Genomic DNA, 56,914 nt, shown 5'->3' with positions numbered 1-56,914 from the left:
ACGGCCCGCCGACCTGATCTTCATGATCGCGGCTCCGGCCGGTGCGGACGACACGCATCTGCAGATCCTCGCCGCGCTGGCCCGCCGCCTCATGGACCCCGCTTTCACCGGCGCCCTGCGCGACGCCGAGAGCCCGAGCGCGGTCGCGGCGCGGATCAACGGCGAGGAGCCGCCGGCTGCCGTTGCGGAGACGGCCGAGGCTTCGGAGGCGGTCGCGGCCCTGGGGGCGACCGCCGCGACGGAAACGGCCGCCTCCGACGGCGGGCTGCGGCTCGTCGCGGTGACCTCCTGCCCGACCGGCATCGCCCACACGTACATGGCCGCCAAGGCCCTGGAACAGGCAGCCGCCCGGTCGGGGGCGCGGATCCAGGTCGAGACCCAGGGGTCGGCCGGGACGACGCCGCTCGACCCCGAGGTCATCGCGGCAGCCGACGCGGTGATCTTCGCCCATGACGTGGAGATACGGGACCGGGCCCGCTTCGCCGGCAAGCCGACCGTGGACGTGGGCGTCAAGGCCGGGGTCAACCGCGCCGACGACCTGATCGCGCAGGCCGCCGGACTGGTCAAGGCAGCCGACGGGGGCGCGCGTACCGCCACCACCCCGGTCGCCGCGCCGAGCGCACCTTCGGGCGAGCACTGGGCGCAGCGGCTGCGCACCTACCTGATGACGGGCGTCAGCTACATGATCCCGTTCGTCGCGGCCGGCGGACTGCTGATCGCGCTCGCCTTCGCGATAGGCGGCTACCAGATCGCCTCCGCGCCGTCCGTACTGGGCCACTTCGACTGGACCTCCTCGCACAGCTGGGCGGCGATGCTGTTCCAGACCGGCAAGACCTCCTTCGGCTTCCTGGTCCCCGTCCTCTCCGGGTACATCGCCTGGGCGATCGCGGACCGGGCGGCGCTGGCCGCCGGCATCGCCGGCGGCGCCGTCTCGGTGGCGGTCGGCGCGGGCTTCCTCGGCGGCATCGTGTCAGGCCTGGTCGCGGGCTTCCTGGTGCTGTGGATGATCCGGTGGAACGTGCCCCGGGCGATCAAGGGCATCATGCCGGTCGTGGTGATCCCACTGCTGTCGGTGGCGGCGGTCGGCTTCCTGATGTTCGTGGTGGTCGGCTCGCCGATCGCCTCGGCGATGAACGGCCTGACCGACTGGCTGAACGGTCTCTCCGGCTCCAACGCGATCCTGCTCGGTGTGCTGCTCGGCGCGATGATGGCCTTCGACATGGGAGGTCCGCTCAACAAGGTCGCCTACACCTTCGCGGCCGGTGTGCTCACCACCGCGGGTGCCACCCCGGACGCCGGCAGCCTCAAGGTGATGGCTGCCGTGATGGCCGCCGGCATGACCCCGCCGCTGGGCATGGCCCTGGCGACCGTCGTCCGGCGCAGGCTGTTCACCCCTGAGGAGCGGGAGAACGGGAAGGCCGCCTGGGTGCTCGGCGCCTCGTTCATCACCGAGGGCGCGATCCCGTTCGCGGCGGCCGACCCGCTGCGGGTCATCCCGGCGGGCATCGCCGGCAGCATGACCGCCGGTGGCCTGGTGATGGCCTTCGGCTCCACCCTGCGTGCCCCGCACGGCGGGATCTGGGTGCTCCCCCTGATCGGCAGCCCGTTCCTCTACCTGCTTGCGGTCGCGGCGGGCACGGTGGTCACCACGGGGATGGTGGTGCTGCTCAAGGGAATGCGGGAGTCCGCCGCCCCGGCGCCCTCCGCCTCCTCCTCCCTTGCCGGGAAGCAGCCGGCCGCCGTCTGACCCGGCGGGCCGTGGGACGCCTCCGGGATGACCCGGCCGCCCGGTGGGACCGGGCGGCCGGGTCAGGAACGCACCCGGCGCCTCGGAGCACGCTACGAACTGACCAGCCGGCTGATGCGCACGGTGCCCCGATCGGCCGTGGCCGGTGAACTTCCCGGCGGACCCGCACCAGCTAGACTTGCAGAGTTATGCAATTCACTAGTTGTGGACATGGTGGACAGGGGTTGCGGTGTGGCCGGGTTCGAGGAAGCGGCGCTGGAACGGGTCAGCCGATGAACCTCGCGGTGCCCTCGGCGGGTCTGGGGCGTCGGTGAAAGCCAGGCACCCCAGCGGACAGGCGGCTGTCGAGGTGCGCAAGCACGTGTGGACGGTGCCGCTGGTGCCGGGTTCCGTGCGGGCCGCGCGCGAGCGCAGCGAACGCTCTCTGGTCCTCTTCGGGCTGGAGAGCTCCTCGGCGCTCTTCGGCGCCGTGCTCCTGGTGGTCAGCGAGCTGGTGGCCAACGCCGTCCGGCACGCTCAGCACTCCCCGGACGCCGAGATCACCCTCCATATGACCGATCACCTGCTCTTGGCCTCCGTCGGGGACCTCGACCCGCGCCCGATAACGCTGGCCGATGCCGGCCAGACCGCCGGGCAGGGGATGCGCACGGTGGCTGACCTGGCGCGGACTTTCGGCGGTGACGTCCGCATCGAGCCCTCCTCCGGCGGCCGCGGCAAGACGGTTGCCGTCCGCTTCGTCCTCCCGGAAGGCACGCCGTGACCAGCAACAGTGGAGGGGCCGCCCAGTTGTACGAGATCACTTGCCTCGGCGCCGGCCCTGAGCCCGAGGCCCGCACGGTCGAGGCCGGGTACCAGGAAGGAAGACGCAGCATGACGGACGACCTGCCCGAGAAGGACACCGCGTCGGAGCATGAGAAGTGGAAGGAGAAGGGCGTCGCGATGCGCGCCTTCTTCTACATCTTCGGCACGCACGTGTTCGCCGGCTTCATCTGGTTGCTGTTCTACCTGGGGCAGCACGCCCAGAAGTGAGACCGGCGCCGAAGTGGGGTCCAGGCGCGCCTGTGGCGCACGTTCGGCACAGAAGAGAGCGGCCGTCTTCCGGTGTCAGAAGCGCGTCGAACCCGCACCGGCGGAAGACGGCCGCCGCATGTGGGGTGCAGGCCCCGCAGGGCCGGCACCGAGGAGCACCGGTCAGGCGTGGCGGCCGGCCTTGAGGTCGGCCAGGAGTTCCGCCTGGCCTTCCAGGACCCCGGAGAGGATGCCGCGGGCGACCCGCAGGAGCTCCGCGATCTGGGGATGGGTCAGGCTGTAGTAGACGTTCGAGCCTTCGCGGCGGGTGACCACCAGGTTGGCCTTGCGCAGGACGGCGAGCTGCTGGGAGAGGCTCGCGGCCTCCACCCCGACCTCGGGCAGCATCTCGGCGACCGCGTGCTCGCGTACGGACAGGAGCTCCAGGACACGGATGCGGACCGGGTGTCCCAGCGTTTTGAAGAACTCCGCCTTCAGCTGGTACAGCGGCGTGCTCACCTGTGTGCCTCTCCCCTGACTGCCCATCTCGTCCACCCGGAACCGTTTCTTCGTAGGGGCATCCGTTCGCCCCTCTTCGCACCTTGCGACCTCCACAATTGCAGATCCCTGCAACTCGCGGGACCTGGCGGGGCGCCTTCGTGACCTTCGACTCCCCGGGGCGGGGCCTTCGTCGGTCAGGCCTTCTTGAGGAACTCGGCCTTCAGGACCAGGCCGTTGGATGGTGGGGCTGGTCTCAGATTGACGTGTGCGGCGGGGCGGACGACGGCCAGCTCCCGCCGGACGTGGATGAGGCGGCCCTGCGCGGAGCCTTCGAGGAGCCACAGGGCCTCTGTGCCGGAGCCCTCGATCATGTGGAGGTCGGCGGGGACGGTCATCGTGAGGCCTTCCGGACGCGGTGCGGCCCGTGGTGCGTACGCGGCAGCAGGCCCGCCTGCGCCAGATGTTTGCGGGCGCCGGCGATCGCCTCCGGGGTGGTGGCGTACTCGCGGCCCCCCAGGCGCAGCAGCTCCAGGGCGCCGACGGCGTCCAGGGCCTGGCGCTGGCCGGGTCGGATGCCGGAGGTCATCACGGCGATGCCGCGCCGGTTGAGCTTCTCCACGGCGTCTTTGAGGACGAGGGCGCCGGTGGCGTCCAGGGTGGTCACCCTCGCCATGCGCAGGATCACCACCTTGACGTCGGCGACCTCGGAGAGTTCGAGGAGGAAGCGGTGGGCGCCGGCGAAGAACAGGGGTCCGTCGATGCGGTAGGCGACGATGTGCTCGGCGAGCAGCGCGTGCTCCTCGTCGCTGTGCTCGCCGGGCACGTCCGGGCGGAAGTCGACCTGCTCCATCCGCGCCTGACTCGCCACCGCCTTCAAAGCCAAGGCACCGGCGACGACGAGCCCGATGATCACCGCGTACACGAGGTCGAGAACCAGGGTGGCAGCGGCGGTCAGGACCAGGACGAGCGCATCCGAGCGGGTCGCCTTCGTGATCGCGCGTAGCGAGCCGACTGCCACCATGCGGATCGCCGTCGCCAGCAGCACGCCCGCCAGCGCGGCGAGCGGGACCTTCGAGACCAGGGGGGCGGCGGCGAACACGATCACCGCCAGCACCGCGGCATGGGTGAGCGCAGCCAGCCGGGAGGTGGCGCCGGTGCGGACGTTGACCGCGGTCCGCGCGATGGCGGCGGTGGCGGGCACGCCGCCGAACAGCGGGGCCGCCAGGTTGGCGATGCCCTGGCCGAACAGCTCCTTGTCCGGGTCGTGCTGCTGGCCCACCGTCATCCCGTCCGCCACGGTCGCCGACAGCAGCGACTCCAGCGCGGCGAGCGCCGCGACCGCGACCGCCGGGGCCAGCAGGGAGCCGAACGCGGACACGTCGAGGAAGGCGAGGGACGGGGCGGGGAGCCCGGCGGGAAGGGCACCGATGGGGGCCGCCGCGTCGAGGTGGCAGAGCTGCGCGATCACGGTCGCGGCGATCACCGCGACGATCGAGAACGGGACCGCCGGCTTCCACCGCGCCCCGGCCAGCATCACGGCGGCGACGGCCAGCGAGAGTCCGGTCGCCGTCCAGTTCGGGAAGGCCACGAAATCCACGAGCGCCCGCCACGCCACCAGCAGGACCTTCTCCCCCTCCGGCTTCTCCACGCCGAGGGCGTTGGGCATCTGCTGGAGGCCGATCACGCACGCGATCCCGAGGGTGAAGCCCTCCACCACCGGCGCCGGCACGTACCGCATGTACTGTCCGGCCCGCAGCAGCGCGAGACCGATCAGGAGGACACCGGCCATCAGGCCGACGGTGAGCACGGCGCCGGGCCCGTACTGGGCGACGATCGGCACCAGGACCACGGTCATCGCGCCGGTCGGTCCGGACACCTGGAGGTTCGACCCGCCGAACAGCGCGGCGAGCGCGCCCGCGACCACGGCGGTGGCCAGCCCCGCCTCCGCGCCCAGGCCGGAGGAGACCCCGAACCCGAGGGCGAGCGGAAGGGCGACGATCGCCACGGTGAGGCCGGCCAGGAGGTCCCGACGGGGACTGCGGGCCATCACCGCGTAGTCGGCCCGGGCGGGCAGGACGGAGCGCACCCGGCCCCACACGGCCGTCACCGTGGTGTTCACGCTCACGAGGCCGCGACCTCGGCCTCGCGCAGTTCCTCGAGCAGCACGCTCTGACCGGCCAGGACTCTCAGCGGAACCGGCACGGTCTCGCACCCTTCTCACCACCTCGAACGGGGCGAACGCCCTGGTGCTGCGCCCCGCGGCTACCCGGGGGGACAACACATGCAGCATCTATGAAATTGCATACTTTTGCAATTTGCTAATATGGCTGCTTCCCTGTGCGGATGCCCGTGAGGTGGCCAGCCGGTCGTACTCCAGGGTGCTCCCGCTCCCCGACGTCCAGAAACCTGCGTGAATGAGCGACAACCTGCCTCCGTGTCCGAAGTGCTCCAGTGAGTACACCTACGAGATGAACGCTCTGGTGGTCTGCCCGGAGTGCGGCCACGAATGGGTACCCGCCGAGAGCGCTGAAGGCGATGCCGGTGCCGCTGGGGAGCGGGTGGTCAAGGACGCCGTGGGCAACGTGCTGTGCGACGGCGACAGCGTGACCGTCATCAAGGCTCTGAAGGTCAAGGGCAGTCCCTCGGGCATCAAGGCCGGCACCAAGGTCCGTAACATCCGCTTGATCGACGGTGTCGACGGCCACGACATCGACTGCCGGATCGAGGGTTTCGGGGCCATGCAGCTCAAGTCGAGCGTGGTCAAGAAGGCCTGACCCGCAGATCGCGCATGCGAGGTCGCCGCCCCGGCCGCCTGCTCAGTCAGGTGTTCCCGGCTGACGCGGTCTCGCGGACTCGGGCGCGGACGGTCGGAGTACGCGTCAGCTGACCCGAAGACCGACCGCCAGCGTCAGCTCCAGGAGCCGGTTGGGCGATGCGAGATCCGGAAACAGCTCCCGCAGCTGCGACATCCGGTACCGGACGGTCTGGGGATGGACGAACAACGCCGCCGCCACCTCGTCCCGCCTGCCCTGGTGCAGCAGCCACGCCCGCAACGTCTCCTCCAGCCGCCGTGCGGTCGCGGCAGACAGGGTCCGCAACGGTGCGAGGGCCCGGGCCCGCAGGTCTGCGAACGCGTCCACGTCGGCGCTCAGCACCAGCTCGGGCAGGTGCTCCTCGGTGTCGCGGATATCGGAGGAGAGGGAGCGCGCGCGTGCGGCTCGTGCGTACGAGGCGGACGCACGAGTCCAGGGCCGGGCCGGGCCGACCACGGCGGTGCGGCCGGTCAGCTGCCGCAGGAGATGTGGCCGGTCGGCATCGGGGACGAGCAGCACACCGGTGGCGTCCGGCAGATCGTCGAGGACGAGGGTGCCCGGGTCGAGCGCGCGGTAGGCGGGCCGGGCCTGCGCGGCGGGCAGCAAGACGGCGGTCAGTGAAACCGGAGGCTGCCATCCGGCCCGTTGGACGGAGGCCAGCAGCACGTCCGGGCTCGCGCCGGCGAGGAGGTCGCGGGCCAGGTGTTCCAGGTGACGCTCGTGCTCCCGGCCCCGGGCGGCCAGTTCGTCGGCGTGGCCCGCGGCGCTCGCGGCGGAGAGCTCGTCGATGTAGGCGAAGGTCAGCTCGGCGAACTTGGCGACCTCGGCGGCGGGCAGACCCGCGGGTACGGCACCCGCCGCCAGGCACCGCCAGGCCACGCGGGCCCCGACCCGGTAGGCACTGAGCAGGGCGTCCATCGAACGCCCGTCGCGCACCTCGCCGCGCCCCAGTTCGTAGGCCGCGTCGCCGCCGTCGTCGCCGACGGCGTTCCCGCTCGCGAGGTCCAGGTAGTGCCCCAGGGCGGTGCGGACGGCCCGGCGGATGGTGCCGCCCATGCGGCCCGAAAGGGCGTTGGCGTAGGGAGGGACCTCATCGATGATCGCCTGGACGACCTCGTCGGCGGTGGTCTTCAGCGCGGCCCGAAGTGCGGTGACCGTTGCCTGATCAAGAGCCGGCTCGGTGACCCTCCGGATGGGATGGCTCATTTTTCATTCCCTGCGAACAATTCAACCGACCAAATTTACGTCCTGCGGTCAGGACTTTACGCCTTGAGGCGCATCAAGCTGGGGTCATGACGAGTGCAGCCCTCCGCAGTAGGGCGTGGAAACTGCTGGAGACGATCACGACGCCGCTGCTGCCGTCGGACTACCTCGACCTGGTCAGCCCGCTGCGTGCGGGCGCTGACCTGCGTGGGCGCATCGAGGCCGTGCACCCCGAGACGGGTGACGCCGCGACGATCGTGATCAGGCCGGGAAGGGGCTGGCGCGGTCACACGGCCGGTCAGTACGTGCGGATCGGGGTCGACGTCGACGGGAGGCGCCTGTGGCGCGCCTACTCCATCACCTCCCCGACGAACCGCAAGGACGGCCGCGTCACGATCACCGTGAAGGCGATCCCGGACGGCAAGGTCAGCAACCACCTGGTCCGCAGGGCGAAACCGGGCACGCTGATCCAGCTCGACCAGCCGGCCGGTGACTTCGTCCTGCCGAAGGCCAAGCCCGCCAAGGTGCTCTACCTGACGGCCGGCAGCGGCATCACGCCCGTGATGGGCATGCTGCGTGACATCGAGTTCGACGACGTCGTCATGGTCCACTGCGCGCCGAAGCCGCAAGACGTGATCTTCCGCAGCGAACTGCACGACCTGGTCGCGGACAAGAGGCTGCGGCTCACCGAGGTGCACACCGACACGGACGGCGTGCTCGACATCGCCCGTCTCGACGAACTGGTACCCGACTGGGCCGAGCGCGAGACCTGGGCCTGCGGGCCCGCGGGCCTGCTCGACGCCGCCGAGGAGTTCTGGAGCGAACACGGCGCCCAGGAGCGCCTGCACACCGAACGCTTCCGCCCCGGCACGGTCGTCGCCGGTGACGGCGGCGCGGTCACGTTCAGCGCCACCGGCAAGACCGTCGACGCGGACGGCGCCACGCCGTTGTTGGACGTCGGCGAGGAGGCCGGCGTGCTCATGCCGTCCGGGTGCCGTATGGGCATCTGCTTCGGCTGCGTCACGCCGCTCAAGGCGGGCGCCGTCCGCGACCTGCGCACCGGCGAGATCACCGAGGCCGAGCCGGGCGTCCTCATCCAGACCTGCGTGTCCGCCGCGGCGGGCCCCTGCGACATCGAACGGTAGGAGCACCTTGACCGCCATCGACCCCACCGCCCACCTGACCGCGGAGCAGATCGAGGAGCTCGGCCGCGAGCTGGACGCGATCCGCGATGAGGTGCTTGCCGGCCGCGGCGAGAAGGACGCCGCCTACATCCGCAAGGTCATCTCGGCGCAGCGCAAGCTCGAGCTGGTCAGCCGGGGCGTGCTGCTGTTCTCCTTCTTCCCGCCCGCGTGGCTGATCGGCACCGCCGGGCTGTCCGTGGCCAAGATCATGGACAACATGGAGATCGGCCACAACATCCTGCACGGCCAGTGGGACTGGATGCGGGACCCGAAGATCCACTCCACCACCTGGGAGTGGGACCACGTCTCGCCGGCCGACCAGTGGAAGCACTCGCACAACGAGCTGCACCACACGTACACGAACGTGATCGGCAAGGACAACGACCTCGGCTACGGCATCATGCGCGTCGACGAGGACCAGCGGTGGCACCCGTTCCACCTCGGCCAGCCGCTGTGGAACTTCATCAACGCCTGCTTCTTCGAGTACGGCATCGCGGCGTACGACCTTGAACTCGGCAAGAACCTGCACAGGCGCCGCCGCAAGGACCCGGAGTTCCGCGCCCGGGCCAAGGCCGTCGGCCGCAAGATCCGCAAGCAGGTGCTCAAGGACTACGTGATCCACCCGCTGCTGTCGGGCCCGTCGTTCCTCACCACGCTCGCCGCCACGTTCACCGCGAACCTGGTCCGCAACATCTGGTCCCACTCGGTGATCATGTGCGGGCACTTCCCCGAGGGCGTGCAGGTCTTCGAGCGCCGGTCGATCAAGGGCGAGACGCGCGGCCAGTGGTACCTGCGCCAGATGATGGGCTCGGCGAACATCAGCGGCAGCAGGGCCATGCACTTCATGACCGGCAACCTGTCGCACCAGATCGAGCACCACCTGTTCCCGGACCTGCCGAGCAACCGGTACGCCGAGGTCGCGGTGAGGGTGCGCGCGCTGTTCGAGAAGTACGAGCTGGAGTACGTCACCGGGCCACTGCCCAAGCAGGTGTTCTCCGCGTGGCGCAAGGTCTTCCGGCTCTCGCTGCCGAACAGGAAGCCCGAGGTCGGTACGCCGGACCGCGCGCAGGAGCTCGTCGCTGCCTGATTCCCGGTACCGGTTCAGATCTTCCGGCCGTACCGGCGGCGCCGCCGGGTCGGTGAGCTCTGCTCGCCGGGGCCCTCTTGGCCATGACCGACCCGGACGCGCGGACGCCTCTGCGGGTCCCCGGCGGGCCGGCGGGTGAGGCCTGGGCCACCCGAAGGGGCCACGCCGGGAACCCGTCTGCCCCGCTCGGCACGACACCGCCGCGCGCGTAGGGAAATCTCGTGGGGAGTGCAGGGAACCCCCGGAAGTCCCCTTCGTGAAGAGGCGCGCATGGACGAGGTCGAGCGGTACGAGCGATACGTCGGCGGCAGCCCGGAGACCGAGCGGCTGGCCTTCGAACGGCTGGCGAAGGAACTTTTGCGCGTCCAGCTCAAGGCGAAGCGGCGCAGCGGCGCCGCCGCCCCGGAGCGGACCTTCCACGCCAAGGCGGTCCTCGGCGTGGAGAACGGGCGCCTGCGGTTCCGCGACGACCTGCCCGAGCAGCTGCGGACCGGGTTCGCCCGGCCCGGGGCCGAGTACCCGGTGACGGTCCGGCTGTCCAACGCCAGCGGGGTCCGCCGGCCCGACTCCGCGCCCGATCTGCGCGGGGTGGCGCTGCGCGTGGAGGTGGGGCCCGAGGAGACCCACGATCTGCTGATGACCAGCTTCCCGGTCTCCCACGCCCGCGACGCGCGCGAGTTCGTGGCCTTCGCCAAGGCCATGGCGGGTGCCGATTCGCGGCCCGCACAGGGGTTCGCGCTGTTCGTCAAGCTGCCCCTGGCGGTCGGCTGGTCCACGGCGCGCCGCATGCGGCGCAACGTCCTCGCGGGGAGCAGGCGCACCGTGTCCAGCCTGGCGCTGGAGACGTACTGGAGCCGGGGCGCGATCCTGTGGGGCGCCGCCGGGCCGGTGCGCTACCAGCTGCGCCCCGCTCCGGGCGCCGCGCCGGCCCCGGCGGGGGCACCGGCCGGTCCCGACGGCCTGCGGCACGAGCTGGCACGGAGGCTGAGTGCCGGGGACGTCGTCTTCGAGCTGTGCGTACAGCGCTACGTGGACCCGCGGCGCACCCCGATCGAGGACGGCGCGGCCGAGTGGAGGGAGCGGGACGCGCCCGTCGTGCCCGTGGCCACGCTGACCGTCCCGCGCCAGGACGTCCACACGGCCGAGGCGCGCGCCGCCGAGGCGCGGATCGAGCTGCTGGCCTTCAACCCGTGGCACACCGCGGAGGGCTTCCGCCCGCTGGGGAACCTCAACCGTGCCCGCAAGCTCGCCTACGAGGCGAGCAGCGCGCACCGTCTGGGCCGCCGCTTCGTGACCGTGGAGCCGCGCCGCAACGCCCTGCTCGGGGGCCCGCTGCGGGCCGGCTTCCGTGCCGTGAACCGGGTCGTCCCGTGGCACAGGCTGCCCACCCCGGTCGCGCTGCTGAACCTGATGGCGTTCCGGCAGACGCTGCGCCGGCACAACCTGATCGACACCGAGGTGCACGAGGCGCCGCCCAAGGCGGGCCCGGTGGAGCCGCCGGTGGACGAGGAGCTGCTGGTCAGGCGCAGCTACGACGGCAGCTACAACGACCTGTCGCAGCCGCGGATGGGCGCCGCCGGCGCGACCTTCGGGCGTTCCATGCCGCCGGTGTATCAGCCGGACCGGTTCGACACCCCGAACCCGGTGACCGTGAGCAGGGAGCTGCTGCGGCGCGAGGCCTTCATCCCGGCGAAGTCGCTGAACGTGATCGCCGCGGCCTGGATCCAGTTCCAGGTGCACGACTGGGTCAACCACAAGCGGGTCCCGGTGGGCACCAGGAGCGTCGAGGTGCCGCTGCCGCCCGGCACCGACTGGCAGAACACCCCGGGTGGACCGCGCGAGAAGGTGATGCGTTTCGGTGACGACGAGCCGCTGGACGCGGCCGGGAGCGGGCGGCCGCCGGTCGTGTTCGCCGGCGGCGTGTCGCACTGGTGGGACGGTTCGGAGGTGTACGGCGGCGACCAGGCCGTCGCCACGTCCCTGCGGGAGCCCGGCGGCGGCGCCGGGCTGCGGCTGGAGCGGGGGCACCTGCCGACGAACGCGGACGGTCTGCCGGTCACCGGGTTCAGCGACAACTGGTGGCTCGGCCTGAGCGCCGTGCACACCCTGTTCGCCCGCGAGCACAACGCGGTGTGCGAGGCCCTGCGGCACGAGTACCCGCACCTGGACGAGGACCGGATCTACCACACGGCGCGGCTGATCGTCTCCGCTCTCATCGCCAAGATCCACACGGTGGAGTGGACTCCCGCGATCCTGGCCACCAAGACGCTCGCCGTCGGGATGCGGACGAACTGGGAGGGGCCGCCGAATAACTGGCTCGACCAGCTGGGCGTCTGGCTGCTGGAGGCGAACGGCAAGGACGGCATCCCCAAGAGCCTGCCCGACCACCACGGGGCCCCGTACGCCCTCACGGAGGAGTTCGTCACCGTCTACCGGATGCACCCGCTGATCCCCGACGACTACGAGTTCGTCGACCACCGCTTCGGCCGCCAGCTCGACACCCTCGGCTTGAACGACCTCCTGGGCGCCGCGGCGGAACCGCTCCTGCGCAAGACCGGCCTGGTGGACTCCCTGTACTCGCTGGGCATCGCCAACCCCGGAGCCATCACCCTGCACAACTTCCCGCGCTCGCTCCAGGCGTTCCGGCGCGACGGGGAGGTGATCGACCTGTCCGTGGTCGACCTCGTGCGCACCCGCCGCCGTGGCGTCCCCCGCTACAACGACTTCCGGGCCGGGCTGCACAAGCCGCGGATCCGCCGGTTCGAGGACCTGTCCCAGGATCCGGAGACGGTCGCGCGGCTGCGGGACGTCTACCGTTCGGTGGACGACGTCGACACGATGGTGGGGCTCTTCGCCGAGAACCCGCCCGCGGGGTTCGGCTTCAGCGACACCGCCTTCCGCGTCTTCATCCTGATGGCCAGCCGGCGGCTGCAGAGCGACCGCTTCCTCACCGTCGACTTCCGGCCCGAGATCTACACGCCGCTCGGCATGGACTGGATCGCCCGCAACGGCATGACGAGCGTCATCCTGCGGCACTGCCCCGAGCTGGCGGGCGTCCTGCCGCGCGGGGCGAGCGCCTTCGTGCCCTGGCGCCCGGTCCAGCCGGTCCGCAACCACGACGGCCGCGGCTGAACGGGGAGGAGCCATGTCCGCAACCGAAGGCCCCGGCCGCCGCCACCCCGGCCTGGAGGAGCTGCTCGCCCGGCCGCTGCTGGAGACGGTCTTCGGCCGGCGCACCCACCGGGTCAGCCGGGGAGCCTCCGTGCCCGCCGGGTCGATGAGCTACAGCTCCCCGCACCCGCCGCGGCCGTTGGACGAGCTGGAGGAGGCGGTGCTGATCGCCCTCACCGGCTCCTCCGGGCTCACCATGCCCGACCGGCCCTTCGAGGACCCGCGCGATCACAAACCGATCATGGCGAAGCCGAACCTGAACATGACCGGGCGGACCGCCGGCAGCCCCGACAACGCGCAGGCCACCCACTTCTTCATGATCAACGACAGTGGCACGTACTACTTGCGCAAACTGCCGCCCGCCCCGGCGAGCCCCTTCGACCCGGACACCCTGGTCGAGCGGGCCCGCCGGGCCAAGGTACGGGTACTGGACCACCGGCTGGACGTCGCCGAGGGGATGCGCGACTTCCCGGCCTACCTCGACTCCAACCGGTTCCTGTCCAACCTGCCGGGCACCACCCTGTTCCTGCCGGTGGTCGACCTCTCCCACCAGTACATCAACGCCCTGATGTACCTGCTCACCCAGCCCGACGGAGCCCGGCCCACCCTCGTCGACGACCGCAACTTCTACCGCCCCGCCGGGGTGCGCAAGTGGGTCGAGAACGGCTTCCTCAACCCCGACATCAAGATGCCGCTCGGCGCCCTGGGGCCGATGCGCACCCAGATCGAGGCCGATCTGCTGCTGCAGAACATGATGCTGGTCGCGGACGCGATGGGGCTCGGCGCCTGGATCCACGCCACGATCAGCCCGCAGATCATGCTCGGCGACCCCAAGTTCTCCCGCGCCTACGGCCGGATGCTGGGCTTCGACTTCGTCACCCCGAAGTTCCGCCCCCTCGACGTCCTTCGCTGGCAGGTACCGCTCCCGAAGTACGCGGCCCTGCGCGCCCACCCGGTGGGACTGCGGGCCGGCGGCGAACACCTCATCAAGGCCGCCTGCCCGCCCCACTACCCGTCGATGGCGGAAGCCGTCGACTCCGTCGTCCGGTCCAAGTTCGGCAAGGACGGCATCTACGCGGACAAGGAGCTCTTCACCCGCGTCTACAAGGACGACTACGCGCAGCGCTACCTCGCGGAGGCGAGCGAGTACGACCGGCAGGTCATCGACTGCGCACGGGACATCTGCACGTACGTCCACGAGACCCACGGCCGCTTCCCCGCGCACACCGACGCCATCCACGTGCCCGGCGTCTGGCTGCAGACGCACCACGTCGAATCCGAGTACTACGACCGGTTCTTCCGGGGCGGCCTGACCGAGGCGCACCGTCGCCACGCCGCCGACTGGGACACGTAGCCCTACCTGAAGGGAGAGGCGATGAGGGTCTACGAGGCCATCGTCAAGGGGCTGGAGGGCGTCGGGGTGCGGGCGGCCTTCGGCGGTGCCGGGGAGAACGCGGCCGGCCTGATGCTCGCGCTGAAGCACTCGAAGCTGATCCGGCCCGTGATCACGCGCCACGAGCAGGCCGCGTCGTTCATGGCCTGCGGCTACGCCATGTACACCAACAGGCTGGGGTTCTGCTTCGCGACGGCCGGCCCGGGCGCGTTCAACCTGTTCTCGGGGCTGGCCGTGGCCATGTCGGACTCCTACCCCGTGCTCGCCGTCTCGGGGTACGCGTCGATGGAATGGCGCGGATGGGGCTCGCTCAACGAGACCTCGGGGCTGAACCGCACGCCCGACTCCCAGGCCATGTTCGCCGCCACGACCAAGAAGTCCTTCCTGCTCACCGATGCCGCCGACACCTGCGACGTCCTGGAGGAGGCGGTGAACACCGCCTTCGAGGGCAGGCCCGGACCGGTGCACATCCACGTACCCGAGAACCTCACCCACCGGGGCGTCGAGGTTCGCAACTTCCGGCCGGTGAAGCTCGACGTGGCGCCGGTGCTGCCTGATCCCGCGCGGGTCGAGGAGATCGCGGACGTACTGGCGGACGCCCTCGCGCAAGGCCGGCGGATCGTCGCGCTCGTCGGCTTCGGCGCGGTGCGCAGCGGGGCGGGGCCCGAGATCAAGCGGCTGATCGAACGCTTCCGGATCCCGCTGCTCACCACCCTGGACGGCAAGGGCATCGTCTCCGAGGGGCATCCGCTCGCGGTCGGCGTCTTCGCGGACAGCGGCCACTCCAGTGCGTGGAAGGCTTTCCGCGAGGCGGACGTGGTGCTGTGCGTCGGCAACTCACTCAACCAGCACGCGACGTTCAACTACCACCCCGGCCTCTTCGAGGACAAGCTGCTCATCCACGTGAACATCTCCGAGGGCGAGTTCCACAAGGCCTACCCGCCCGACCACGCGCTGCTGTCCGACGCGCGGCCGGCGGTGGCCGCCCTGACCGACGCGCTGGAGCGGAGGGTCGGTGAGGTCCCGCCGGTGGAGGTCGACGGGCGGGACTACGAGGCCCGGCACATCCCCCACCGGACGGAAGGGATCCACCCGGGGCAGCTCGCGCAGTCGATCGGCAGGATGCTGCCGCCGCGGGGGGTGCTGCTCGCCGACGCGGGGGCCCATCTGGCGTGGCTCGGCTACTACGTGGAGCTGGAGGAGGGGCAGAACTTCCGCAAGGCCGGCTCCTTCGGGCCGATGGCCGGACACGTCAACGGGGCCATCGGCTTGAAGGTCGCCCATCCGGATCGGACGGTGGTCGTCGGCTGTGGCGACGGGTGCTACTCGCTGTCCGGCTTCGAGCTGATGACCGCCGTGGAGAACGGGATCCCGGTCATCTGGGTCATCTTCAACGACGGCCAGTTCAAGCTGATCAAGCTCTTCCAGCTGGTCACGTACGGCGAGCCCGCGCTGGTCGAGTTCCGCAACCCTGACTTCGCGGCGTACGCCCGCGCATGCGGGGCGGAGGGCTACAAGGTGGAGACCCTGTCCGAGTTCAAGGAGGCCTTCCGCGCGGCCCTGGCCTCGGGGAGGCCCGCGCTGATCGACGCCCGGATCACGCGGTGGGCGGTGCCGCACTACAGCCCGTCGCCGGACGGGGTGATCCCGGAGCTGGTGGACACGCTGGAGGAGCGCCTGCGGGACGAGGCGGACTGAGCAGGTGGGCACTACTTCGGCCGGGAGTCGCTGCCGGCCAGGCTGCGCCACACGCCCACGACGATCGCCAGCTGGGCGGCCAGGTAGGCGACCTGCGTGGACAGGCCCCGCAGCTGGTAGATCGACAGCAGCAGGCCGACGCCGCTGGGCCAGAACCTCCTCTCCTCGCTGAACGTCTCCATGTCCATCCAGATGCTCGTGAGCGTCAGGACCAGGAGCATCAGCGCCACGTGCAGGAAGACGTACCCGAGTTCCGTGTCGGTGATCTGGGTGACCAGGGCGCCCACACAGACGGGGATGGCGTAGGCAGCGGTCAGGCTCAGCGCCCGCACCGGACTTCGGCGTCCGGGGAGCACCCGCCACAGCGCCCCCAGGACCAGGCCTCCCCCGGCCCATGCCACCTGCCACGCCAGGCACTTCGCCGCGATCTCCGGCAGCCCTGTGAGGCTCTGGAACGTGGCCATCTGGGTCCGGTCGTCCTTGAGGTAGCTCAGCCAGACGAGGGCGAGACTGGCCGGGAACCCGAAGCAGAATGCCAGGCGCGCGGCACTCTTGGCGTTGTCCCACCAGTCCTCGCCGGGCCCCCAGCTGAGGGCTGCGTCCAGCACGGAGATCTGGGCCGGTGGACGCCCCTTGCCCCGCCCGGCGAACAGCCAGTGATGCAGTCCGTCCAGCCTCTTCTCCACCTCCTCGCGTGAGAGGTCCCCCTCCGCCCGGCCACGGTCGAGCGCGTACAGCTTGTGGTGCAGGTTGCGGAACTCGTGGGCCTTGTTCAGCAACACGTGCCGGCGCCGCTTGGTGCCCAGTCTTCGAACGCGGAACTCCTCTTCGGTACGGCCCAGTACGGAAAACCGCCGGCCGACCGTGACCACGGCGTACAGCGAGGCGATCATCAGCAGGAGCCAGACACCGAACAGCAGGTTGGAACCCGCGAACTCGACCTGCCGGAACCCCACGGAAAGGGCGAAGACCGCGGCGGTCAGCAGGAGATCCGCCTTGGCCGGCCCCAACGGCGGTCCCTCGTCATGCGCGGCACGACTCTGCCGGTCTCTGACGCGGATCTGCAGCAACGCGACGAGCGCGATGCCCGTCAGCAGCCACGTGTAGGCGTAGACCCATGTGAGGCCGGAGTAGGGGAACTGGACGAGAAACCCGACCCATTCCCGGCCGCGGGCGGTCTCGGACTCGTCGATGAGCCAGTAGACGCGACTCCACAGACGCGCGTGCGTCCACCAGAAGGAGGCGAGCAGGGCCGCCGCCATCAGCGCGAGCAGGGCTGTCGCAACCATCGTGGAACGGATCGGCGCCTCGTCCCACGCCTTGTTCCAGGAACGCCGGGTCATCGCCCCCTCCCGCGCGAAACGCCACGCCCATGCCGCCATCGCGGCGAGCCACAGCCACAACGTCCCCAGCGCCAGCAGTGTCAGCCCGACGAGGCCCGGAAGGGCGACGACCGACAGGAAGCCGGACACCGCCACGGCTGAGGCGATCAGGCTCACCGCCCAGGCCCGACGGCGCTGGGCGTCCTTGACGTCGACGCCGGCCACTGTCTCCTGCGCGGTGGGGCGAGACGAGGACCTGATGTGACACCACGGCCGGGCGGCCACCACCAGGACCAGGGCCAGCGCAATGGCGACGAGGTGGCGCCAGGACGGTCCGGCGGACGGGGGCCGATCCACGATCAGCACGCGCAGGACGGCCGCCACCGCCGCGCTGAGGACGGCCCACAGCAGGATCACCCTCGCAAGGCCGACCGTGCCCGGGGTGCCGGGGTCAGCTGGGGAAACGGATGCACCGGGCTGCTTCCGCGACGCATAGAGCACGGCCACCACGCTCACCAGCGAGGTGAACGCCCACCAAGTCGCGACACCCAACCAGCCCAGGCTCCGCCACTGCTCGCCCACGTTGAAGGAGCGCTGCCAGGGGGGATCCACCTCGACCCGCACGTCGAAGGGCTCCGGTTCGGACCACACCAGGCGCTCCGGGTCGGCGGAGGAAGGCGGAGGAAAGACGTTGGTGGCTTCGAGCCCGTCCAGCTGGACCTCGACCTGGCCCCACTTGGCATACCTCAGCGTGTTCGGCGGCCGGAGGAAGACGCGCCAGTGGTCGCCCTTCCTGTTGACCTCGATCCGCCATGGGCCGAGCAGGAAAGGCCTGTTCTGCTCGATCCATGCGGTCGCCTCGTAATTCACCGTGACCACGTCGCCCCGGACGGTCACCCGCGGGTCGCGGAAGCGCCACTCACGACTGCGCGGGGCGGTGTCCTCCCCCCGGAGGAGGCAGCGCATCGCCTTCCGGTACGGAGCCGACTTCTCGCTGAGTGCCAGATCCGTGGCGCGGGGCCACTCCTTCGCCGAGACACTGACGGTGAGGGTCGACATCAGCTGAGCGTAGCTGCGGTCGTGGTAGTCGAAATCGAGCCGGGCAGTCACGTTGCGGGCCTTCAGCCTCCCCGCCTCACAGACGTCGACAGCGTGCGCCTGCCGTGTCCCGCCCGACGCCGCCAGGGCTGCGGTGAGCAGTAGGACCACGCTCCACCACCGGGTATGCACCATCCCGCCCCGTTCGCATCGTCTCCTCACGGCACCCCGTCCTGAGACCCTCTAACACCCCCCGCGCCCCGCCGCACCCGGACACGCGGCCGCCGCACCCCACTCACCCTCCCGGCCTCCGCCAACCGGATTGCGGGAGAAGGCTCGGCGGCCGACGATGGCATGGGGGACCTGCCCACACTCCACGGGACGTGCCATGACCCACCCCAAGGAATCCACCGCCCGCAAGCTCCCCCGCTTCGAGGAGGCCGAAGGGCTGGGGCCCTCGGACGCGGCGTTCGTACGGGACCTCGTCGAGGTGCTCGACAAACACGGGAACCTGGACCGCTTCGGCCTGTGCCTGCTCCACGACCACTTCCCGCTCGCCCCCGACGAGGTCATGGTCGAGACGAACGACCCCGCCGCCCGCACCTTGCACGCCCACGTGGAGAAGCGGGACCGGACGCGGCACGTGAAGCCCTCCCAGTGGCGGTTCGCGCCCCACGGCGCCGTGGTGGACGAGGGCGGGCCGTACCAGGTCGTCCTGCTATGCGACCCGCTCGACCTGTGCCCGGGCCGCGGCGGCTCACGCTGACCGGCCCGCACGGCTGATCCCTTCGCCCACGGCCCGCGCCGTCTCGGCCTGGCCCAGGGCGCCGCAGGCGGCGGCGCCGGGGCGCCGGGCGGCGGCGCCGGGTTCATGCGCTCCTCACGCCTGTCGATCTTGACCGCACCCGGTGGAGGGGAGCCGCAGACCCCTTTCTAGGCTGACCCCATGTCCGACGAGTCACCTCTCATCCGCAGCCTGCGGGCCGCTGTCGCCGCCGCTCCCGAAGACGTGCCCCTGCGGCTGCACTTCACCGAACTGCTCCTCGCGGAGGGGAGGCACGACGAGGCCGTTGCGCAGGCCGCGATCGCGCTGCAGCACGCGCCGGGCGACGAGGCCGCACGGGACCTGATGGTCCGCGCCATGCAACTGCCCCCGGTCGGCCCGCGACCCCCCGCCTTCGACTGGGCCGCCGCCGAGCAGGAAGTCGCCGGTGTCGTCGGCCCCCGCTTCGCCGCCGACCCCGCCGACGCCACCGGCCCCGCCGATGCGGGCGACGCCGTCGAGACCCCGTTGACCGCGGACGGCAGCGGCGACCCGGGCGACGCCTCCGCCTGGGACGTCGACGCCCCCGGCGACGTGCGTCTGGCCGACGTCGGCGGCATGCAGCAGGTCAAGGACCGGCTCGAAGCCGCCTTCCTCGCCCCGATGCGCAACCCCGAACTCCGCAAGCTGTACGGCAAGTCACTCCGCGGCGGCCTGCTCCTCTACGGCCCGCCCGGCTGCGGCAAGACGTTCATCGCGCGGGCCGTCGCCGGTGAACTCGGTGCCGGCTTCATGTCGGTCTCGCTCTCCGACATCCTCGACATGTACATCGGCACCTCGGAGAAGAACGTCCACGCCATCTTCGAGGCCGCCCGCCGCCAGGCGCCCTGCGTGGTCTTCCTCGACGAGCTGGACGCGCTCGGGGCGAAGCGCTCGCGCATGCACCACAGCGGTCTGCGCAACGTCGTCAACCAGCTCCTCACCGAGCTCGACGGCGTCAACGCCGTCCAGAACGAAGGCGTGTTCGTGCTCGCCGCGACCAACGTCCCCTGGGACGTGGACCTCGCCCTGCGCCGCCCGGGACGCCTGGACCGCACCCTGCTCGTACTGCCGCCCGACGCCCCGGCCCGGGAGTCGATCCTCCGCTACCACCTGCGCGAGCGCCCCATCGAGTCCGTCGATCTCGGCAAGATCGTCAAGATCACCGAGGACTTCTCGGGTGCCGACCTCGCCCATCTCTGCGAGAGCGCGGCCGAGTACGCGCTCCTGGACTCCGCCCGCTCCGGCACCGTCCGCATGATCGGCACCAAGGACCTCCTGAGCGCGGCCAAGCAGATCAAGCCGTCCAGCGAATCCTGGTTCGCCGCAGCCCGCAACGTCGCCATGTTCGCCAACGACGGTGGCATCTACGACGACTTGGTCACCTACCTGAAGAAGAAGCGCAAGCTGTGACGACTCACCCACAGGTCCTACGGGCCCGGACGCTCTACGAGATGATCCGTCCGGAGGAGGCCCGCGAAGCGGTCGGCCGCCGCCTCGCCGAGGACCCCGACGACCACCAGGCGTGGAGCCTGCTCGGCCAGTGCCACCTGACCCTGGGCCGATACTCCGAGGCCTTCGCCGCCGCGCTGGAGTCCCTGCGGCTCGAACCGGGCTTCCTCGACGCGCACTTCGTCCGCGGCACCGCCCTGCGCCACCTGGGCCGGCTCGAGGAGGCCGAGGCGGCGCAGCGCTTGGCGATCCGCATCGATCCGTACGCCTGGGGCCCCCGGCGGCAGCTCGCCGAGCTGCTGCTGGAACTGGCCCCGGACCGCCCGGAGGAGGCGCTCGAGCACGCCGGGGTCGCGGTGCGGGAGGGACCGGAAGAGACCTACACGTGGGCGACCATGTACAAGGTCGCCACGTTCCACGAGCGGACCGAGCTGGCCGACGAGGCCATCCGGCAGATCCTCCGCGTCGACCCCACGCACACCCTCGCCGTCACCGTGTCCACGGAGCGCGAGGCCGCCAAGGCCGGCACCTCCGCCGCCCGGGCCGCCGAACTGTACGCGGGCGGGCTCGCGGCCGCACCGCACTCCGACGCGCTCCGCGAGGACCTCGACAAGGCCGTCTACCGGATGCTGCGCGGCACCCGGTGGCTCGCCCTGCTCTGTCTGGTCATGGCCGCCGTCACCGTGGACGTCTTCCCCGCCGGGGGCACGGCGAAGGAGCTGCCCGTCCATCCCGGCACCCGGCTGTGGGCGCTGGCCCTGATGGCCGTGGTGTGGGGCTTCGGCGCCTGGCGCCGCTACCGGCGGCTGCGGACCGGGGCACAGCTCGCCGTGTTCGCGCTCGTGCGCCGCTCGTTCTGGTCCAGGGTCGTGCTCGGCCAGGCCGCCTGGGCCACCCTGTGCGCGCTGTTGCTCGTGGCCCTTCCGTGGAGCGAGCGCACCGTCCCCCAGGTCCTGTTCTGGCTGGCGCTCGTACCGAACCTGCTCAGCATCACCCACGACCGGGACAAGGTCTGATGAGCCGGGCCCTGCAACAGGCCGACGCCCTGTTCGACCTGGGGCGCCACGAGCAGGCAGCCGCACTCGCCGCCCGGCACCTCGCCGACGCCCCCGACGACGCGACCGCGCTCGTGCTGCTCGCCCGCTGCCGGGACCGCCTCGGCGACGCACAGGAGGCGCTCACCAGCGTCGAACACGCCCTGCGCGTCGCACCCGAGTCGGTGAGCGCCTGGATGCTGCACGCCCACGTCCTGCTCTCCCTGAAGAAGAACGGGCAGGCCGAGGACTCCGCCCGGCGCGCCGTCGAACTCGCCCCGCAGCTCTGGGCGAGCCACTACACCCTCGGCGTCGTCCTGGACCGCAGCGCCCGCAGGAAGCTCAGGCGGGCCGCGTACGAGTCGGCCCTCAGGGCCGTCGCCCTCGCCCCCGAGGAGAGCGACGCGCACGTCCTCCTCGGTCTGACCGCCCACCACACCGGCAACCACCGCGTCGCCCACGAGGCCTACGAGACGGCGCTGCGCCTCAATCCGGACAACAGCGCGGCCCACAACAACCTCTCGCTGCTCCATCTGCGCCGCCGATGGCTCCGTCCCGGCTCGTGGACCCGGGCCGCCGAGGGCTTCGTCCAGGCCGCCGCCCTCGACCTGGACGACCACCACGCCCGCCACAATCTGGAGAACATGGCGTGGGGAACCCTCTTGGGCTCCCGCTGGGTGGCCTTCGCCGGAACCGTCGCGGTGTCATTGGGCTCCGCCCGCCTGCGTGCGGGCGCCGCCGGCACCGACGCCCTCGTCACCCACCTGGTGTGCGCGGCCGTGCTCGTCGGCGGCTGGGGAGGCTGGCTGTGGTGGCAGACCCGGCGGGTCCCGCCCCATCTGCGCCGGCCCCTCCTGCTGGTGTCGCGCGGCTCCCGGCCGGTCGTCGGGATGGCGTTGGCCGTCGCGCTGCTCATCGTCCACGCGGCCGTGGCGCTGGTGCTGTGGCGCAGCGCCGTGTTCAGCGCGCTCGCGCTTCCGCTGTTCGTCTTCGCGCTCGTCATATCCGTGGCCGGCCGCACCACCCTCCAACAGCAGGCGCCGAAGCAGTAGGAGGCCCACTCGGACCACCCGCACCGGCGTCGCCCGGGCGCCGTTCACCCGTCACGCGCAGAGGGCCGTTGGCCTTGCGTGCGGCACCTGGGTGACGGCGGCCCGGGCCCGTTCTGAGGCTGCGCCGGCGTGCCGGTCGCGCCCGGCGCGCGGCCGCGGCGTGCCGGCCGGGCGGGCGGGCGGGCGAGCGGGCGGCCGGGCGGTCACTTCTCCAGGGTGCGCAGGCCGTTGACGAGGAGTCGCAGGCCGAATTCGAAGTGGGCGTCGAAGTCGCCGCCGGCGATCACGGGCACCGACGCGGCCAGATGGGGGAACGCCGATTCCGTGACGGCCAGGCGCAGGCGTTCGGGGTCGGCCGGAGCCTCGCCGCCGAGGGCGGCCTGCTCCTCCAGGGTGTGGCCGAGCGTGAAGTTCACGACGGCCAGCATCGCCCGCGCCGCGTCGCTCGCACCGAAGCCCGCCTCCCGCAGTGCGCCGATCAGGGCCTCGGCGAAACCGAGCGTGTTCCCGCCCGTCGAGTGGGTGCCGGCGAAGACCCGGGCACCGTCGCGGTGGCGGAGCAGTGCCGCACGCAGGGCGCGGGCCCGACCGGTCAGCTCTTCGGCCCAGTCCCCCTGATCCGCTCCCCCGGGTGCCCTCGTGTCGCGGTCCGCCAGCATGCGTTCGGCCATGGCCGTCAGCAGGTCCTGCTTGGTGGCGAAGTACCGGTACAGCGCCCCTGCCTGCACCCCCATGGCCTCGGCCAGCCGGCGCATGGTCAGCGCGTCCAGGCCGGCCTCGTCCAGCAAGTCGAGGGCGGTGGCGACGGTGCGGTCGGGGTCCAGCTTCGCGGGGCGCCCCCGGGCGGTCGTCCGTGTCGGCGGCCCGGCGGGGCTTGACGGGGAACTCATGACCCACATTATAGTGAACAGCGTTCACGTGAACATCGTTCACTAAATAGCGGACGTACTGAATGAGGAGGTGAGGCCGATGAACCCGGACGTGATCGTCGTGGGAGCCGGCCCGACCGGGCTGATGCTCGCCGGCGAGCTGGCCCTGGCCGGCGTACGGACGCGGATCGTGGAGCGCCGCTGCGAGCCGCAGCACCAGTCGCGCGCACTGAGCCTGCATCCCCGCAGCGTGGAGGTGCTCGACCAGCGGGGCATCGCCGACCGTTTCCTCGCCGCGGGCCGGACCGTGCCCGGCTGGCACTTCGCCGCCCTGGACACGCAGCTCGACTTCTCCGCCCTGGACTCCCGGCACGGCCGCACGCTCTTCCTCGCGCAGGCCCGTACGGAGGCCCTGCTGGAGGAACGCGCCCGCGAGCTGGGGGTGGAGATCCTGCGCGGCCACGAAACCGCCGGGGTGCGCCAAGGCCCCGACGGCGTCGAGGTGGACGTACACGTCGCAGGTGTCCGCCGGACCATGCGGTCCCGGTACGTGGTGGGGTGCGACGGCGCGCGCAGTGCGGTGCGGACGGCGGCCGGGATCGGCTTCCCGGGGACCGGCGAGACGCTGACCGGGATGCTCGGGGACTTCGGTGTGGCCACCGCGGACCCCGGCACGCTGGAGCGGGCTCGGGCGCGCGGTGTTCTGGCCGTCGGCCTGGAGGGCGGGCTGACCCGCTTCGTGCTGCTCTCCCCGTCGCGGATGAGGGTGCCGTCGTCGGAGCCGGTCACGGTCGAGGAGTTCCGCAGCGCGCTCCGGGACGCCTGTGGCAGCGACTGCGGTATCGGCGAACCGCGGTGGCTGTCGCGGTTCGGCAACGCCACCCGGCTCGCGGAGTCCTACCGCGCCGGGCGGGTGCTGCTCGCGGGCGACGCGGCGCACATCCACTTCCCCGCGGCGGGCCAGGGTCTCAACACCGGGCTCCAGGACGCGATGAACCTCGGCTGGAAGCTGGCCGCCGAGATCAACGGCTGGGCGCCCCCGGGGCTCCTGGACACGTATCACGTCGAGCGGCACCCCGTGGGGCAGTCGGTCACCGAGAACACCGAGGTCCAGACCCTGCTGGCGGAACTCGCCCTCGTGGAGCAGTACGAACGCCCCGCCCGGGCCCTGCGCAGGCTGATGGACGACCTCCTGGGCCTGGAGCAGGTCAACCGCCGTCTCGCCGGCGCCGTCTCGGCGATCGACACCGCCTACCCCTCGCCGGGCGACCCGCTCACCGGCCGGCGCATGCCCGACGTCGCGCTGGTCGCCGGTGGTTCCGGTGCCACCGGGGCGGGCAGGGTCTACGAACTCCTCCACGAGGGGCGCTTCGTCCTGCTCGGGCTCGACGGCGACGCCGCGGCTCCTGACGCCGGGGAGTGGGCGGCCCGTGTCACCTCGGTGGCCGTCGCCCGGTACGACGCCCATCCCGCGCTCGACGGGCTCAGGGAGATCCTGATCCGGCCCGACGGTCACGTCGCCTGGGCGACCCGGACCGCCGACGGGCGGGCCCGCCGGGCGGAGCGCACCCTGGCCCTGACCGGCTGGGCGGGCAACCCGTCCGGAAGGGAACGGGGATGACCACGCCGGGTTCGTCACGTAGTCGTCCGCGCCGGCGCCCCGGGCGCGGGGCCTGCGCGCCCCACCGGTTCCCCGTCCGTGGGAGGGGCACCGTCAGCTCCCGGTCAGTGCCTTGAGGGCGGTGTTGAGCTCCAGGACGTTGACGCGGGGCTCGCCCATGAAGCCGAGGGTGCGGCCGCTGGTGTGGTCCTTGACGAGCTTGTCGACCTGCTCGACGTCGAGGTGGTTCCGCTCGGCGACCCGGTGGACCTGGATGCGGGCGTACTCCGGGGAGATGTGCGGGTCCAGTCCGGAGCCGGAGGAGGTGATGGCGTCGGCCGGCACGTCCTCGGGCCTGACCTCGTAGGTGGCCGTGGAGTTGTCCGAGACGACCGCGGCCTTGGCGTCGGTGACCAGCTTGACCAGGTCCGGGTTGTCGGCGGCCTTGTTGGTGGCGCCGGAGAGGACCAGCGAGTACTGCGTGTTGACGCTGTTGCCGCCCAAGCCGTTGGAGGGGCGCGGCTGGAACCACTTGAGGTCCGGTTCCGCGGCCTCTTCGGCGTCCTCGGGGTCGCGCTTCGGGAGGTTGTAGGTCTGCCCGATGAGGGAGGAGCCGACGACCCGGCCGCTCCCGTCCTTGATCTCGGAGCCGTTGGCCTCGTCGTTGAAGAGGGCCTGGGCGATGCCGGTGACGGCCAGCGGGTAGACGACCCCGCAGATCACGGTCAGGACGAGCAGGGCGCGCAGGCCCGCGCCGATCAGGCGGACGGTGCTGGATACGGAGTTGTTCATCGTGGGTCAGCCGATTCCGGGGATGAGGGTGATGAGCATGTCGATGATCTTGATTCCGATGAACGGGGCGATCAGGCCGCCGAGTCCGTAGATCCCCAGATTGCGGCGGAGCATCTTGTCGGCGCTGGTCGGCTTGTACCGGACGCCCTTGAGGGCGAGCGGGACGAGCGCGATGATGATCAGCGCGTTGAAGATGACGGCGGACAGGATCGCCGAGTTCGGCGAGTGCAGGCCCATGACGTTGAGCTTGTCCAGACCCGGGTAGACCACGGCGAACATGGCCGGGATGATCGCGAAGTACTTCGCGACGTCGTTGGCGATCGAGAACGTCGTGAGGGCGCCTCGGGTGATGAGGAGCTGCTTGCCGATCTCGACGATCTCGATGAGCTTGGTCGGGTTGGAGTCCAGGTCCACCATGTTCCCGGCCTCCTTGGCGGCCGAGGTGCCCGTGTTCATCGCCACGCCGACGTCGGCCTGCGCGAGCGCGGGCGCGTCGTTGGTGCCGTCACCGGTCATCGCGACTAGCTTGCCGCCGGCCTGTTCCCGTTTGATGAGGGCCATCTTGTCCTCGGGAGTCGCCTCCGCGAGGAAGTCGTCGACACCGGCCTCCTCCGCGATCGCCTTGGCCGTCAGCGGGTTGTCGCCCGTGATCATGACCGTCTTGATGCCCATGCGGCGCAGCTCGTCGAACCGCTCCCGCATGCCCTCCTTGACCACGTCCTTGAGGTGGATGACACCCAGGACGCGGGCGCCCCTGTCGTCCCCGACGGCGACGAGCAGCGGCGTGCCGCCGGCTTCCGAGATCTTGTTCGCGAGGAGGTCGGCGTCGTCGGCCACCTGACCGCCCTGCTCCTTCACCCACGCGATGACGGAACCGGCAGCGCCCTTGCGGGTCTTCCTGCCGTCGACGTCCACACCCGACATGCGGGTCTGGGCGGTGAAGGTGATCCACTCGGCGTGGGCGAGCTCGCCCTGGTGGCGTTCACGCAGGCCGTACCTCTCCTTCGCCAGGACGACGATGGAGCGGCCCTCGGGGGTCTCGTCCGCGAGGGACGACAACTGGGCGGCGGCCGCCAGCTCGGCTTCCGTCGTGCCCTTGACGGGGACGAACTCGGCGGCCCGGCGGTTGCCGAGCGTGATGGTGCCGGTCTTGTCGAGCAGCAGCGTCGAGACGTCACCGGCGGCTTCCACCGCGCGACCGCTCATCGCGAGGACGTTGCGCTGCACGAGCCGGTCCATGCCGGCGATGCCGATCGCGGAGAGTAGGGCGCCGATGGTCGTCGGGATCAGGCAGACCAGCAGGGCCGTCAGTACGATCATCGACTGCTCGGCGTCGGCGTAGATCGCGAACGGCTGGAGCGTGACCACGGCCAGCAGGAAGACGATCGTCAGCGAGGCGAGCAGGATGTTGAGCGCGATCTCGTTCGGCGTCTTCTGCCGGGCGGCGCCTTCGACGAGCGCGATCATGCGATCGATGAAGGTCTCGCCGGGCTTGGTCGTGATCTTGATGACGATCCGGTCGGAGAGGACCTTCGTGCCACCGGTGACGGCGGAGCGGTCGCCGCCGGACTCCCGGATGACGGGTGCGGACTCGCCGGTGATGGCCGACTCGTCGACGGAAGCGACGCCCTCGACGACGTCACCGTCGCCCGGGATGATGTCACCGGCCTCGCAGACCACCAGGTCGCCGATGCGCAGGCCGGTGCCCGGGACCCGTTCCTCGCCGGAATCGGCCAGGCGCCGTGCGACCGTGTCCGTCTTGGCCTTGCGCAGGGTGTCGGCCTGGGCCTTGCCGCGGCCCTCGGCCACGGCCTCGGCCAGGTTGGCGAAGATCGTCGTCAGCCACAGCCAGGCCGTGATGGCCCAGCCGAACCAGTCCGCCGGGTCCTTGACCGCGAGGACGGTGGTGACCACCGACCCGACGAGGACCACGAACATGACAGGCGACTTGATCATGATGCGCGGGTCGAGCTTGCGCACCGCGTCGGGGAAGGACTGCAGCAGGGCCTTGGGGTCGAACAGTCCACCGCCGACGCGGCCGGCGGACTGGTGAGCCGTGGGGATGTCCTCGTGCGGGGCACGGGTGGGGGTGATGGTGCTCATGATGCGAGCCCTTCAGCGAGCGGACCCAGCGCGAGGGCGGGGAAGTAGGTCAGACCGGTGATGACGACGATCGTCCCGACGAGCAGGCCCGCGTAGAGCGGCTTGTCGGTGCGCAGGGTGCCCGTGGTGGCGGGTACGGGCTGCTGCTCGGCGAGCGAGCCGGCCAGCGCGAGGACGAACACCATGGGCAGGAAACGGCCCAGGAGCATCGCGAGGCCGATGGTGCTGTTGAACCACTGGGTGTCGGCGTTGAGGCCGGCGAACGCGGACCCGTTGTTGTTGGCACCCGAGGTGTAGGCGTAGAGGATCTCGGAGAAGCCGTGCGCTCCCGGGTTGGCCATCGAGTGGGCCGGGGTGGGCAGCGCCATCGCCGCTGCGGTGAAGCACAGCACGAGCGCCGGGGTGATGAGGATGTAGCAGGCCGCGAGCTTGATCTCGCGGGTGCCGATCTTCTTGCCCAGGTACTCGGGGGTGCGGCCGACCATCAGGCCGGCGATGAACACCGCGATGATCGCCATGATCAGCATGCCGTAGAGGCCGGAGCCGACGCCGCCGGGCGCGATCTCGCCGAGCTGCATGCCCAGCAGCTGGATCCCGCCGCCCAGCCCGGTGTAGGAGGAGTGGAAGGAGTTGACCGCACCGGTCGAGGTCAGCGTGGTGGCGACGGAGAAGATCGCGGAGGCGCCGACGCCGAACCGGGTCTCCTTGCCCTCCATCGCCCCGCCCGCGACGTCGAAGGCCGGACCGTGGTGGGCGAACTCGGTCCACATCATCAGCGCGGTGAACCCGAGCCAGATCGTGGCCATCGTGGCGAGGATCGCGTAGCCCTGGCGCAGGCTGCCGACCATGCGGCCGAAGGTGCGCGTCAGCGCGAACGGGATCACCAGGATCAGGAAGACCTCGAAGAGGTTCGAGAACGGGGTCGGGTTCTCGAAGGGGTGCGCGGAGTTGGCGTTGAAGTAGCCGCCGCCGTTGGTGCCGAGTTCCTTGATGACCTCCTGCGAGGCGACGGCGCCGCCGTTCCACTGCCGGCTGCCGCCCAGGAACTGGCCGACCTCGTGGATCCCGGCGAAATTCTGGATGGCGCCGCACGCCACCAGCACGATCGCGCCGATCACGGAGATCGGCAGCAGGATCCGCACGGTGCCGCGGACCAGGTCGGCCCAGAAGTTGCCGAGCTCACCGGTGCGCGAGCGCGCGAAGCCCCGTACGAGGGCCACGGCGACGGCCATGCCGACCGCGGCCGAGACGAAGTTCTGCACCGCGAGTCCGCCGGTCTGCACGACGTGGCCCATGGCCTGCTCGCCGGCGTACGACTGCCAGTTGGTGTTCGCCACGAACGACGCCGCCGTGTTGAAGGCCTGGTCGGGGTCGATCGCGGAGAAGCCGAGCGAGCCGGGCAGGATCCCTTGCGCCCGCTGGAGGGCGTACAGGAACAGGACACTGACCGCGGAGAAGGCGAGGACGCCGCGGAGGTAGGCGGGCCAGCGCATCTCGGCGGACGGGTTGGCGCCGATGACCTTGTAGATCCACTTCTCCGGGCCGTAGTGCCTCTCGGAGCAGTAGACGCGGGCCATGTGGTCGCCCAGGGGGCGGTAGGCCAGCGCGAGCGCGGCGGTCAGTGCGAGGAGCTGGAGCACACCAGCGAGAACGGGACTCATCGGCGGCTAGAACCTCTCCGGGTACACGAGTGCCAGGACGAGGTAACCCAGCAGGGAGACGGCCACGACGAGGCCGACGATGTTTTCGGCGGTCACAGCTTGGCCACCCCTCGGGCGATGAGAGCCACCAGCGCGAAGACCGCGACCGTGGTGACGACGAAGGCCAGATCGGCCATCGTGAGCTCCTGGATGAAGTGATGAAATGGATTTCGGCCAGTACGGCCGATGTAGAGCAAACCCCGGGCTCAGCGGGCCGTTGCGACTCCTTGACGGGCTCCATACGGGCGCAGCGGAACTCTTGATGCCGCCCTGACGCCACGGACGCGCGGCGCCCGCACCGGCGTATTGAGACCCAGTTCCGCCACCGAACGACACGCGCTGACGTCAGACACCCGTCAGGATCGGGTCCGGATGCGTCAGGGAGCCGTCAAGGACATGCCCGGGCCGGAGTGACGGCGGAATACTGAAGGGGTCGAGGGGCGGGCACGGGGCCCGTGCGCATGACCGCGGAGCCGCCCCGATCCTGCCGAGAACTCCGAACCCCTGCGAGGTGGATCATGCGGATCCGGCTTCGTGACGCCGTTGCGGCCGCCGCAGCGCTGTTCGCACCGTTCGCCGTCGCGCTGGCCCTCGTGCCCGTGCGTGCCGACGTATCGCACACCAATGTCGCCCTGGTCCTCGTGGTGGTCGTGGTGGCCGTATCCGCGCTGGGGAACCGGTACGCCGGCGCGCTCGCCGCGCTCTCGGCCGCCGCGTGGTTCGACTTCTTCCACACCGTGCCGTACGAGACCCTCCACATCGAGCAGCGCTCCGACGTCGAGACCGCCCTCCTCCTGCTCGTCGTGGGGCTGGCGGTCTCGCAGCTCGCGGCGCGGGCCCGGCTGCTGGGCGGCGTCGCCGTCGCGGATGCCGGTCACCTCGCACGACTTCACGAGACGGCTCGGTTCGCGCGCTTCAGCACCTCGCCGGACGACGTGGCCGCACACGTACGGCAGGAGCTGGTCGAGCTGCTCGGACTACGGGCCTGCCGCTTCGAGCGCGGCTCCCTGCTCGGGCATCCGGCACGACTGGAGCAGGACGGTTCCGTCACCGTGCCGGACTGGGTGTGGGACCTGGACCGGCAGGGGTGGCCGGAGGGCGAGATCGAGCTGCGCGCCACCTCGGGCGGGCACTACGAGGGCCGTTTCATGATGACGCCCGTCCCCGGCGCCCCCGTCCCCCCGCTGGAGGCGCGGCTGGTCGCGGTCACCCTGGCCGCCCAGGCCGCGGTGCCTCTGGACGCCCCGGCACCGGTCGGCTCCGGAGGCTGAGGCCCCGTCGTGCTGCCCGCCCACGGACGGCGCTGCCGGCCACCGCCCGGGAGGGGGGTGGCCGGCAGCGCCGGGGGGTGTGTGTCGGGGGGTGTGTGTCGGGGGTGATCAGTTCCCGGTGGCCGCCAGGCTGTCGTCGGCGATCCAGGAGCCGTGGATCCCGGCAGGCACCCGCCGCGGCAGGTGGACCGTGGCGATGCGGTCGAGACCTGAGGCGTCGAGGACCAGCAGCTGCGAGGCGTCCTGCTTGAGGTCGGAGACCACGGTCAGCAGGTAGCCGTCGTCCTCGTTGGTCGCCCCGGCCGCGGGGACGAACACCGCTTCGCTGGGCAGACGGGCGTCGCCGACCTGGTGGATGCGGCGGGCGCCGGTGGTGCGGTCGTACTTCACCACGCCGTAGCCGCCGAAGCCCTTCTCGTCCGGGAAGGAGATGGCGTACTGGTAGCGGTTCTCGGCGCCGAGGTAGTCCTCGTTGAGCGTCGGGAACTCCACCGCGAGGTCGTCGACGATCTGCTCGTCGACCGTACCGGCGGCCATGTCGACCACCCAGCGGCGGGTGTACGAACGGGCGTTGGGCTCGGTACCGCGCCCCGGGGCGCCGATCCACCAGTTCCAGGACAGCCGGAACCCCTCACGGTCCACGGTGGGGCCCTCCAGGACGATGCGGCCCCGGCCGTCCTCGTATGCGTTGGAGACGTGCAGCATGTTGCCCGGCTCGATCGAGAACCAGCGGATGTTCTGCGCGCCCTGCTCCCCGCGCGGCATGATCCCGATGCGGGAGAGCTGCTGGTCGCTCCAGCCGTACGGGATGCCGGAGTGCTCGGTCGGGTCGAAGGTGACGTTCCCCTCGATGAAGACCACGTGGCGGCGGGTGATGGCGAAGTCGTGCTTCAGGGAGGCCGTCGCCCCCGGGATCTCCGCGCTGTGGATGATCTCGCCCTTGGCGTCGCAGACGTAGTACGTGAGGAACGGCGGGAAGGGCGAGGACCCGAAGAAGTGGAGCTCGCCGGTGCGCGGGTCCTCCTTGGGGTGCGCGGTCATCGCCGTGCGCAGTTTGCCGCCGAAGTCGTGGGCGCCCACCGTTTCCAGTTCCGGGGTCAGTTCGAAGGGGAAGTTGGACTCGCACAGGGCGAGGAGGCGGCCGCCGTGCTCGATGACATGGGTGCCGGCGGTGCTGGCGCTCAGGTCGGGACCGCGGTCGGTCATGTAGGGGGCGCCTTCGAGGGCGGGGGTCTTGACCCAACGGTTGCGGTACCACTCGGCGCGGCCCTCGCGCAGCCGGATCCCATGAACCATGCCGCTGCCCTTGAACCAGTGCGTCGGCGTGACGCCGGGCTTCGGGTTGTGGCTGTTGCGGAGCAGCCGGCCGGTCAGCTCCGGGGGGAGGGTGCCCTCGACGGTCAGGTCGGTGGCGGTGGCCTCGTCGGTGACGGGGGTGTAGTGGCCGGTCAGGTAGGGCTTGTCGGCGGTCATGTCGGAACCTCTTTCAGGAGATGGAACGGAGAGAAGGAAGGAAGCGATCGGAAGGGAGGGGACCGGAAGGGAGGTCCGGTTGGTCAGGCAGCCTGTTCGGCACGGTGCTTGAGGTGGGTGAGCCAGCTGTCCAGGGAGTCGTGGAGGGCCTCGGCGAGCTCGTGCACCGCGGCGTCGACCGGCTCCCCGCTCCAGGACTCCTCGGTGCGGACGGTGACGTGACCGCCGGTCTGCTCGAACGTCCATACGTGGATGCCGGTGATGCCGTCGACGTCTCCGCCCCAGACGATCCGTTCGCCGGGGACCAGTTCGTGCACGGTGGAGGTGATGTCCAGGCCGTGGGTCAGCCAGCTGAAGGAGTTGCCGGGTATCAGCGGGCCGTCGAGCTCGGCCCGGTCGATGTCGGTGTTCCAGGTGGGCCAGGCCGCGATGTCGGTGTGCAGATCCCACACGGTGGCGAGCGGGGCGTCGATGACGGTGCTCAGGCGGACGGTGACAGGGGCGGTCTCGTCGATGGTGACCACGGGTGTGTTTCCTTTCGTGACGGGCGTGGGGCGGGGGTGGGCCTGAGCCGTAGGCCCCGCCGCGTCGGGGCGCGGCCGGGTGCAGCGGGCCAGGAAGAGTGCGAGGAGTGCGGTGAGGGCCAGGACCGCGGCCGAGACGGTGAAGGCGGCGCGGTATCCGGCGGTGAGCGCCTCCAGGTGCGGCCGGTCGGCCGCGGCGTGTTCGGTGACGGAACCGGCCAGGGTCGCCAGGGCGGCGAGGCCGATGGCACCTCCGATCTGGCGCGTGGTGTTGACCAGGCCGCCGGCCAGCCCCGCGTCCTGCGGGAGGACGCCGTCCACGGCCAGGGCGGTGAGCTGGACGAACGCGACGCTCAGGCCGAGGCCGACCAGGATGCTCGGGCCGAGGACGTCGGCGAGGTAGCTGCCGTGTACGTCGATCCGGGACAGCCACAGCAGGCCGGCCGCCTCGGTGAACAGGGCCGCGGTCACCGTCGCGGTGGCGCCGATGCGCCGGGCGGTCCGGGACGCCACGGATGCGCCGATCATGTTGGCCAGGGCGAGCGGGAGTTGGCCCGCTCCCGTGGCCAGGGGCTGCATCCCGAGGACCTGCTGCTGGTAGAGGGGGAGGAAGAAGAACAGTGCGATCCACACGGAGCCGAGCAGTGCCATCAGCAGGTTGCCCGCGGCGACCCGGCCGGTGCCGAACAGGTGCGGCGGTATCAGTGCGTTCGGCCGGCGGAGCTCGATGACGGAGAACACGGCGAACAGCGCGGCGGCGCCGGCCAGGGCGCCCAGCACCCGCAGGTCCGTCCAGCCCGCGCCGCGTGCGGCGGTCAGGCCCCAGACGAGGCAGGTCAGGGCTGAGGTGACGACGGCGGTGCCCAGCAGGTCGAACCGCCCGTCCTGCCGTCCGGCGGGCCGTGGCACGAGGGCCGCCACGGCGGCCAGGACCACGGCCGTGCCGAGCGCCACGGAGTGGAAGATCCAGGGCCAGCCCCACGCCTGGGTCAGGACACCGCCCAGGAGTACGCCGCCCGCCCCGCCGGCGCCGGAGACCGCCCCCCACACCCCCAGCGCCCTGGCCCGCCCGACGCCGGGCGGGTACAGGTCCATCACGAGGGCGAGCGCGGCCGGGGCGATGGCGGCTGCGCCGAGGCCCTGGACGGCCCGCGCCGCGATCAGCACGCTCGCGGAGCCGGCCAGCCCCGCGGTCAGCGAGGCCGCCGCGAACAGCGCCAGGCCGGCGACCAGGACCCGGCGGCGGCCGAGGAGGTCGGCGGCCCGGCCGCCCGCCAGGAGGAGCGCCCCGAAGGCCAGGCCGTAGGCGTTGACCACCCAGGTGACGCCGCCGTCCGACAGTCCCACCCCGGAGCTGATCTGGGGGAGCGCCACGTTGACGATGGACGTGGCGAGCATGACGGTGAACTGGGCCGCGGCCAGCGCCGCGAGCGCGGCTCCCGGCCGGGGGGCTCCGGCTGCCGCCCGGCCCGTCTTCGTGTGTGCAACGTTCATGTCGCACAGACTCGTGCCGGGCGCTGTCCACTCTCCAGAGCGGACAGCGGCGAGGACTGTCCACTGCTGTCCGCACCCGTCCACCGGCGTACCGGGTGCCCGGGGAACCGCGGGGGTCCGCTACTGCGGGCCGCCGTGCAGCTCCTGGTGCCACAGTGCCTCGCAGAGAAGGTCCAGGCCCTGGCGGACATGTCGCCTGTAGGTTCCGTACGGCAGACCCAGGCGGCGGGCGGCGGCTTCCTGGGTGGGGGCTCCGGAGAAGTAGCCGGCCGTCAGGGCCTCGCGGGCGCGTACACCGCGCGGCTCGCCGGCGAGGTCGTCGACGGCCTGGCGCAGCAGGGCGCGCAGTTCGCCGACCGGATCGGCGAAGTCGGCCGCGAGGCGTGCACGGGTCAGGGCGCAGGCGGCGAAGGCCCGGGGGTCGCGCCAGTGCGACAGGGCCTCGCGGACGGCCTGGTCGAACGCGGTGCGCGAGAAGCCCGAGGGTCCGGAGGGGGCCGGCACCTCGGTTCGGGTGATGACGTGGCGGATCCACGCCTCGACCGGAACCTGCCGCCAGTCGATGCAGAACAGCCCGTACGTGTGCTCGCTGACCCGTGCCCGGATGCCCGTGTCGTGCATGACGCCCTTGAGGCGCAGGGCCCAGGCCTCGGCGTCCCGGTAGACGACGAAGCCGTGTGCGCGGCCCCGGCTGCGGGCGGCTTCCGCCTGGGCGCGGGAGTTGCTCAGGTCGATGACCACGGAGGGGACCTGGTAGCGGGCGGGGTAGATGGAGAACCGGCTCATGCCGATGTGCTCGCCGGGCCGCACGGGGGCGGAGGCCGCCGTGTACTCCCAGGCGGCCGCGACGACGGGGTCGGTGGCGAGGTCCCGGGGGTCGGGCGGGGCCGGCAGCTGCAGGCGGGTCGTGAACGCGACCGGCTCGCCGGTGCTCACCGACCGGAAGACGCTGAACGCCTGCGGCTGGCGCTCCAGCCAGTAGCGCACGAGCTCCGCGGAGGCGTGCCCTTCGGCCTCCTCGGCCATGCGCAGGACGACATCGATGTCGTCGGGCTGCAGGACGCGTTCGTGCACCTCCTCCTCGCGGGTCGACGCACCGCGCCGGGCAGGGCTCTCCAGCTCACGGAACAGATAGAACAGTTCGTCGGGTATGACGCTGACCCGCTCGTCGACGCCCTCGCGCAGCAGGCGCAGGTACTCCTCGGCCAGTCGCTGCCGCATCGCCATGAAGGCGTTGGGGGCGCGCCAGCGCAGGTCCGCGGCCAGGGTCTCGCGCGCTGCGTCGTGCGGGTAGAGGCCCCGGGGGGTGGACTCCATGAACGGCAGCTGCCTCAGCCAGCCGAACAGCTGGTGGGCGTCCTCCTCGGGCAGGACCGCGGCGAGCAGCTCCTCGGACGTCGAATGCGCCTGGGCCACCACCTCCAGGGCGCGCCGGTGCGCCGTCGTCGGCACCTCCCCGATCAGGCCCGCCATCAGGGTGCGCAGGACGTCCGCCGAGGGCGCCCACATCTCCTCGCCGCTCCAGCCTGCGGACCCCGCGGCCGCCGCGAGGGAGAGGGCCAGCGGATTGCCCCCGGCGAAGTGCAGGATGCGCTCCTCCAGTTCGTTCGGGATCCGTGCAGCGGCCAGCAGGCTCCGGGCCTGCCCGTCGGTGAACGGCGTCAGTTCGCCGACGTGCAGGAGCCCGGCCCAGGCGGAGTCGGCGGTCCACTGGGCGTGGGGCGGGATCCGGCCGGCCAGGACCACCAGGGTGCCGTCCGCGGCGCGGGGCAGGAAACGCTGCCACAGCCAGCTCTCCAGCCACTGGCAGTGCTCGAAGGAGTCCACGAACAGGACGGTTCCGGCAACCTCCAGGAGGGGGGCGGCCGCACGCTCGAAGTCGGCCGGGTCGCGGCTGACGAAGCGGCCGTCCAGCTCCAGGAGCAGTCGGCCCGCCGAACGGGCCTCGTCCGCCAGGCACCGCACCAGGGATGACTTCCCGATGCCTCCGGGGCCGTACAGGTAGAACGCGAACGGCGCCTGCGGATCTCCGGCCAGCGCCGTTGCGAAGCGGCCGACCTCCTCTTCCCTTCCGATGAAGGCACGCTCCCGCGCTCTGCTCAGTCTCTCTCCCACGGACGCCACGTCGGCTCCCCTCCCGGGCCTCGGAACCGGGCGGAGTACCCGGATCCTCTTCGAAGAGGGCGGCCCGGGGCGACAGGTTCCCCTCCGGCCACGCGAACGCGTGCCCACCGACCATGAAAACGCCTGCGGGGACGGCCCGTTGGGCCGTCCCCGCAGACCGCGGCCGGTCAGTTCCCGGGCGCCAGCAGGATCTTCCCCCGGGTGCCGCCGGCTTCGAGGAGGGCGTGCGCCCGGGGCGCCTCCTCGAACGGCAGGACCTCGGAGATCCGCAGTGTCAGGTGACCCGCCTCGACGCGGCGCGCCAGGACGTCGAGCATGGGTGCGTCGATCCGTACGCCGTAGACGTCCACGGCGATGGAGCGCTCGGCTTCCGGGACGGCGAAGGGCGTCAGCGAGAGGAAGCGTCCGCCGTCGCGCACCGCCCCGATCGTTTCCGGTCGGCCGGCGGCGTCGACGACCACGTCGTAGGCGCCGGCGGGTAGGGTGTCGGTGTCCGAGAAGACCTCGGCGGCCCCCAGTGCGGCCACGGTACGGGCGTCGCCCGCGCGGGCGAGGCCGGCCGGACGCCATCCGCGCAGGGCTGCCAGCTGGACGGCGAAGCCGCCCACCGCGCCCGCGGCGCCACTCACCAGGAGACGGCCGGAGAAGTCCGGGCCCAGCTGGTTCAGCGCCTGCTCCGCGGTGAGCGCGGCCAGCGGGAGGGCCGCGGCGTGCTCCAGCGCGACGTTCTCCGGTGCGGGCACGGCGAGCGCCTCGGCCAGGGCGACGTACTCGGCGGACACCCCGGCCCCGTCGGCCAGCGGGGAGCGCAGGGCGATGATGCGGTCGCCCTCCGCGAAGCGGGTGCTCCCGGGGCCCGCAGCGACGACGGTGCCGGAGACGTCCCAGCCGACGACGGCGGGCAGGACCGGGGAGGGGATGTCGCCCCGGCGCACGGCGAGGTCCACGGGGTTCACCGCGGCGGCGGCCACCCGGACGAGGATTTCGCCCGGACCCGGCTGCGGCGTCCGCGTCTCGGAGACGGCGAGGACGTCCGGGGGTCCGTAGCTGTTGATGACGACGGCTTTCATGCGGTGTTCGCCTTTCGGGTCCGCCCCAGGTGGCGCATCGCCGGCTTTTCCACTGCCACGTAGAGCAGCCATGCCACGACGAGGGTCGCCAGTGCTTCGAGGACCAGCACGCCGATGCCGGCGGCGGTGCCGAAGAACTTCTCGGGGCCGATCAGTTCACGTACGACGTTGAGCAGGATGAGATGGACCATGTAGAAGGCGAAGGAGACTTCGCCGAGCCAGACCAGTGGCCGGCTGCGCAGCACCGAGGGGCGGCCCGATACGTCCTTGAGGGCGACTGCCGGGATCAGCAGGGCCATCGGAATGACGAAGACCGCGTCGAGGGCGTACAGCCACGGGACGTAGAGGGACAGGGCGTAGGCCGCCACGCAGGCGAGCGCGGCGGGCAGCGGCCGCACGCCGAACCTGCGGCCGGTGACGACGATGCGCGCCATCAGCATCCCGAGCACGAAGTCCAGGGCGCGCACCGGCGGGAGCATGTACACGCTCCAGTACTGCCAGACGGAGGCCGGTGAGCCCTCGGGCATGGGCGGGTTCCCCGGCAGCACCAGGTAGGCGAGGGTGGGGACGGCGATCACCGCGGCGGCGGTCCCGGCGGCCCAGCGCCACAGGTGCTCCGACGGGATCCGCTTGATCCGGCGCAGGAACAGCGGGAAGCAGAGGTAGAAGAAGAGCTCGCAGGCCAGTGACCAGCTGGGCGGGTTGACGCCGAGGAAGACGGAGAACTCAGGGACCCAGGCGTGGACGAGGAACAGGTTGGGCACCGCCTGCCACCACTGGGTGGTGGCACCGGCGAGCAGGGCCAGGGCGAGCACCCAGGTGACGACGTGGTTCGGGTAGATCTTGAAGAACCGTCGGCGCCAGAAGTGCCGGGCGGGGTCGTCCGGCCGCGCCGACCAGGTCAGGACGAATCCGCTGAGGATGAAGAAGAAGCTCACGCCGGCCCAGCCCGCGTTGCTGAACAGCCACCGGTACCCGTCGGCGACGCCCTCGGAGGCGAACGGGTTCAGGGCGGGGAGTGCGAGTGAGGAGTGGTAGCCGAACACCAGCAGGGCAGCGAAGAACCGCAGGCCGGTCAGGGAGGGGAGCCGGCCGTGCACGGCCCGGTGGGGCTCGGTGGCGCGCTCCGTCGGTATCGCGGCAGGTTCCGCGGTCGTGGACAAGGTGTCTCTCCGGAGGAAGGCGGGAGGTGGGCGGGGCCGTGCGGGCGGCCGGAGCGGGCGGGCTGGCGGTACCCGCTCCGGCGCCGCGCAGGCGTGCTGCGGTTCAGTCCCGGTCGAGGAATCCGCCGAGCAGGGCGACGAGTTCGGCCGTCTTCTCGAAGATGACCATGTGGCCGCTCTCCAGTTCGGCGTACTCGCTGCCCGCCACGGCCGCGTGGATCTCGCGCGAGTGCTCGACGGGGATCAGTACGTCCCGGGTGGAGCCGATGACCAGGGTGGGTGCGGTGATGGCGGGGAGGCGGTCGCTGATGTCCACCCGGTGGTCGAGCTCGATCTGCTGCAGCGTCCACGCCTCGGCCTTGATCCCGGCGACGGTGGCCTTGACGCCCTCGCTGCCGAAGCCGGCGAGGAAGGGCGGCGAGAAGATCAGCAGCGCGCTGTACGCGGCGAAGGCCTCCTCGTCGAGGGCGGGGAGCCGCCGCCAGAGGTCGGTGGCCAGCTGCTGGCGCGGGTCGTCGTTGCGGGCCCAGCCGTTGATGACGACGAGGCGGCGGACGAGTTCGGGGTGCTTGGCCGCGGCGGCGGCCGCGACGACGGCGCCCAGGGAGAAGCCGACGATGTCGAACGGCTCGTCGGTGACCGCGCGGGCCGCGCCGATCGCCTGCTCCACCAGCTCGTCCAGGCTGAGCTCGTCCGCGTGCAGCGGCGTCAGGCCACTGCCCGAGCAGTCGGGGGTGATCACGGTGTAGCGGTCGCTGAACTGCTCGCGGATGTGGCCGAACTGGGCTTCGCCGTGACCGCCCGTGCCGTGTACGAACAGCAGGCCGGGGCCGGTGCCCTCCGCGGTGTACTGGACGGGGGTGCCATTGACGTCGATCGTGGGCATGGGGGCTCCTCAGGGTGTGAAGGGGAACGAGGGAGTTGAAAGAAGGGAAGGCCGGTGGGGGGTCAGCGCAGGGCCGGTTCGGGCCGGTGCTCCTCGCGGGGCGTGCCGGGCAGGTCCGACGGCTTGGTACGCGGGCGCGCCCACCGCCGCATGACGGGGCGTTCCACGCACACCAGGAGCAGCCAGCCGACGAGCAGCGTGGCGAGGAAGAAGCCGATGAGGACCAGGACGCCGGGCAGCGGCGCGAAGAGCTGCTCGTCCATCAGCGCGGTGCGGCCGAAGTACATGACCACGTACTGGGCGAGGTAGAAGCCGAAGGAGACCTCGCCGAGCCACTGCATCGTGCGCCCGCGCAGCACCGTCGGGGCGCCGTCGACATCGGCCCGGGCCACCGCGCAGATCAGCACGGACACGGGGATGATGGTCGCGACGTTCAGCCCGTACAGGAACGGCACTTCGAGAGCCACGGCGTAGCCGGCCAGGCACAGCAGCGCCGCCGGAATGATCCTGACCCGGGGGAAGGCCCCCGCCAGCACGAGCCGGGCGAGGATCATGCCGAGCACGAACTCGAACATCCGCACCGGCGGGAAGTTGTACCCGAACCAGAACTCCCACAAGGAGATGCCGAACCCCTCGGGGGTGGGCGGGTGCTGCGGCATCAGGAAGTCGGTGACGAGCTGGACGGCCACCATGCAGGCGACCATCGCGGCCGCCCAGGCCCACAGCGCGCCCTCCTTGATCCGCAGCACGGGCCGGATCAGGAACGGGAAGAGCAGGTAGAAGAGCAGCTCCGAGCATAGCGACCAGCTGGGCGGGTTCACGCTGATGAACGTCGCGTGCTGGGGGAACCAGGAGTGGATCAGGAAGAGGTTCGGCAGCCATGCGGACACCGGCGTCATGGCACCGGCGAACAGCACCATGGCGAGCGCCCACATCACCACGTGGTTCGGGAAGATCTTCAGCAGGCGCCGGCGCCAGAACCCCGTGATCGTGTCGCGGGGCTTGGCCGACCAGGTCAGCACGAACCCGCTGAGGACGAAGAAGAACGAGACGCCCATCCAGCCGGCCTTGCTGAACAGCCAGCGGAAGCCCTCCTCCCAGCCCTGGTCGGCGAAGGGGTTCATGGGCGGATCACTGAACGTCGCGTGGAAGAAGAAGACCAGTGCGGCGGCGATGAAGCGCAGTCCGGTCAGCGAGGGGAGCTTGGATCTGGAGCGCCCGGGGGCCGGGCTCGTGGTGGCGGCCGGAGACGGTGCGGTCATGGGAGGAGGGCCTTTCAGGAGACGTGGGTCAGCCGGCGCTGCGACGGGGACTCGGCGGCAACCGCCGTCCGCCGGTCGCGGGGACGCGCCCAGCGGCGCATGGCGGGACGCTCCACGCAGACCAGGAGCAGCCAGCCGAGGGCGAGCGCCCCGGCGAACTCGGCGGCCACGACGGCGATGCCGGCCGGGGTGGCGTACGTCCGGTGGTCCATCAGCGTCGTGCGCGTGAAGGAGAGGACGATCTGCTGGGCGAGGTAGAAGCCGAAGGAGACCTCCCCGAGCCACTGCATCGTGCGTCCGCGCAGCACCGTCGGCGCGCCGTCGACATCGGCCCGGGCCACCGCGCAGATCAGCAGCGAGACGGGAACGATCGTCGCGACGTTCAGGCCGTACAGGAACGGCACTTCGAGGGCCACGGCGTAACCGGCCAGGCACAGCAGCGCCGCCGGAATGATCCTGACCCGGGGGAAGGCCCCCGCCAGCACGAGCCGGGCGAGGATCATGCCGAGCACGAACTCGAACATCCGCACCGGCGGGAAGTTGTACCCGAACCAGAACTGCCAGACCGTCACGTCGGTGCCCGGTGCGGGCGGGCTGCTCGGCGCCAGGAAGTCGGTGACGAGCTGGACGGCCACCATGCAGGCGACCATCGCGGCCGCCCAGGCCCACAGCGCGCCCTCCTTGATCCGCAGCACGGGCCGGATCAGGAACGGGAAGAGCAGGTAGAAGAGCAGCTCCGAGCAGAGCGACCAGGACGGGGTGTTGAGGCCCATGTGGACGGCCGGGTCGGGGAACCACGACTGGATCAGGAAGAGGTTCGGCAGCCAGACCTTCAGGGGGACCGCCGTGCCGGCGAACAGCACGATGGTCAGCGCCCAGGTGGCGATGTGGTTGGGGAAGACCTTGACCAGGCGCCGGCGCCAGAACCCGGTAACCGAGTCGTGGGGCTTGGCCGACCAGGTCAGCACGAACCCGCTGAGGACGAAGAAGAACGACACTCCCAGCCAGCCGGCCTTGCTGAACAGCCAGCGGAATCCGTCGGCGACGTCCTCGTCTGCGAACGGGTTCATCGAGATGAAGATCAGTGAGGCGTGGAAGAAGAAGACCAGTGCGGCGGCGATGAACCGAAGTCCCGTCAGCGAGGGGAGCTTGGGTCTGGCGGGCGGCGCGAGGCTGCTGGACATGGGCTGGCTCTCTCGTTCGGTGGGGGCGGTTCAGGCGGTCGGCGCGGGGGTGGCGGCCTCGGTGGCGGGGTCCTTCGGGCGGCGGCGGGCGGCGCGCACGGTCTGCGTGAGCAACAGGGCGCCGAGGGCGGTGAACGCTGCGGCGCCGACCGTTACCGCACGGGTTCCGAGGCCCTGGTCGATGAGCTGGCCGCCGGCCCATGAGCCGAGGGCGGCGCCGAGGCCGAACGCGGACATGTTGACGGTGAGGGACAGGGTCGGCGCGTCCGCCGCCGCGGAGAGGACCTTGGCCTGGAGTCCGGGAATCAGGGCGAAGGTCGCCACGGAGAACAGGATCAGGAAGAGGGCCGCGCCGATCGCCGAGGGTGCGGCGAACCAGTACAGGACGCAGACGCCGGCCAGCGTCCAGGACTGGCGGAAGACGGCCGTGTCGGCGGACCGGTCGGCCGCCCTGCCGCCGATGGTGTTGCCGGCGATGGACCCCAGGCCGTAGGCGACGAGCACGGCGGGGGCCCAGGCCGCGGGGAAGTGCCCGACCTCGGTGAGCAGCGGCACCATGTAGGTGATCAGCGTGAACATGCCGCCCGAGCACAGGACGGTGGCCAGTACGGTGCCGACCACCTGCCAGTCCTTGAACACCTTGAGCTCGTGTGCGGCCGAGGTGCCGGCCGTTCGGCCGTCGTCCGGGATCACCAGCAGGATCAGGGCGGCGGCGAGCAGGGCGAGCACGGCGACGCCGGCGAAGGTGGCGCGCCAGTTCAGCTGCTGTGCCACCAGGGTGCCGAGCGGGACTCCGAGCACCGTGGCCAGGTTCACGCCCAGCTGGGTGGCGGCGACCGCGGAGCCCTCGCGTCCCTCGGCGGCCATGCTGCCGGCGGTGACGACGCAGACGGCGAGGAACGTGCCGTGGATGACGGCGGTCAGCATGCGGCCGGCGACCAGGATGCCGAAGGTGGGCGCGAGGCTGGAGACGACGTTGCCCGCGACCGAGACCAGGAGCAGCGCCACGAGCAGGTACTTGCGGCGGATGCGGGTGGAGACGGCGGTGACGAGCGGCCCGCCGACCACCACGGTCAGGGCGTAGACCGTGACGAGGAGGCCGGCGGTGGGGATGGTCACCGACAGGTCTCCGGCCAGGTCGCCCAGCATTCCGCTCGGCGCGAGTTCGGCGGTGCCGACGCAGAAGATGGCCAGGATCAATACAGCCATACGGGACCGCATGGATTGCCTCTCGTGAGCAGCGGGCGGCAGTGGACGAGGCCGAGGAGTCCGGGAGTTCAGGCCGCAGGGCGGCACGGATCCGGGGAACCCGGGGGAAATCCAGGGGCCGGGGATCCGGGGACTCCTCGCGAGGTCGGCGTAACAGAAAGCCGTTTCCAAAGCCTCGCGATGACTCTAGTGGCGATTTGGCTAATATACAAGCAGCTTGGGCACTAAGGGAGCGCGGGGACCGGTCGACGTACGAGGACGACGGCCAGCACCACCACCGCGAGCGCGACCGAGGCCGCCGGCAACCAGGCGGCCGAGCGGCCGAGCAGGGCGGCGCCCAGCGCGGATCCGCCGGCTATCCCGACCTGGAAGCCGGTGACGTACACGGAGGAGGCCCGGTCGGCGTCCCCCGCCGCCAGGCGCATGACCGCCGTCTGGAAGACCGGCCCGGCGGCGGCGAACGCCCCGCCCCACACGGCGACGGCGATGCCCACCGCGGTGTACTGCACCACCGGCGGGGCCGGTACGAACGCGAGGGCCAGCAGGCCGACGCCCGCCGCGAACGCCGCCATGGTCACGGTCGCCGCGCGCTGCGGGGCCCGGTCGTTGTGGCGGCCGATGAGGTAGGTGCCGGCGGCCCCCGCGAGCCCGAAGACCGCGAGGAGCGCGACGACCGTGCCCGGCGCCCCGGTCACCTCGGTGACGATGACGGCGAAGTAGGTGTAGCTGAGGAAGTGCGCGGTGACGAGCACGACCGCGACGCCGCAGAGCGTCAGGACCGCGGGCCAGTCGACGCGCTCCCGTACCGCCCCGTCCGCGGCCGGGCCCTCCTCCCGTGCGGCCGGACCCGTACCGCGCGGCCGCAGGGCCCAGACGAGCGCGTACGTCACGACCACGGTGGCGGCCGCCAGCACCAGGGCGGTGGCCCGCCAGCCGATGAGCTCCCCGATGAGGGTCGTACCGGGACTGCCCACGATCGCCGCGAGCGATGCACCGCCGAACACCGCGGCGGTGGCGGTCCCCACGAGGTCGCGCGGCACCAGGGCCACCGCCGCCGGAGCGATCAGCGACCACAGCACCCCGTGCGTGAGCGCCGCGGCGACCCGGCTGACGGCCATCATGGCGAACCCGTTCGAGGCGGCGGCCAGCACCTCGGCGACGACCAGGACGCCGAGGGAGACCACCAGCGCCGTGCGGCGCGGGACGCGCGCGGCGAGCGCCACGGTCGGAACGGTGACGAGGGCGGCGACCACGGCGTATCCGCTGACGAGCAGGCCGACCTGGCCGGCCGTCACCTCGAGGTCGCCGGCGATGTCACGGATGAGTCCGACCGGGAAGACCTCGAAGGTGACGTACACGAACGCGGCCCCCGCGAGCACCGCCAGCCGCAGCGCCGTCGGCGCGTCGATCCGCGGGGCCGTCGCCGGCTCCGCCGTACCGCTCATCGGCGCGTCCCGGCGGCGTCCGCGTCGATCCGCACCAGCACCTTGGGGCGGCTGCGCCGGTCGCTGGCCAAGTGGGTGAAGGCGGCGTCCAGTTCGTCGAGCGGGAAGACCCGGTCGACGAGGGCGTCCAGGTTCACCGCTCCCGACTCCACGAGGGCCACGAGCCGGTCCCAGTGGCCGATGCCGGACAGCACCCCGTGCAGCGTGACGTCCCGGATCACCAGGGCCGCGGCGTCGAAGCCGTCCACGGCGTGGTGCGGCGTCCCGAGCTGGGCCACCCGCCCGCCGGACGCGACCAGGCGCAGGGCCGAGCGGACCGCGGCCGTGCTGCCGGAGGCCTCGATCACCGCGTCGTACGCCTCCTCGTCCGGCCGGGCCGGTGCGGCGCAGGCGCGCAGGCCGAGGTGTTCGGCCAGCTCACGGGCGGCGGGCTGCGGGTCGAACACGACGGGGTCGGCGCCCATGGCCCGCGCGGCCTGGGCCGCCGCCAGCCCGAGCGTGCCCGCCCCGAGGACCGCGACGCGGTCATGGGAGGTCACGCCGAGCCGGTCGAGCGCGTGGACCGCGGCGGCGGTCGGCTCCAGCAGGGCTGCGGCCTCGTCGGAGAGGCCGTCGGGTATCCGGGTCAGGGTCTCCACCGGTGCGGTGAGCAACTGGGAGCCGGCGCCGGGGTGGTCGCCGAGCACGCCGATCTCGCTGCGGTCGGGGCAGTACCGGATGCGGCCGGCGCGGCACTGCGGACACCGGCCGCAGGTACGGAAGTTGTGACCTGAGACGCGCTGTCCGGTCAGGCCTCCGTCCACACCGGGGCCGAGGCCGACGACGGTGCCGGTCCACTCGTGCCCGGGGACGAAGGGGTAGCTCTTGAGGCCGTCGCGCAGGTAGTTGCTGGTGCCGTCGTAGAAACCGAGGTCGGTTCCGCACAGGCCGAGCAGGCCCACCCGGACCAGCACCTCCCCGGGGCCGGGTGCGGGCGGGTCGACGTCGGTGACCGCCAGCGTGCGGGGGGCGGTGAGCCGAATGGCTTTCATCTGGGGTCCTCGTCATGGCTGGGCCCGACCGCGGTGCGGCAGAGCGTGATGTCCTCGCGCAGGCGGCCCGGCGCGTGCCGGTAGTCGTTCTCCACGAGCACGGAGCGGACGACGCAGTGCCGCAGCAGCTCGGGCAGGTCGTCGAAGGCGGTGCCCGGTGCCGGTACGGCGCCGCCGGCGGCGGGGGGAGCGGGTTCCTTCACGTGCAGGTCGGGCAGCAGGAGTCCGGGGGCCGAGACCGCTCGGGCGAAGGCGAGGGGATCGTGCCCGGCCTCCTTGAGGTTGCCGGTGTCCAGCACCAGGCGCAGGGCCGGGTGGTCGACCGCCCGGGCGAGGGCGAGCGACTCGCGGGCGCCGAGGGGCGATTCGTACGCGAGCGTGATGCCCGCCCCCGAACCCGGTCCCGTGCTCCGGCCCGGACCCGGACCCGAACCGGGACCCGGAGCCGCACCGGCCTCCGCGATGCGTTCGCACAGGGTGCGCAGCGCATCGACCGTGCCGGCCCGCAGCCCGGCGGTGGCCGGCAGGCTCCGGCGGAAGCCCGGGACGTGCAGCACCCGCACGTCCAGGCGCAGCGCGCAGTCCAGGGCCCGCTCCAGTACGGCGAGCGCCGTCGGACGGGCGGTCCCGCGGTCGTCGGCCAGTCCGATGTCGTTGATGTGGTTGACCGCGAGCACGTCGACCCGGATGTCCCTGCCGACGGCCCCGGCCGCGCGCAGTTCGGCGGGTTCGCTGAGCAGGGGCCCTCGGTGGGCGCCGCCGAAGTCGAGGTGCAGCAGGTCGGCTCCGGCCGCCAGGGCGGCGCGCGCCGCCCCGACCCGGTCCGTGCCGATCCGCCACTGCGGTGCGGCGACCGCGACACCGGCTGCCGGCCGGGCCGTGGCCGTCATGGGCGGCCGCCGATCCGGATGGCGGCCTTGAGCACCCGCCGCCCTCCGGCGACCCGGTCGGCCGAGGCCAGCACCGAGTTGATCAGGGCGGCCGCGGCCGCCAGGTCCACCTCGTGGGTGAGGACGCCCTCCCCCGGGGGTTCTTCGTCCCCCCGGCCCAGCAGGAGACCGACCGCTTGCCGCAGGTGCTCCCCCGACACCCCGCGGTGGCCGTGCAGCAGCAGCGGTCCGGCCGGGCGGTCGAAGCGGTGCACCCGCGGCGGCCAGGGCGTGCCGCCGCAGTTGTCCGCGCGCAGGGCGGCGACGTCGATGGCGCCCGCGGTCAGGGGGATGCGACCGGCCGGCAGGCCCGCGTGCACGTCGACCAGCAGGGTGCCCCGTACGTGGCGGTCCACCGCGGTGAGCGCCTCCTGCGTCCCGGTGCGCGGCGTGGCGATCACGACGGCGGCCGGCGAGGGCAGGGCGGCCAGGAGGTGCGGCAGGCCGGCGTCGTGCGGGTGGACCGCGTCGGCGCCGTGCCCGACCAGGAGCACGGGCAGCCCGGGGAGTTCACGCTGCCAGGCGTCGCGGGCGAGCCGTCCGACGATCCCGTCCCCCCACACCGCCAGGGCGGCGGGACGGGTCGTGGCCAGTGCGGTGCGCAGGCCGTACAGGACCGAGGCCAGGGGCTCGGCCAGCGCGGCCACGCGCGGCCGGTCCGCGCCCTCCGGTACGGGCAGCACCAGTCCCGCACGTACGGCGGCGGCGGGGATGCGGGTGCGTTCGGCCCACAGGCCCGGAAGGTTGTGGCCCAGCAGGAACGAGGGGTCGCCGGGGTGGGTGGGATTGACGGTGACCAGTGCGCCGGCCTCAAGGCCGGAGTCCCCCGGCTCCACGACGTGTGCCACGCCTTCGTGGCCCAGGACGGGGGTCGCGTCGGGGCGCAGCCCGCGCAGGATCTGCCAGTCGGTGCCGCAGATGCCGGCGACGGCCGGGGCGAGCAGGAGGTCGCCCGGGGCGAGCGGCGGGGTCGCCACCTCGGCCACCTCGACGAGGGTGCGGCCCTCGGCGTCCGCGGGCAGGCGCCGCAGTGCGCGGTGGGTCGTGGCGCTCACTGGACGAACTCCGGCCGCCAGTGGCCGATGCGTTCCGCCCCACGCAGCGCGTCGACCGAGCCCGGTCCGCAGAACACCAGCCGGTCGGCGAGCCACGCCGTGTCCCGGCCTCGGTCGGCGTAGGAGGTCGCGGTACGGAGCTGCCGGCGTAACTCGTCGGCGTAGTGGGCGCCGAGCCCCTCGACCACTCCCCCGCCCAGGCCCAGCACGTCGAGGTGCGGGTCGAGGCACCACAGGGTGCGGAGCATGTGTGCGACCGGCTCGACGCACAGCGCGAGCAGGCGCCGGGCCCCCGGGTCCCGGGCCGCGAGTGCCCCGGGGAGCCACGTCGTGAGCTCGGGGCCGGCGTCGAGACCCAGTCGTCCGGCGACCCGGGCGATGCCGGGGCCGGAGGCGATCGAGGCGAGGTGGTCGGGTGCTCCGCAGGCGCACGGCAGTCCCGAGCGTTCGGGCACGGACCCGGTGACCATGGCCGGAAGGTGGCCGATCTCGCCCTGCAGGCCCCGGTCGTCGACCGGGATGCGGTGGCGCTCCATGTCGGCGATGCGCAGCGCGATGCCGCTGCTGATGGTCAGGTAACCGATGCGCCGGGTGCCGGGACGGGCGTGGCCGGCGACGAAGTCCGCGAGGGCGGCGGTGACGTCGTTGACCAGGTTCCAGGTGACGTCGGGACGGCGGCGGTGCAGCTCGGCGTGCAGGTCGTACGGTGCGCTCTCCGCTCCCCACAGCGGAGCCGAACCGAGGACGGTGCCGGTGAGGTGGTCGAGGGCCGCCCCGAAGGAGAGGTCCGCGCGGGCGTCGGAGGGCGCCGCCCGGCACAGCAGGCCGGCCATCTCCTCCCGGAGTTCGGCGACGGACCGGCCGGGGTGGTTGAGCATGCTGGGAGAGCGGAGCCGCTCGACGGGGGCTCCCGCTCCGCCGACCCGCAGCCGCGTCCACGTCCCGCCGATGTCCGCCGCCAGGGCCGCGGCGGCGGGCGGCGCCCCGGGCACGACGGGACCGCTCACCGCAAGGCCCCCGTACGGCCGGCGACCGGCTCGGGCGCGATCAGTACGACACCGGCCGCCGGACCGGAGGCGGATCCGGCGGCGGAGTCCGGCCCGGCCACCCGGAAGCCGCGGAAGTCGGCGTACCGTTCGGCCACGTGGTCGTAGCCGGTCAGAGCGCCGATGACCACGGTGCGCGCGCCGCTGTCCAGTCCGGCGCGGACCCCGGCGTCGGAGTCCTCGAACACGATCGTGGAGGCCGGGTCGACGCCCAGGGCGGCAGCGGCCCGCAGGAACCCCTCGGAGTCGGGTTTGCCCCGGTCCACGTCGTCCGCGGTCACCATGACGCGGGGCAGCGGCAGGCCGGCGGCGGCGAGCCTGACCTCGGCGAGCCTGCGCCCGGCCGAGGTCACGACCGCCCACGAGCCGGGCGGGAGGGCCGCGAGGAGCTCGGGTGCGCCGGGTACCGGGGTGATGCCCGTGGTCTCCGACTCCTCGTGCGCGACCAGTCGCCGCGTCTCCGCATCGGCCGTTCCCGGATCGGCAAGGAAGCGGTTCACGGTCTCCCGGGTGGGACGGCCGTGCGCGTAGGCCAGGACGTCCGCCAGGTCCAGCGCGTGCCGTGCGCAGAAGCCGGCCCAGGTGGACTCGACGAGCGCGGTCGAGTCGACCAGCGTGCCGTCCATGTCGAACAGCAGTGCGGATGTGTACAGCTGAGGCAAGGGGATCTCCTACCGGGGGGAGGTGGCCAGGGGGCGCGACTGGGACACCGGTGTCCCGTCGCCGACCGACGACCAGCTGCCGTCGGGGTGCACGACCAGGGCCTCGCCCTGTTCGGCCGCGCCGCGGGTCCGGGCGAGCTCGGCCGCCAGCGGCGCGAACGCGGCCGGGGCCATGTACCCGCTGTAGTCGAAGTCCTGCGGCCGGCGGGCGCGGATGCCCGGGGTGTCGACCATGCCCGCGGGGAGCGCCTGGACGAAGCGCACCTCGCGGGGGTCGGTCTCCTGGGAGACCGACTGGACGAGCGAGTCGGCCGCGGCCTTGGAGGCGGCGTAACCCGCCCGGTCGGGACCGGCGTTGTAGACGACCTCGGACGAGATGTGCAGGAACAGTCCGGGGGCCGTCGCGCGCAGCAGGGGCAGCGTCGTCCTCAGCGTCGAGGCCAGGCCGTGCACGTTGACGGCGAACTGGTCCAGCCAGTCGGTCTCGTCGGTCTCCAGGAACGGCTCGCGCTTCGCGGTGAAGTAGACGGCCGAGTAGCAGACCAGGCCGAGCCGGTCCGGCATGCCGGACCGCAGTGCCTCCTTGGCCCCGTCGGCGTCGCGGAAGTCGAGCGGGTGCCACACCAGACGGTCGGCGCCGGGGCCGGCCGGCCTGCTGCGGCTGAAGACGTGGGTCTCGATTCCCCGGGCGGCCCATGCGTCGGCGACACCCCGGCCGATGCCGGTCGATCCGCCGACCACGACCGCCGCGTCGGCGGCCCGCGGCCGCGTGGGCGCGGTCATGCGCTCACCTTCTCGGGCAGGGGCGCCGCGACCGTGCCGGCGTGGGCCGGGGAGCGGTGCCGTTCCCACAGCAGCCGGGCGGCGTCACGCAGTTCGGCGGGGGTGACGTCGTTGACGAAACGGTGGCGTCCGATGCCCATGGGCAGCGGCAGCCGCTGCTGGCCGTCCCGGTGGCGGACGGTGTCCCGCAGGGCTTCCTCCAGCAGGCTCGTGTCGTGCAGCACGTCGTTCCACAGGGGCAGGCCGAGCGAGCGGATCACGGCGTGGACGCGGTCGGCCTGGGCCTCGCTCACGTCCCCGCGCAGGGTCGCGAGGGCCGTGGTCAGCGCCATGTCGATCACGACGGCCTCCCCGTGCAGCAGCTCGGGCAGGGCGTGCATCTCCAGGGTCGGGCTGAAGGTGTGCCCGTAGTCGACGCAGCGCTCCAGCGTCGACTCCCAGAGGTTGGGCTGGAGTTCCTCCAGCATGAGGTGGATGGACTCGGCGATGATCGCGTTGGAGGCGGTGGCGAGTTCCCCGGTTGTCCCCTGGAGCCGGTCGGCGCGTACGGCCGCACCGTGCGTCTCCAGCAGGGTGAACAGGTCCTCCGACCGGATCAGGGCCATCTTGAGGATCTCGGCGAGACCGTTGCTGACGTGCCTCAGCGGCAGGCTGCGCAGGAACGAACGGTCCAGGAAGGTGACCGTGGCCGGCGCGTACGTGCCGAGCCGGTTCTTGCCGCGCTCGTAGTTGACGCCCGTCTTGACGCCGACTCCGGCGTCCACGAGGCCGATCAGCGTCGTGGGGATGCGGATATAGGGCGTTCCGCGCCGGTAGAGGCTGGCCGCGAAGCCGACGATGTCGGTCAGCACGCCGCCGCCGATGGCGATGACCGGCTCGCGGCGGCGGTCGATCCCGAAGGCGTTCATCGCGTCGACGACGCGGGACACGGCGTCCCACTGCTTGACGGTCTCGTCGGCCCTCAGGGCCACGACGGTCGCCTCGATCCCGTGGGCGGTGAAGTACTCGCGCACCTGGGCGCCGTAGAGCAGGTCGACGTTCTCGTCGATGACGACGAGCCGCCGGTCCCCCCGGCTCATGGGTACGTCGGGGCAGCCGGTCAGCAGCGCCGTGCTGCCGGGCACGAACAGGCCGTCGGAGCTGACGACGTGGTATCGCACCTGCCGGACGGCCTCGACCGTCCACGCCGGGCCGTCGTCGACGGCCTGACGGAGCCCCTGGGTGAAAGCAGTACCGCTACGCATATCCCCTCCAGTTCGAGCGCCACATGACAAGGCAAGAGAACTCTCTATCGGCGTCTCGTCGAATATATTAGCAGCATGACTTCAGCGACGTCACGTGTGCTACACTTTCCGCAAGCGCCGATATAACAAGCGAGCGCGCGCGCACATGGGATCCCGGTCGAGCCTGAAGACCTCTGCGCTCACTTACGAAACCCACGTCGCAGAAGCACACGGAGGTCGGACGCAATGGCAACGCTGGCGGAACGCTTGAACTCCTGGTTTGCCGACGCCGCGACCACGGACGCGGTGGGCCGCCTGCGCGAGCCGTCGACCTCCGAGGTGGCCCAGGCGATCTCGGACGACCCCCGGCACGGCGTGACGATCTCCCGGAGCTACCTGACCGCCCTGCGCAACGGCTCCCAGACCAACCCCACGGTCAGCGTGCTGTCGGCGATCGTGGCGTACTTCCAGTCCCGCGACATGACCCTGCCCGTGTCGGTGAGCGCCCTCATCGACGAGGAGCCCCCGGCGCGCGCCGCCGCACTCCCGGACGAATGGGCGGCACTGGCCGACCGGCAGGTGCGCTCGATCGCGATGCGGGCCGGGCAGTTCACGCCCGAACTGCGCGACCAGCTGCTGTCCATCATGGACGTCCTGGACGCGTCCCGGCAGACCCCGCCGTCCGAGCGCGACGGTGCCCAGGGCGCCTAGGCCTAAGGCCCCCAGGGCAGCTAAGGCGCCTGGTCACGACACCGGCGCGGCGAGCCGGCTCGTACGCATCTCGCGCAGTTCGAGGGAGAGCCTGACGAGCGCGCCGAGGTCCTCCTCGTAGTCCGTCCCCTCCACCCGTCCCCTCAGCTTGGGGGCGAGGACGAACACGGACGCCGTCGACGGTCCCCCGTCCGTGCCGTTCTGCTCGGCGAGCCGGCGCAGGGCGAGGTCGACCAGGCACGCCGACGTCCGCGGGTCGTCGTCCGGTACGGGTGCCGACGCCTCCGAGGCGACGAGTTGAAGATAGGGGCCGAGCCGGGTCAAGCCGTCCCGGCATTCCACGTAGCGGCGGTACACGGCCGGTGCGTTCACCAGGAACAGGCCCCGCCGACGGCTGTGGTGATCGAGGACCAGCTCGGGATGGATCTCCACGAGCCGCTGCCACAACTCCTCCAGGCCCCGGAACTGGGCCCGCTGGAGGAGCCCCTCGCGCACGATCTGCACCACGCTCACGAAGCAGGGCAGGCTCAGCCCGGCGCACACCACGATGGTGGCGACCTGGCCGAAGCCGAAGGCGTCGGCGTACGTGATCGTCCGCCCCGGCTCGCGCAGCGTCGGCAGGTTGACCCACAGGAACCGGAACACGCAGGTGAGCGCCAGCGCGGTCAGCCCGACGGAAATGACGCTCAGCGACAGCCGGCGCAGCGAACGCCCCTGGCGCGCGTGGCGCGCGGCCAGCATGGCGCACGCGGCGTACCCGAAGAACAGGTAGAAATTGCCGAAGTTGTAGAAGGTCCTCACGCGCCAGTCGACGAGATAGGCGGACGTCAGGACGTGATTGCGCAGATGGGGCGGCAGGGACGCCGTCATGGTGCTCATCGCGGCCAGACAGATCGCGCAGGAGACCACCTCCCACGGCCACGGCGCGCCCCAGCGGGTCAGCGGGCATTCGCGCAGGAAGCCGACCATGAGGCCGAGTCCGATCAGGATCGCCACGTTGTAGGTGATCTTGGTGAACCCGGCGAAGGTGCACCCGTCGACCCAGTCGAGGACAGGGGGCTGGCTCAGGACGTTCCCGAGCCCCATGAGGAACAGCGACAGGAAGAGGTGCAGCCGCATGGGGTCACGGAAACGCTGCTGGACCAGCGCGGGAACCATCCAGGCCGCACCGCCGAGGAGCGTGACGATGGCGACCAGGTTCAGTGCGCTCACGTCAGCCCGTCGGTGAGGACCAGGCTGTTGTAGACCGAGGGCTGCCAGGGCTCGTCGAGGCCGTAGCGCCGTGCGCGGCGGCTCATGGAGATGGCCTGGTTCATGATCGTCGAGGCGATGATCTCGGCGTCCCGTTCGTCCCGGTCCGAATAGCAGGTGCGCAGCTGCAGTTCCGCCGGGCGCTCGCCCGCGAGGTCGTAGGCGATGATGTGCCCCACCTCGTGCAGGATGATGTGCGCCTGGTGCGCCTTCGTGGTCTTCGCCTGATAGGCGATCACGTCTTCGTGCTGGCGCGAGATCAGGATGCCGAAGGGCCCGTCGGCCGGCAGGTCCCATTCGAGCAGGCTGATCGGCGTACCGCGGTCCTCGCCGAGCAACTCGCACAGGGCGGTGACGCTCAACGGCAGCTGCGGTGCCAGCCTGCGTATCAGGCGGCGGCTGTGAGAACGCAATTGGGCGTCGCGCAGCCTGTCTCCCCGCGCGCCCGGCGACCGCTCTAAGACGCGCCCACCCCGACTGCCGAACATATGGCCCCTCCCCGTCTACCGCACCGGCGGAGCCTCGGACAACGACGGGCAGTCGATCCCGGGCAAGCCGGCCACGGGGCAAATCTACGCCACCGGCCCCCGGGCCCCACCGTCACGAGATCAAGATCACCATTCGGTAACTCCAGCAGGATACTCGCCGGTCAAACGTCTGCGGCAGCTCATTTTCTTCCCGTGGGGGCGGGGTAGACCCTGGACTGTTTCACGCTGCCGAACGCGAAGCTCGACTCGATCGACGCGATGCCGGGGATGGCGTGGATGCGGTGGCGGACCAGCGCCTCGTACGCCTCCAGGCTCTCGATGACCACGCGGAGCAGATAGTCGCTGCTTCCGGCCATCAGGTAGCAGTCCTGGATGTGCTCGATGACCGCTACGTGCTCCTCGAAGACCCGGACCGCCTCCTTCGTGTGGCGGTCCAGGCGTATCCGGACGAAGACGGTGATCGGCAGGCCGAAGCCGACCTGGTCGACCATGGCCGTGTAGCCCCGGATCAGGCCGGCCTCCTCCAGGCGGCGCACCCGGCGCAGGCAGGGTGACGGGGACAGCCGCACCCGGTCGGCGAGGTCCTGGTTGGACAGCCGGCCGTCGGCCTGCAACTCACGGATGATCTGCAGATCGACTGCGTCCATGGCCACTCCTTGGCAGATTCTGCCTCAAACGTATGTCCGGAAGGCAGAACTGGCAATCGGCTGCCCCGGCGGAAGATCTAGCGTTGCTCCATGGCCGGATCCGGCCCCTGAGGCTGGAGGAGCCCCCTTGGTCACCACGAACGCCGGACCCGCGACGGCGTCCCCGCCCGCCCGCGCCGCAGCCGGCCCGAGGCTCTCCCCGCAGGCGAAGGGCACGATCGCGCTCGTGGTGACCGTGCTGATCTGGGCCGCCTTCGCGCTCAGCGCCCGGGCCCTGAGCGCCTCCTCCCTGCGGCCCGCCGATGCGGCCCTGTTGCGCTTCGGCGTCCCACTGCTCGTCCTGGCTCCCGCGCTGTGGCGGCGGCGCCGGCGGATCGTCGCCGTGCGCCCGGCCGCCGCGCTCAAGATCGCCTGCGGCGCGGGGGTGCCGTTCTTCCTGGCCGCGATGTACGGCGGCTCCCTGACCTCGGCGGCGTTCGTCGGCTCGATCGTCCCCGGGATGGTCCCGCTGTTCGTCTCGGCGCTGATGGTCGCCGGCGGCCGCGGCGCACCCCGCGGCACGCAGGCGGCCGGGCTGGGGCTGATCGCGGTCGGCGTCGTCGCCCTGGTCTGGCGGTACGTGTTCCCGCTGAACACGCAGGTGCTGGCCGGGGCCGGCATCCTGCTCGTCGCCAGCGGGCTGTGGGCGCTCTACACGGTCGGCCTGAAGGAGGTGGACCTCGATCCCGTCGGGTCCATCGGCCTGCTGTGCCTGCCCTCGTTCGCCGTGATGGCGCTCCTGGCGCTGACCGGGGTGCTGCCCACGGGCCTGGCGTCGGCCGCCGGCGGCGACATCGCCCTGTTCCTGGTGGTGCAGGGGTTGGGGGTCGGCCTGTGCGCCGGCCTGCTGTACGCCTACGCCATCCGCAGCCTCGGCGCGGAGCGCAGCTCCACCGTGGGCAGCCTGAGCCCCGTCGCCGTGGTCCTGCTCGCCGTTCCCCTGCTCGACGAGTCGCCGACCCTGGCCGTGCTCGTCGGCGTCCCCCTCATCACCGCGGGCGTCGCCCTCGCCAACCGGCGTCCCCGCACCCGTACCCAGCCCGAGGTTCCCGCCCATGCTTGAGCTCCTCCTCCCTCCCCCCGTCGACCCGCTGTGGGACCTGACCGAGGCGTACGGCGCCGACGCCCGGCCCGAGCGCCTGAACCTCGTCCTCGGCGTGTACCGCGACCAGACGGGCGGCACCCCGGTCATGGCGGCCGTACGGGAGGCCGAGATACGCCTGGCGGAGCGCTCCGCCTCCAAGGAGTACCGGGGGCTCTCCGGGAACACGGCCTTCAACCGGGCGATGCTGTCGCTGGTCCTCGGCTCCGGCGGGGCCGCCGAGCGGGCCGTGGCCGTCCAGACGGTCGCGGGCAGCGGCGCGCTGCGGCTGCTGGCCGATCTGATCTGCCGGACCAGGCCGGGCACCACGGTGTGGATCAGCGACCCCGCATACGTCAACCACCGGCCCATCCTGGAGGCCGCCGGGCTGACCGTGCGGACGTACGGCTGGGCCGATGCCGAGGGCCGCTTCGACGCGGAGGGCATGCTGCGCGACCTCGGGCGGGCGCGGCGCGACGACGTCGTCCTGCTCCAGGGCTGCTGCCACAACCCGACCGGTGTCGATCCGTCGGCACAGGTCTGGGAGACCGTGGCCGGGCTCGCGGCGCAGCACGGCTGGGTGCCGTTCGTGGACCTCGCGTACCACGGGCTCGGCGACGGTCTGGAGGCCGACCTGGCGGCCACGCGGCTGCTCGCGGAGCGGGTGCCGGAGATGCTCGTCGCCATCAGCTGTTCGAAGAACTTCGGGCTGTACAGCGACCGGACCGGCTGCGCCGTCGTGCTCGGCGCCTCCCGGCAGTCGCTGCAGCACGTGGAGACGGCGCTGCAGAACGCGGCCCGCACCCTCTACTCGATGCCGCCGGAGCACGGCGCGGCGGTGGTGACGGCGATCCTCGAGGACGACGGGCTGCGGGACCTGTGGCGCGCCGAGCTGGACGGGATGCGCGCCCGGATCGAGGCCAACCGGCGCGGGCTGGCCGCGGAGCTGACGGCGCTGGGCTGGGACGCGCAGGCCGATGTGCTGGCGCGACAGAAGGGGATGTTCTCGATGCTGCCGCTCACGCCGCGTCAGATGCTCCGGCTGCGCAGCGGCTTCGCCATCTACGGGACGACCGCGGGACGGATCAACATCGCGGGGATCCCGGCGCACCGGGTGCCGTGCCTGGCGCAGGGCATCGCGGCCGTCCTCGGAGAGGGGCCGGAGTAGCCCGCGGCGGCGGCAGGGCCCGCCGCACCTGACATTCCATCAGGTCATCCGTCCCGGACTCTTGACTCTGTTACCGCCGGTAGCCATTCTCGTCACCACTGCCTGCGCGGGACATGACCATCGGCC

The 56,914-nt window shown here is 71.9% G+C and carries 49 protein-coding genes (1 of these 49 cut by a window edge); 18 read left to right on the top strand and 31 right to left on the bottom strand.

Annotated features, from left to right (window positions below):
• The 3 genes from ACIPK4_RS27805 to ACIPK4_RS27795 all read left to right on the top strand — a co-directional run.
• Window positions 1-1,747, top strand: partial view of a fructose-specific PTS transporter subunit EIIC gene (locus ACIPK4_RS27805; RefSeq protein ID WP_402317229.1) — the 3' portion only. The gene continues 296 nt to the left of window position 1, outside the view; 1,747 of the gene's 2,043 nt are visible here — the last part of the coding sequence; its start codon lies beyond the left edge, outside the window; the stop codon is at window positions 1,745-1,747.
• A gap of 349 nt (window positions 1,748-2,096) precedes the next feature.
• Entirely contained in the window at window positions 2,097-2,507 is a 411-nt protein-coding gene (locus tag ACIPK4_RS27800; protein ID WP_402317227.1) for an ATP-binding protein, read from the top strand.
• Window positions 2,504-2,776 (top strand): DUF6126 family protein, encoded by a 273-nt coding sequence (locus ACIPK4_RS27795; RefSeq protein WP_402317226.1) that lies wholly within the window; start codon window positions 2,504-2,506, stop codon window positions 2,774-2,776. The genes ACIPK4_RS27800 and ACIPK4_RS27795 overlap by 4 nt, the downstream gene beginning before the upstream one ends.
• Window positions 2,777-2,938: 162 nt before the next feature.
• Here the strand turns inward: ACIPK4_RS27795 and ACIPK4_RS27790 are convergent, their stop codons facing one another.
• From ACIPK4_RS27790 to ACIPK4_RS27780, 3 genes are all read right to left on the bottom strand, one after another.
• On the bottom strand, window positions 2,939-3,274 hold the full coding sequence (locus ACIPK4_RS27790; RefSeq protein WP_402317224.1) for an ArsR/SmtB family transcription factor: 336 nt from the start codon (window positions 3,272-3,274) through the stop codon (window positions 2,939-2,941).
• Between the two features lie 176 nt (window positions 3,275-3,450).
• On the bottom strand, window positions 3,451-3,651 hold the full coding sequence (locus ACIPK4_RS27785; RefSeq protein ID WP_402317221.1) for a hypothetical protein: 201 nt from the start codon (window positions 3,649-3,651) through the stop codon (window positions 3,451-3,453).
• Window positions 3,648-5,303 (bottom strand): SulP family inorganic anion transporter, encoded by a 1,656-nt coding sequence (locus ACIPK4_RS27780; protein ID WP_402317460.1) that lies wholly within the window; start codon window positions 5,301-5,303, stop codon window positions 3,648-3,650. Before ACIPK4_RS27780 ends, ACIPK4_RS27785 begins: the two co-directional genes overlap by 4 nt.
• A gap of 367 nt (window positions 5,304-5,670) precedes the next feature.
• Here ACIPK4_RS27780 and ACIPK4_RS27775 point away from each other — a divergent pair, with 367 nt between their 5' ends.
• Window positions 5,671-6,030: a zinc ribbon domain-containing protein YjdM gene (locus tag ACIPK4_RS27775; RefSeq protein WP_402317218.1), complete on the top strand. Its 360-nt coding sequence runs from the start codon at window positions 5,671-5,673 to the stop codon at window positions 6,028-6,030.
• A gap of 105 nt (window positions 6,031-6,135) precedes the next feature.
• Here the strand turns inward: ACIPK4_RS27775 and ACIPK4_RS27770 are convergent, their stop codons facing one another.
• Window positions 6,136-7,275 (bottom strand): helix-turn-helix domain-containing protein, encoded by a 1,140-nt coding sequence (locus tag ACIPK4_RS27770; protein ID WP_402317216.1) that lies wholly within the window; start codon window positions 7,273-7,275, stop codon window positions 6,136-6,138.
• An 86-nt stretch (window positions 7,276-7,361) separates the two neighbouring features.
• On the opposite strand from ACIPK4_RS27770, the gene ACIPK4_RS27765 reads away from it, so the two are divergent.
• From ACIPK4_RS27765 to ACIPK4_RS27745, 5 genes are all read left to right on the top strand, one after another.
• On the top strand, window positions 7,362-8,417 hold the full coding sequence (locus ACIPK4_RS27765) for a ferredoxin reductase (RefSeq protein ID WP_402317213.1): 1,056 nt from the start codon (window positions 7,362-7,364) through the stop codon (window positions 8,415-8,417).
• Window positions 8,418-8,424: 7 nt separating this feature from the next.
• A complete protein-coding gene (locus ACIPK4_RS27760; protein WP_402317210.1) occupies window positions 8,425-9,543 on the top strand; it encodes a fatty acid desaturase family protein in 1,119 nt (372 codons plus the stop codon).
• Window positions 9,544-9,813: 270 nt separating this feature from the next.
• Entirely contained in the window at window positions 9,814-12,675 is a 2,862-nt protein-coding gene (locus tag ACIPK4_RS27755) for a peroxidase family protein (RefSeq protein ID WP_402317207.1), read from the top strand.
• Between the two features lie 13 nt (window positions 12,676-12,688).
• A complete protein-coding gene (locus ACIPK4_RS27750) occupies window positions 12,689-14,068 on the top strand; it encodes a hypothetical protein (RefSeq protein ID WP_402317205.1) in 1,380 nt (459 codons plus the stop codon).
• A 21-nt stretch (window positions 14,069-14,089) separates the two neighbouring features.
• Complete coding sequence (locus tag ACIPK4_RS27745) at window positions 14,090-15,805, top strand: thiamine pyrophosphate-binding protein (protein WP_402317202.1); 1,716 nt, start codon at window positions 14,090-14,092, stop codon at window positions 15,803-15,805.
• A gap of 11 nt (window positions 15,806-15,816) precedes the next feature.
• Here ACIPK4_RS27745 and ACIPK4_RS27740 read toward each other — a convergent pair whose 3' ends face one another.
• Window positions 15,817-18,360 (bottom strand): DUF6185 family protein, encoded by a 2,544-nt coding sequence (locus ACIPK4_RS27740; RefSeq protein WP_402317200.1) that lies wholly within the window; start codon window positions 18,358-18,360, stop codon window positions 15,817-15,819.
• A gap of 193 nt (window positions 18,361-18,553) precedes the next feature.
• Between ACIPK4_RS27740 and ACIPK4_RS27735 the strand changes: the two genes are divergently transcribed.
• From ACIPK4_RS27735 to ACIPK4_RS27720, 4 genes are all read left to right on the top strand, one after another.
• A complete protein-coding gene (locus tag ACIPK4_RS27735; RefSeq protein ID WP_402317197.1) occupies window positions 18,554-18,931 on the top strand; it encodes a hypothetical protein in 378 nt (125 codons plus the stop codon).
• Between the two features lie 180 nt (window positions 18,932-19,111).
• Complete coding sequence (locus ACIPK4_RS27730; RefSeq protein WP_402317194.1) at window positions 19,112-20,380, top strand: AAA family ATPase; 1,269 nt, start codon at window positions 19,112-19,114, stop codon at window positions 20,378-20,380.
• Window positions 20,377-21,435: a tetratricopeptide repeat protein gene (locus ACIPK4_RS27725; protein WP_402317191.1), complete on the top strand. Its 1,059-nt coding sequence runs from the start codon at window positions 20,377-20,379 to the stop codon at window positions 21,433-21,435. Before ACIPK4_RS27730 ends, ACIPK4_RS27725 begins: the two co-directional genes overlap by 4 nt.
• On the top strand, window positions 21,435-22,505 hold the full coding sequence (locus ACIPK4_RS27720) for a tetratricopeptide repeat protein (protein ID WP_402317188.1): 1,071 nt from the start codon (window positions 21,435-21,437) through the stop codon (window positions 22,503-22,505). The genes ACIPK4_RS27725 and ACIPK4_RS27720 overlap by 1 nt, the downstream gene beginning before the upstream one ends.
• Window positions 22,506-22,708: 203 nt before the next feature.
• Here the strand turns inward: ACIPK4_RS27720 and ACIPK4_RS27715 are convergent, their stop codons facing one another.
• On the bottom strand, window positions 22,709-23,395 hold the full coding sequence (locus ACIPK4_RS27715) for a TetR/AcrR family transcriptional regulator C-terminal domain-containing protein (RefSeq protein WP_402317185.1): 687 nt from the start codon (window positions 23,393-23,395) through the stop codon (window positions 22,709-22,711).
• 79 nt (window positions 23,396-23,474) lie between these two features.
• Here ACIPK4_RS27715 and ACIPK4_RS27710 point away from each other — a divergent pair, with 79 nt between their 5' ends.
• Window positions 23,475-24,995, top strand: coding sequence for a monooxygenase (locus tag ACIPK4_RS27710; RefSeq protein WP_402317183.1), 1,521 nt, complete (start codon window positions 23,475-23,477; stop codon window positions 24,993-24,995).
• A gap of 93 nt (window positions 24,996-25,088) precedes the next feature.
• Here the strand turns inward: ACIPK4_RS27710 and ACIPK4_RS27705 are convergent, their stop codons facing one another.
• From ACIPK4_RS27705 to ACIPK4_RS27685, 5 genes are read right to left on the bottom strand one after another with little or no spacing between them, the layout of a single operon-like run.
• Complete coding sequence (locus ACIPK4_RS27705; protein WP_402317181.1) at window positions 25,089-25,766, bottom strand: potassium-transporting ATPase subunit C; 678 nt, start codon at window positions 25,764-25,766, stop codon at window positions 25,089-25,091.
• Window positions 25,767-25,772: 6 nt separating this feature from the next.
• On the bottom strand, window positions 25,773-27,869 hold the full coding sequence (gene kdpB / locus ACIPK4_RS27700; protein ID WP_402317180.1) for a potassium-transporting ATPase subunit KdpB: 2,097 nt from the start codon (window positions 27,867-27,869) through the stop codon (window positions 25,773-25,775).
• Complete coding sequence (kdpA, locus tag ACIPK4_RS27695) at window positions 27,866-29,530, bottom strand: potassium-transporting ATPase subunit KdpA (protein WP_402317178.1); 1,665 nt, start codon at window positions 29,528-29,530, stop codon at window positions 27,866-27,868. The genes kdpB and kdpA overlap by 4 nt, the downstream gene beginning before the upstream one ends.
• Before the next feature lie 6 nt (window positions 29,531-29,536).
• Window positions 29,537-29,626 (bottom strand): K(+)-transporting ATPase subunit F, encoded by a 90-nt coding sequence (kdpF, locus tag ACIPK4_RS27690; RefSeq protein ID WP_063789431.1) that lies wholly within the window; start codon window positions 29,624-29,626, stop codon window positions 29,537-29,539.
• Complete coding sequence (locus ACIPK4_RS27685; protein WP_159044474.1) at window positions 29,623-29,766, bottom strand: hypothetical protein; 144 nt, start codon at window positions 29,764-29,766, stop codon at window positions 29,623-29,625. The genes kdpF and ACIPK4_RS27685 overlap by 4 nt, the downstream gene beginning before the upstream one ends.
• Window positions 29,767-30,087: 321 nt before the next feature.
• On the opposite strand from ACIPK4_RS27685, the gene ACIPK4_RS27680 reads away from it, so the two are divergent.
• The gene (locus tag ACIPK4_RS27680; protein ID WP_402317173.1) at window positions 30,088-30,840 is read left to right on the top strand and encodes a DUF4118 domain-containing protein; all 753 of its coding nucleotides are present in this window, start codon (window positions 30,088-30,090) and stop codon (window positions 30,838-30,840) included.
• Window positions 30,841-30,948: 108 nt separating this feature from the next.
• Here ACIPK4_RS27680 and ACIPK4_RS27675 read toward each other — a convergent pair whose 3' ends face one another.
• The 17 genes from ACIPK4_RS27675 to ACIPK4_RS27595 form a co-directional block, all read right to left on the bottom strand.
• Window positions 30,949-32,313: a carotenoid oxygenase family protein gene (locus ACIPK4_RS27675; protein WP_402317171.1), complete on the bottom strand. Its 1,365-nt coding sequence runs from the start codon at window positions 32,311-32,313 to the stop codon at window positions 30,949-30,951.
• A gap of 83 nt (window positions 32,314-32,396) precedes the next feature.
• Window positions 32,397-34,331 carry an MFS transporter gene (locus tag ACIPK4_RS27670; protein ID WP_402317168.1) on the bottom strand — a complete coding sequence of 645 codons (1,935 nt, stop codon included), beginning with the start codon at window positions 34,329-34,331 and terminating at the stop codon, window positions 32,397-32,399.
• A 120-nt stretch (window positions 34,332-34,451) separates the two neighbouring features.
• Complete coding sequence (locus ACIPK4_RS27665) at window positions 34,452-36,446, bottom strand: AAA family ATPase (RefSeq protein ID WP_402317165.1); 1,995 nt, start codon at window positions 36,444-36,446, stop codon at window positions 34,452-34,454.
• Window positions 36,447-36,622: 176 nt separating this feature from the next.
• Window positions 36,623-37,525, bottom strand: a complete 903-nt coding sequence (locus tag ACIPK4_RS27660) for an NADP-dependent oxidoreductase (protein ID WP_402317163.1) — start codon at window positions 37,523-37,525, stop codon at window positions 36,623-36,625.
• A complete protein-coding gene (locus ACIPK4_RS27655) occupies window positions 37,522-38,688 on the bottom strand; it encodes an acyltransferase family protein (protein WP_402317160.1) in 1,167 nt (388 codons plus the stop codon). The genes ACIPK4_RS27660 and ACIPK4_RS27655 overlap by 4 nt, the downstream gene beginning before the upstream one ends.
• Window positions 38,689-38,791: 103 nt before the next feature.
• Window positions 38,792-39,574, bottom strand: a complete 783-nt coding sequence (locus ACIPK4_RS27650; protein WP_385181492.1) for an alpha/beta fold hydrolase — start codon at window positions 39,572-39,574, stop codon at window positions 38,792-38,794.
• Between the two features lie 62 nt (window positions 39,575-39,636).
• Window positions 39,637-40,836 (bottom strand): acyltransferase family protein, encoded by a 1,200-nt coding sequence (locus ACIPK4_RS27645; RefSeq protein ID WP_402317157.1) that lies wholly within the window; start codon window positions 40,834-40,836, stop codon window positions 39,637-39,639.
• A 14-nt stretch (window positions 40,837-40,850) separates the two neighbouring features.
• Complete coding sequence (locus ACIPK4_RS27640; protein WP_402317154.1) at window positions 40,851-42,020, bottom strand: acyltransferase family protein; 1,170 nt, start codon at window positions 42,018-42,020, stop codon at window positions 40,851-40,853.
• A gap of 30 nt (window positions 42,021-42,050) precedes the next feature.
• Entirely contained in the window at window positions 42,051-43,229 is a 1,179-nt protein-coding gene (locus ACIPK4_RS27635) for an MFS transporter (protein ID WP_402317151.1), read from the bottom strand.
• Between the two features lie 224 nt (window positions 43,230-43,453).
• Entirely contained in the window at window positions 43,454-44,674 is a 1,221-nt protein-coding gene (locus ACIPK4_RS27630; protein ID WP_402317148.1) for an MFS transporter, read from the bottom strand.
• Window positions 44,671-45,705 (bottom strand): zinc-binding dehydrogenase, encoded by a 1,035-nt coding sequence (locus ACIPK4_RS27625; protein WP_402317146.1) that lies wholly within the window; start codon window positions 45,703-45,705, stop codon window positions 44,671-44,673. The genes ACIPK4_RS27630 and ACIPK4_RS27625 overlap by 4 nt, the downstream gene beginning before the upstream one ends.
• Complete coding sequence (locus ACIPK4_RS27620) at window positions 45,702-46,595, bottom strand: sugar phosphate isomerase/epimerase family protein (RefSeq protein ID WP_402317144.1); 894 nt, start codon at window positions 46,593-46,595, stop codon at window positions 45,702-45,704. The genes ACIPK4_RS27625 and ACIPK4_RS27620 overlap by 4 nt, the downstream gene beginning before the upstream one ends.
• A complete protein-coding gene (locus ACIPK4_RS27615; RefSeq protein WP_402317141.1) occupies window positions 46,592-47,689 on the bottom strand; it encodes an alcohol dehydrogenase catalytic domain-containing protein in 1,098 nt (365 codons plus the stop codon). The genes ACIPK4_RS27620 and ACIPK4_RS27615 overlap by 4 nt, the downstream gene beginning before the upstream one ends.
• Window positions 47,686-48,696, bottom strand: coding sequence for an ROK family protein (locus tag ACIPK4_RS27610; RefSeq protein WP_402317138.1), 1,011 nt, complete (start codon window positions 48,694-48,696; stop codon window positions 47,686-47,688). Before ACIPK4_RS27610 ends, ACIPK4_RS27615 begins: the two co-directional genes overlap by 4 nt.
• The gene (locus ACIPK4_RS27605; protein WP_402317136.1) at window positions 48,693-49,397 is read right to left on the bottom strand and encodes an HAD-IA family hydrolase; all 705 of its coding nucleotides are present in this window, start codon (window positions 49,395-49,397) and stop codon (window positions 48,693-48,695) included. The genes ACIPK4_RS27610 and ACIPK4_RS27605 overlap by 4 nt, the downstream gene beginning before the upstream one ends.
• Before the next feature lie 9 nt (window positions 49,398-49,406).
• Window positions 49,407-50,180, bottom strand: a complete 774-nt coding sequence (locus ACIPK4_RS27600) for an SDR family NAD(P)-dependent oxidoreductase (protein ID WP_402317134.1) — start codon at window positions 50,178-50,180, stop codon at window positions 49,407-49,409.
• Window positions 50,177-51,424, bottom strand: a complete 1,248-nt coding sequence (locus tag ACIPK4_RS27595; protein ID WP_402317131.1) for a sedoheptulose 7-phosphate cyclase — start codon at window positions 51,422-51,424, stop codon at window positions 50,177-50,179. The genes ACIPK4_RS27600 and ACIPK4_RS27595 overlap by 4 nt, the downstream gene beginning before the upstream one ends.
• A gap of 225 nt (window positions 51,425-51,649) precedes the next feature.
• Here ACIPK4_RS27595 and ACIPK4_RS27590 point away from each other — a divergent pair, with 225 nt between their 5' ends.
• Window positions 51,650-52,114 (top strand): hypothetical protein, encoded by a 465-nt coding sequence (locus ACIPK4_RS27590; RefSeq protein WP_402317128.1) that lies wholly within the window; start codon window positions 51,650-51,652, stop codon window positions 52,112-52,114.
• Window positions 52,115-52,147: 33 nt separating this feature from the next.
• Here ACIPK4_RS27590 and ACIPK4_RS27585 read toward each other — a convergent pair whose 3' ends face one another.
• The 3 genes from ACIPK4_RS27585 to ACIPK4_RS27575 all read right to left on the bottom strand — a co-directional run bounded on the left by ACIPK4_RS27585 (window position 52,148) and on the right by ACIPK4_RS27575 (window position 54,500).
• Window positions 52,148-53,326, bottom strand: a complete 1,179-nt coding sequence (locus ACIPK4_RS27585; RefSeq protein WP_402317125.1) for an MAB_1171c family putative transporter — start codon at window positions 53,324-53,326, stop codon at window positions 52,148-52,150.
• Window positions 53,323-53,778, bottom strand: coding sequence for a hypothetical protein (locus tag ACIPK4_RS27580; protein WP_376199955.1), 456 nt, complete (start codon window positions 53,776-53,778; stop codon window positions 53,323-53,325). Before ACIPK4_RS27580 ends, ACIPK4_RS27585 begins: the two co-directional genes overlap by 4 nt.
• A gap of 254 nt (window positions 53,779-54,032) precedes the next feature.
• On the bottom strand, window positions 54,033-54,500 hold the full coding sequence (locus ACIPK4_RS27575; protein WP_376199951.1) for an Lrp/AsnC family transcriptional regulator: 468 nt from the start codon (window positions 54,498-54,500) through the stop codon (window positions 54,033-54,035).
• Between the two features lie 127 nt (window positions 54,501-54,627).
• On the opposite strand from ACIPK4_RS27575, the gene ACIPK4_RS27570 reads away from it, so the two are divergent.
• Window positions 54,628-55,602: a DMT family transporter gene (locus ACIPK4_RS27570; RefSeq protein WP_402317120.1), complete on the top strand. Its 975-nt coding sequence runs from the start codon at window positions 54,628-54,630 to the stop codon at window positions 55,600-55,602.
• Window positions 55,595-56,788 carry an aromatic amino acid transaminase gene (locus ACIPK4_RS27565; protein ID WP_402317117.1) on the top strand — a complete coding sequence of 398 codons (1,194 nt, stop codon included), beginning with the start codon at window positions 55,595-55,597 and terminating at the stop codon, window positions 56,786-56,788. Before ACIPK4_RS27570 ends, ACIPK4_RS27565 begins: the two co-directional genes overlap by 8 nt.
• Window positions 56,789-56,914: the final 126 nt, after the last annotated feature.

Origin of the sequence: Streptomyces sp. NPDC086989 (assembly GCF_044745505.1) — a bacterium.
GTDB lineage: Bacteria > Actinomycetota > Actinomycetes > Streptomycetales > Streptomycetaceae > Streptomyces.
The sequence above is the reverse complement of the archived record's forward strand: the minus strand, read 5'-3'. Positions and strand labels throughout refer to the sequence as shown.

What these genes read in the sequence shown, in the direction of transcription:
- ACIPK4_RS27575 (WP_376199951.1), bottom strand. Translation starts at nt 54,500, where the DNA reads ATGGACGCAGTCGATCTGCAGATCATCCGTGAGTTGCAGGCCGACGGC.
- ACIPK4_RS27595 (WP_402317131.1), bottom strand. Translation starts at nt 51,424, where the DNA reads ATGCGTAGCGGTACTGCTTTCACCCAGGGGCTCCGTCAGGCCGTCGAC.
- ACIPK4_RS27750 (WP_402317205.1), top strand. Translation starts at nt 12,689, where the DNA reads ATGTCCGCAACCGAAGGCCCCGGCCGCCGCCACCCCGGCCTGGAGGAG.
- ACIPK4_RS27740 (WP_402317200.1), bottom strand. Translation starts at nt 18,360, where the DNA reads ATGGTGCATACCCGGTGGTGGAGCGTGGTCCTACTGCTCACCGCAGCC.
- ACIPK4_RS27710 (WP_402317183.1), top strand. Translation starts at nt 23,475, where the DNA reads ATGAACCCGGACGTGATCGTCGTGGGAGCCGGCCCGACCGGGCTGATG.
- ACIPK4_RS27735 (WP_402317197.1), top strand. Translation starts at nt 18,554, where the DNA reads ATGACCCACCCCAAGGAATCCACCGCCCGCAAGCTCCCCCGCTTCGAG.
- kdpB (WP_402317180.1), bottom strand. Translation starts at nt 27,869, where the DNA reads ATGAGCACCATCACCCCCACCCGTGCCCCGCACGAGGACATCCCCACG.
- ACIPK4_RS27640 (WP_402317154.1), bottom strand. Translation starts at nt 42,020, where the DNA reads ATGTCCAGCAGCCTCGCGCCGCCCGCCAGACCCAAGCTCCCCTCGCTG.
- ACIPK4_RS27625 (WP_402317146.1), bottom strand. Translation starts at nt 45,705, where the DNA reads ATGAAAGCCATTCGGCTCACCGCCCCCCGCACGCTGGCGGTCACCGAC.
- ACIPK4_RS27620 (WP_402317144.1), bottom strand. Translation starts at nt 46,595, where the DNA reads ATGACGGCCACGGCCCGGCCGGCAGCCGGTGTCGCGGTCGCCGCACCG.
- ACIPK4_RS27650 (WP_385181492.1), bottom strand. Translation starts at nt 39,574, where the DNA reads ATGCCCACGATCGACGTCAATGGCACCCCCGTCCAGTACACCGCGGAG.
- ACIPK4_RS27730 (WP_402317194.1), top strand. Translation starts at nt 19,112, where the DNA reads ATGTCCGACGAGTCACCTCTCATCCGCAGCCTGCGGGCCGCTGTCGCC.
- ACIPK4_RS27775 (WP_402317218.1), top strand. Translation starts at nt 5,671, where the DNA reads ATGAGCGACAACCTGCCTCCGTGTCCGAAGTGCTCCAGTGAGTACACC.
- ACIPK4_RS27670 (WP_402317168.1), bottom strand. Translation starts at nt 34,331, where the DNA reads ATGAACGTTGCACACACGAAGACGGGCCGGGCGGCAGCCGGAGCCCCC.
- ACIPK4_RS27785 (WP_402317221.1), bottom strand. Translation starts at nt 3,651, where the DNA reads ATGACCGTCCCCGCCGACCTCCACATGATCGAGGGCTCCGGCACAGAG.
- ACIPK4_RS27770 (WP_402317216.1), bottom strand. Translation starts at nt 7,275, where the DNA reads ATGAGCCATCCCATCCGGAGGGTCACCGAGCCGGCTCTTGATCAGGCA.
- ACIPK4_RS27720 (WP_402317188.1), top strand. Translation starts at nt 21,435, where the DNA reads ATGAGCCGGGCCCTGCAACAGGCCGACGCCCTGTTCGACCTGGGGCGC.
- ACIPK4_RS27645 (WP_402317157.1), bottom strand. Translation starts at nt 40,836, where the DNA reads ATGACCGCACCGTCTCCGGCCGCCACCACGAGCCCGGCCCCCGGGCGC.
- ACIPK4_RS27565 (WP_402317117.1), top strand. Translation starts at nt 55,595, where the DNA reads ATGCTTGAGCTCCTCCTCCCTCCCCCCGTCGACCCGCTGTGGGACCTG.
- kdpA (WP_402317178.1), bottom strand. Translation starts at nt 29,530, where the DNA reads ATGAGTCCCGTTCTCGCTGGTGTGCTCCAGCTCCTCGCACTGACCGCC.
- ACIPK4_RS27680 (WP_402317173.1), top strand. Translation starts at nt 30,088, where the DNA reads ATGCGGATCCGGCTTCGTGACGCCGTTGCGGCCGCCGCAGCGCTGTTC.
- ACIPK4_RS27660 (WP_402317163.1), bottom strand. Translation starts at nt 37,525, where the DNA reads ATGAAAGCCGTCGTCATCAACAGCTACGGACCCCCGGACGTCCTCGCC.
- ACIPK4_RS27635 (WP_402317151.1), bottom strand. Translation starts at nt 43,229, where the DNA reads ATGGCTGTATTGATCCTGGCCATCTTCTGCGTCGGCACCGCCGAACTC.
- ACIPK4_RS27705 (WP_402317181.1), bottom strand. Translation starts at nt 25,766, where the DNA reads ATGAACAACTCCGTATCCAGCACCGTCCGCCTGATCGGCGCGGGCCTG.
- ACIPK4_RS27755 (WP_402317207.1), top strand. Translation starts at nt 9,814, where the DNA reads ATGGACGAGGTCGAGCGGTACGAGCGATACGTCGGCGGCAGCCCGGAG.
- ACIPK4_RS27745 (WP_402317202.1), top strand. Translation starts at nt 14,090, where the DNA reads ATGAGGGTCTACGAGGCCATCGTCAAGGGGCTGGAGGGCGTCGGGGTG.
- ACIPK4_RS27675 (WP_402317171.1), bottom strand. Translation starts at nt 32,313, where the DNA reads ATGACCGCCGACAAGCCCTACCTGACCGGCCACTACACCCCCGTCACC.
- ACIPK4_RS27600 (WP_402317134.1), bottom strand. Translation starts at nt 50,180, where the DNA reads ATGACCGCGCCCACGCGGCCGCGGGCCGCCGACGCGGCGGTCGTGGTC.
- ACIPK4_RS27630 (WP_402317148.1), bottom strand. Translation starts at nt 44,674, where the DNA reads ATGAGCGGTACGGCGGAGCCGGCGACGGCCCCGCGGATCGACGCGCCG.
- ACIPK4_RS27780 (WP_402317460.1), bottom strand. Translation starts at nt 5,303, where the DNA reads ATGGCCCGCAGTCCCCGTCGGGACCTCCTGGCCGGCCTCACCGTGGCG.
- ACIPK4_RS27715 (WP_402317185.1), bottom strand. Translation starts at nt 23,395, where the DNA reads ATGAGTTCCCCGTCAAGCCCCGCCGGGCCGCCGACACGGACGACCGCC.
- ACIPK4_RS27765 (WP_402317213.1), top strand. Translation starts at nt 7,362, where the DNA reads ATGACGAGTGCAGCCCTCCGCAGTAGGGCGTGGAAACTGCTGGAGACG.
- ACIPK4_RS27590 (WP_402317128.1), top strand. Translation starts at nt 51,650, where the DNA reads ATGGCAACGCTGGCGGAACGCTTGAACTCCTGGTTTGCCGACGCCGCG.